Annotated in this window: 52 protein-coding genes and 1 tRNA gene (1 of these 53 only partly in view); 23 read left to right on the top strand and 30 right to left on the bottom strand. The window is 68.2% G+C overall.

Features of this window, described 5'->3' with window-relative positions; genetic code table 11:
• Nucleotides 1-57 precede the first annotated feature (57 nt).
• The 5 genes from F3I16_RS03635 (at nt 58) to F3I16_RS03615 (ending at nt 7,105) form a co-directional block, all read left to right on the top strand.
• Nucleotides 58-1,263: a methyltransferase gene (locus F3I16_RS03635; RefSeq protein WP_160492370.1), complete on the top strand. Its 1,206-nt coding sequence runs from the start codon at nt 58-60 to the stop codon at nt 1,261-1,263.
• Nucleotides 1,264-1,552: 289 nt separating this feature from the next.
• Nucleotides 1,553-1,628, top strand: a tRNA-Thr gene (locus F3I16_RS03630).
• 236 nt (nt 1,629-1,864) lie between these two features.
• Nucleotides 1,865-3,673 carry an ATP-binding protein gene (locus F3I16_RS03625; RefSeq protein ID WP_160492369.1) on the top strand — a complete coding sequence of 603 codons (1,809 nt, stop codon included), beginning with the start codon at nt 1,865-1,867 and terminating at the stop codon, nt 3,671-3,673.
• Entirely contained in the window at nt 3,670-5,046 is a 1,377-nt protein-coding gene (locus F3I16_RS03620) for a sigma-54 dependent transcriptional regulator (protein ID WP_160492368.1), read from the top strand. The genes F3I16_RS03625 and F3I16_RS03620 overlap by 4 nt, the downstream gene beginning before the upstream one ends.
• Nucleotides 5,047-5,221: 175 nt before the next feature.
• Complete coding sequence (locus F3I16_RS03615) at nt 5,222-7,105, top strand: beta-ketoacyl synthase (RefSeq protein WP_160492367.1); 1,884 nt, start codon at nt 5,222-5,224, stop codon at nt 7,103-7,105.
• 161 nt (nt 7,106-7,266) lie between these two features.
• On the opposite strand, the gene F3I16_RS03610 is transcribed toward F3I16_RS03615, so the two are convergent.
• From F3I16_RS03610 to nudE, 3 genes are all read right to left on the bottom strand, one after another.
• A complete protein-coding gene (locus F3I16_RS03610; protein WP_160492366.1) occupies nt 7,267-7,716 on the bottom strand; it encodes a thioesterase domain-containing protein in 450 nt (149 codons plus the stop codon).
• Nucleotides 7,717-7,789: 73 nt separating this feature from the next.
• The gene (cysQ, locus tag F3I16_RS03605) at nt 7,790-8,611 is read right to left on the bottom strand and encodes a 3'(2'),5'-bisphosphate nucleotidase CysQ (protein ID WP_160492365.1); all 822 of its coding nucleotides are present in this window, start codon (nt 8,609-8,611) and stop codon (nt 7,790-7,792) included.
• Nucleotides 8,608-9,174 (bottom strand): ADP compounds hydrolase NudE, encoded by a 567-nt coding sequence (nudE, locus tag F3I16_RS03600; RefSeq protein ID WP_160492364.1) that lies wholly within the window; start codon nt 9,172-9,174, stop codon nt 8,608-8,610. Before nudE ends, cysQ begins: the two co-directional genes overlap by 4 nt.
• 108 nt (nt 9,175-9,282) lie before the next feature.
• Between nudE and yrfG the strand changes: the two genes are divergently transcribed.
• Nucleotides 9,283-9,969, top strand: coding sequence for a GMP/IMP nucleotidase (gene yrfG / locus F3I16_RS03595; RefSeq protein WP_160492363.1), 687 nt, complete (start codon nt 9,283-9,285; stop codon nt 9,967-9,969).
• 154 nt (nt 9,970-10,123) lie between these two features.
• Nucleotides 10,124-10,582 carry a YMGG-like glycine zipper-containing protein gene (locus F3I16_RS03590; RefSeq protein ID WP_160492362.1) on the top strand — a complete coding sequence of 153 codons (459 nt, stop codon included), beginning with the start codon at nt 10,124-10,126 and terminating at the stop codon, nt 10,580-10,582.
• 52 nt (nt 10,583-10,634) lie between these two features.
• Here F3I16_RS03590 and F3I16_RS03585 read toward each other — a convergent pair whose 3' ends face one another.
• The 5 genes from F3I16_RS03585 to F3I16_RS03565 form a co-directional block, all read right to left on the bottom strand.
• Complete coding sequence (locus tag F3I16_RS03585; RefSeq protein ID WP_160492361.1) at nt 10,635-11,978, bottom strand: DUF1329 domain-containing protein; 1,344 nt, start codon at nt 11,976-11,978, stop codon at nt 10,635-10,637.
• Between the two features lie 153 nt (nt 11,979-12,131).
• Nucleotides 12,132-12,851, bottom strand: a complete 720-nt coding sequence (trmB, locus tag F3I16_RS03580) for a tRNA (guanosine(46)-N7)-methyltransferase TrmB (RefSeq protein ID WP_160492360.1) — start codon at nt 12,849-12,851, stop codon at nt 12,132-12,134.
• Nucleotides 12,852-12,860: 9 nt separating this feature from the next.
• Nucleotides 12,861-13,652, bottom strand: coding sequence for a thiazole synthase (locus tag F3I16_RS03575; RefSeq protein ID WP_160492359.1), 792 nt, complete (start codon nt 13,650-13,652; stop codon nt 12,861-12,863).
• Between the two features lie 20 nt (nt 13,653-13,672).
• Nucleotides 13,673-13,873, bottom strand: coding sequence for a sulfur carrier protein ThiS (gene thiS / locus F3I16_RS03570; RefSeq protein WP_160076915.1), 201 nt, complete (start codon nt 13,871-13,873; stop codon nt 13,673-13,675).
• A 122-nt stretch (nt 13,874-13,995) separates the two neighbouring features.
• Complete coding sequence (locus F3I16_RS03565) at nt 13,996-14,367, bottom strand: DUF423 domain-containing protein (RefSeq protein ID WP_160492358.1); 372 nt, start codon at nt 14,365-14,367, stop codon at nt 13,996-13,998.
• A gap of 70 nt (nt 14,368-14,437) precedes the next feature.
• On the opposite strand from F3I16_RS03565, the gene mtgA reads away from it, so the two are divergent.
• Nucleotides 14,438-15,175: a monofunctional biosynthetic peptidoglycan transglycosylase gene (gene mtgA, locus F3I16_RS03560; RefSeq protein ID WP_160492357.1), complete on the top strand. Its 738-nt coding sequence runs from the start codon at nt 14,438-14,440 to the stop codon at nt 15,173-15,175.
• On the opposite strand, the gene F3I16_RS03555 is transcribed toward mtgA, so the two are convergent.
• The 5 genes from F3I16_RS03555 to ftsY all read right to left on the bottom strand — a co-directional run bounded on the left by F3I16_RS03555 (nt 15,117) and on the right by ftsY (nt 20,117).
• Nucleotides 15,117-15,803: a lysoplasmalogenase gene (locus F3I16_RS03555; RefSeq protein ID WP_160492356.1), complete on the bottom strand. Its 687-nt coding sequence runs from the start codon at nt 15,801-15,803 to the stop codon at nt 15,117-15,119. The genes mtgA and F3I16_RS03555 overlap by 59 nt on opposite strands.
• A gap of 151 nt (nt 15,804-15,954) precedes the next feature.
• Nucleotides 15,955-16,809, bottom strand: a complete 855-nt coding sequence (gene rpoH / locus F3I16_RS03550; protein ID WP_160492355.1) for an RNA polymerase sigma factor RpoH — start codon at nt 16,807-16,809, stop codon at nt 15,955-15,957.
• A gap of 112 nt (nt 16,810-16,921) precedes the next feature.
• Nucleotides 16,922-17,929 carry a permease-like cell division protein FtsX gene (ftsX, locus tag F3I16_RS03545; RefSeq protein ID WP_160492354.1) on the bottom strand — a complete coding sequence of 336 codons (1,008 nt, stop codon included), beginning with the start codon at nt 17,927-17,929 and terminating at the stop codon, nt 16,922-16,924.
• Complete coding sequence (ftsE, locus tag F3I16_RS03540) at nt 17,929-18,597, bottom strand: cell division ATP-binding protein FtsE (protein WP_160492353.1); 669 nt, start codon at nt 18,595-18,597, stop codon at nt 17,929-17,931. Before ftsE ends, ftsX begins: the two co-directional genes overlap by 1 nt.
• The gene (gene ftsY, locus F3I16_RS03535; RefSeq protein WP_160492352.1) at nt 18,594-20,117 is read right to left on the bottom strand and encodes a signal recognition particle-docking protein FtsY; all 1,524 of its coding nucleotides are present in this window, start codon (nt 20,115-20,117) and stop codon (nt 18,594-18,596) included. The genes ftsE and ftsY overlap by 4 nt, the downstream gene beginning before the upstream one ends.
• Nucleotides 20,118-20,255: 138 nt before the next feature.
• Between ftsY and F3I16_RS03530 the strand changes: the two genes are divergently transcribed.
• From F3I16_RS03530 to rsmD, 3 genes are read left to right on the top strand one after another with little or no spacing between them, the layout of a single operon-like run.
• Nucleotides 20,256-21,623: a pitrilysin family protein gene (locus tag F3I16_RS03530; protein ID WP_160492351.1), complete on the top strand. Its 1,368-nt coding sequence runs from the start codon at nt 20,256-20,258 to the stop codon at nt 21,621-21,623.
• On the top strand, nt 21,620-23,095 hold the full coding sequence (locus F3I16_RS03525) for a pitrilysin family protein (protein WP_160492350.1): 1,476 nt from the start codon (nt 21,620-21,622) through the stop codon (nt 23,093-23,095). Before F3I16_RS03530 ends, F3I16_RS03525 begins: the two co-directional genes overlap by 4 nt.
• Nucleotides 23,095-23,697 (top strand): 16S rRNA (guanine(966)-N(2))-methyltransferase RsmD, encoded by a 603-nt coding sequence (rsmD, locus tag F3I16_RS03520; RefSeq protein WP_160492349.1) that lies wholly within the window; start codon nt 23,095-23,097, stop codon nt 23,695-23,697. The genes F3I16_RS03525 and rsmD overlap by 1 nt, the downstream gene beginning before the upstream one ends.
• A gap of 43 nt (nt 23,698-23,740) precedes the next feature.
• On the opposite strand, the gene F3I16_RS03515 is transcribed toward rsmD, so the two are convergent.
• Nucleotides 23,741-24,145, bottom strand: a complete 405-nt coding sequence (locus F3I16_RS03515) for a ribonucleotide reductase subunit alpha (RefSeq protein WP_160488259.1) — start codon at nt 24,143-24,145, stop codon at nt 23,741-23,743.
• 207 nt (nt 24,146-24,352) lie between these two features.
• Between F3I16_RS03515 and F3I16_RS03510 the strand changes: the two genes are divergently transcribed.
• On the top strand, nt 24,353-25,345 hold the full coding sequence (locus F3I16_RS03510) for a hydrolase (RefSeq protein WP_160492348.1): 993 nt from the start codon (nt 24,353-24,355) through the stop codon (nt 25,343-25,345).
• Nucleotides 25,346-25,424: 79 nt separating this feature from the next.
• On the opposite strand, the gene F3I16_RS03505 is transcribed toward F3I16_RS03510, so the two are convergent.
• The 5 genes from F3I16_RS03505 to F3I16_RS03485 all read right to left on the bottom strand — a co-directional run bounded on the left by F3I16_RS03505 (nt 25,425) and on the right by F3I16_RS03485 (nt 32,006).
• Nucleotides 25,425-26,459: an HlyD family secretion protein gene (locus F3I16_RS03505; protein WP_160492347.1), complete on the bottom strand. Its 1,035-nt coding sequence runs from the start codon at nt 26,457-26,459 to the stop codon at nt 25,425-25,427.
• 8 nt (nt 26,460-26,467) lie between these two features.
• Nucleotides 26,468-28,522, bottom strand: coding sequence for a TolC family protein (locus F3I16_RS03500; RefSeq protein WP_160492346.1), 2,055 nt, complete (start codon nt 28,520-28,522; stop codon nt 26,468-26,470).
• A gap of 1 nt (nt 28,523) precedes the next feature.
• Nucleotides 28,524-29,852, bottom strand: coding sequence for a glycosyltransferase family 2 protein (locus F3I16_RS03495; RefSeq protein ID WP_160492345.1), 1,329 nt, complete (start codon nt 29,850-29,852; stop codon nt 28,524-28,526).
• 3 nt (nt 29,853-29,855) lie between these two features.
• Nucleotides 29,856-31,250 (bottom strand): diguanylate cyclase domain-containing protein, encoded by a 1,395-nt coding sequence (locus tag F3I16_RS03490; RefSeq protein ID WP_160492344.1) that lies wholly within the window; start codon nt 31,248-31,250, stop codon nt 29,856-29,858.
• A gap of 81 nt (nt 31,251-31,331) precedes the next feature.
• Nucleotides 31,332-32,006, bottom strand: coding sequence for a TetR/AcrR family transcriptional regulator (locus F3I16_RS03485; protein WP_160492343.1), 675 nt, complete (start codon nt 32,004-32,006; stop codon nt 31,332-31,334).
• A 146-nt stretch (nt 32,007-32,152) separates the two neighbouring features.
• On the opposite strand from F3I16_RS03485, the gene F3I16_RS03480 reads away from it, so the two are divergent.
• The 6 genes from F3I16_RS03480 (at nt 32,153) to ggt (ending at nt 38,676) form a co-directional block, all read left to right on the top strand.
• Nucleotides 32,153-33,583 (top strand): coniferyl aldehyde dehydrogenase, encoded by a 1,431-nt coding sequence (locus F3I16_RS03480; RefSeq protein WP_160492342.1) that lies wholly within the window; start codon nt 32,153-32,155, stop codon nt 33,581-33,583.
• Between the two features lie 21 nt (nt 33,584-33,604).
• Nucleotides 33,605-34,156 (top strand): twin-arginine translocation pathway signal protein, encoded by a 552-nt coding sequence (locus F3I16_RS03475; protein WP_160492341.1) that lies wholly within the window; start codon nt 33,605-33,607, stop codon nt 34,154-34,156.
• A gap of 175 nt (nt 34,157-34,331) precedes the next feature.
• Nucleotides 34,332-35,924 carry a GMC family oxidoreductase gene (locus F3I16_RS03470; RefSeq protein WP_160492340.1) on the top strand — a complete coding sequence of 531 codons (1,593 nt, stop codon included), beginning with the start codon at nt 34,332-34,334 and terminating at the stop codon, nt 35,922-35,924.
• Nucleotides 35,925-36,088: 164 nt separating this feature from the next.
• Nucleotides 36,089-36,568, top strand: a complete 480-nt coding sequence (gene coaD, locus F3I16_RS03465; protein ID WP_160076961.1) for a pantetheine-phosphate adenylyltransferase — start codon at nt 36,089-36,091, stop codon at nt 36,566-36,568.
• A gap of 114 nt (nt 36,569-36,682) precedes the next feature.
• Nucleotides 36,683-36,934, top strand: coding sequence for a YfhL family 4Fe-4S dicluster ferredoxin (locus tag F3I16_RS03460; protein ID WP_160076963.1), 252 nt, complete (start codon nt 36,683-36,685; stop codon nt 36,932-36,934).
• Between the two features lie 71 nt (nt 36,935-37,005).
• Complete coding sequence (gene ggt, locus F3I16_RS03455) at nt 37,006-38,676, top strand: gamma-glutamyltransferase (RefSeq protein ID WP_160492339.1); 1,671 nt, start codon at nt 37,006-37,008, stop codon at nt 38,674-38,676.
• 58 nt (nt 38,677-38,734) lie between these two features.
• Here the strand turns inward: ggt and F3I16_RS03450 are convergent, their stop codons facing one another.
• From F3I16_RS03450 to F3I16_RS03435, 4 genes are all read right to left on the bottom strand, one after another.
• A complete protein-coding gene (locus tag F3I16_RS03450; protein ID WP_160076967.1) occupies nt 38,735-39,073 on the bottom strand; it encodes a multidrug transporter in 339 nt (112 codons plus the stop codon).
• Between the two features lie 83 nt (nt 39,074-39,156).
• A complete protein-coding gene (locus F3I16_RS03445) occupies nt 39,157-39,735 on the bottom strand; it encodes a lysophospholipid acyltransferase family protein (RefSeq protein ID WP_160492338.1) in 579 nt (192 codons plus the stop codon).
• Nucleotides 39,736-39,798: 63 nt separating this feature from the next.
• The gene (gene mutM, locus F3I16_RS03440; RefSeq protein WP_160492337.1) at nt 39,799-40,611 is read right to left on the bottom strand and encodes a bifunctional DNA-formamidopyrimidine glycosylase/DNA-(apurinic or apyrimidinic site) lyase; all 813 of its coding nucleotides are present in this window, start codon (nt 40,609-40,611) and stop codon (nt 39,799-39,801) included.
• 70 nt (nt 40,612-40,681) lie between these two features.
• Complete coding sequence (locus tag F3I16_RS03435) at nt 40,682-41,494, bottom strand: HDOD domain-containing protein (RefSeq protein WP_160492908.1); 813 nt, start codon at nt 41,492-41,494, stop codon at nt 40,682-40,684.
• 253 nt (nt 41,495-41,747) lie between these two features.
• On the opposite strand from F3I16_RS03435, the gene F3I16_RS03430 reads away from it, so the two are divergent.
• Entirely contained in the window at nt 41,748-42,944 is a 1,197-nt protein-coding gene (locus F3I16_RS03430) for a class I SAM-dependent rRNA methyltransferase (RefSeq protein ID WP_160492336.1), read from the top strand.
• A gap of 35 nt (nt 42,945-42,979) precedes the next feature.
• Here the strand turns inward: F3I16_RS03430 and F3I16_RS03425 are convergent, their stop codons facing one another.
• Nucleotides 42,980-44,716, bottom strand: a complete 1,737-nt coding sequence (locus F3I16_RS03425) for a DUF4153 domain-containing protein (protein ID WP_160492335.1) — start codon at nt 44,714-44,716, stop codon at nt 42,980-42,982.
• A 316-nt stretch (nt 44,717-45,032) separates the two neighbouring features.
• Here F3I16_RS03425 and ilvD point away from each other — a divergent pair, with 316 nt between their 5' ends.
• On the top strand, nt 45,033-46,871 hold the full coding sequence (gene ilvD / locus F3I16_RS03420) for a dihydroxy-acid dehydratase (protein WP_160492334.1): 1,839 nt from the start codon (nt 45,033-45,035) through the stop codon (nt 46,869-46,871).
• 106 nt (nt 46,872-46,977) lie between these two features.
• Here ilvD and F3I16_RS03415 read toward each other — a convergent pair whose 3' ends face one another.
• Together F3I16_RS03415 and F3I16_RS03410 are read right to left on the bottom strand one after the other, a co-directional pair.
• Nucleotides 46,978-47,625, bottom strand: coding sequence for a YitT family protein (locus tag F3I16_RS03415; RefSeq protein ID WP_160492333.1), 648 nt, complete (start codon nt 47,623-47,625; stop codon nt 46,978-46,980).
• A gap of 136 nt (nt 47,626-47,761) precedes the next feature.
• Nucleotides 47,762-48,274 carry a dihydrofolate reductase gene (locus tag F3I16_RS03410; protein WP_160492332.1) on the bottom strand — a complete coding sequence of 171 codons (513 nt, stop codon included), beginning with the start codon at nt 48,272-48,274 and terminating at the stop codon, nt 47,762-47,764.
• A gap of 143 nt (nt 48,275-48,417) precedes the next feature.
• On the opposite strand from F3I16_RS03410, the gene F3I16_RS03405 reads away from it, so the two are divergent.
• A complete protein-coding gene (locus F3I16_RS03405; RefSeq protein WP_160492907.1) occupies nt 48,418-49,806 on the top strand; it encodes a DUF2868 domain-containing protein in 1,389 nt (462 codons plus the stop codon).
• Entirely contained in the window at nt 49,799-51,172 is a 1,374-nt protein-coding gene (locus F3I16_RS03400; protein WP_160492331.1) for a DUF3482 domain-containing protein, read from the top strand. Before F3I16_RS03405 ends, F3I16_RS03400 begins: the two co-directional genes overlap by 8 nt.
• A gap of 49 nt (nt 51,173-51,221) precedes the next feature.
• Here F3I16_RS03400 and F3I16_RS03395 read toward each other — a convergent pair whose 3' ends face one another.
• The gene (locus F3I16_RS03395) at nt 51,222-52,106 is read right to left on the bottom strand and encodes a DMT family transporter (RefSeq protein WP_160492330.1); all 885 of its coding nucleotides are present in this window, start codon (nt 52,104-52,106) and stop codon (nt 51,222-51,224) included.
• A gap of 89 nt (nt 52,107-52,195) precedes the next feature.
• Here F3I16_RS03395 and F3I16_RS03390 point away from each other — a divergent pair, with 89 nt between their 5' ends.
• A complete protein-coding gene (locus F3I16_RS03390) occupies nt 52,196-53,116 on the top strand; it encodes a LysR family transcriptional regulator (protein WP_160492329.1) in 921 nt (306 codons plus the stop codon).
• Between the two features lie 75 nt (nt 53,117-53,191).
• Here F3I16_RS03390 and F3I16_RS03385 read toward each other — a convergent pair whose 3' ends face one another.
• The 3 genes in view from F3I16_RS03385 to F3I16_RS03375 are tightly spaced (at most 10 nt apart) and all read right to left on the bottom strand, a layout consistent with a single transcriptional unit that may run on beyond the window.
• Nucleotides 53,192-53,986: a thymidylate synthase gene (locus tag F3I16_RS03385; RefSeq protein WP_160492328.1), complete on the bottom strand. Its 795-nt coding sequence runs from the start codon at nt 53,984-53,986 to the stop codon at nt 53,192-53,194.
• A complete protein-coding gene (lgt, locus tag F3I16_RS03380; RefSeq protein WP_160492327.1) occupies nt 53,986-54,786 on the bottom strand; it encodes a prolipoprotein diacylglyceryl transferase in 801 nt (266 codons plus the stop codon). Before lgt ends, F3I16_RS03385 begins: the two co-directional genes overlap by 1 nt.
• 10 nt (nt 54,787-54,796) lie before the next feature.
• Nucleotides 54,797-55,284 carry the 3' portion of a sulfite exporter TauE/SafE family protein gene (locus F3I16_RS03375; RefSeq protein WP_160492326.1) on the bottom strand. The gene runs 295 nt beyond the window's last position, so the window shows 488 of its 783 coding nt (coding positions 296-783); the start codon falls outside the window, past its right edge; it ends in the stop codon at nt 54,797-54,799.

The raw sequence follows: 55,284 nt of genomic DNA, 5'->3' as shown, positions 1-55,284 counted from the left end.
CCCGCCAATGGCGTTCTCCCACGGGAGAACGCCATCCCTCACTCGCCCAGAGCCGCCATGATCCTCACCGGCCCCGCCCTGCTCGAACGCTTCCAGGCGCTGGACAGCTTCCTGCTGACCCACCAGCCGCTGTGGCGACCCAAGCCTTTCACCAGCCTGCAACTGGACTGGGAACATGAACACGCCGAGCTGGCCCACTGGCTGCGCCAGCGCAGCCTGGAGCAGGCCGAGGCCAGCCACAACCAGCCGCACCTGCTCGCCGCCCCCGCGCCCTTCCCGCAGCTGGCCGCCCGCGCCCAGGCCCTGAGCCAGCTCGGCGAACTGCCAGCCAGGCCGACGCGAAAGCTGCCCGCGCACTACTCGGTCGATGTGCCGGGGCGCAAATGGCAACAGATCGAGGCCTTCGCCAGCCGCCTGCAGTTCCACCGGCAACCCGACCATTGGCTCGACTGGTGCGCCGGCAAGGGCCACCTCGGCCGTCTGCTGGCCCACGACGGCGGCCAGCTGACCTGCCTCGAACACGACCCGCAGCTGGTCAGCGCCGGACAACGGCTGAGCGAGCGTCTGCACCTCGCCGCACAGCATCGGCAGCAGGATGTGCTGGCCGCCGATGCCGCCGAACAGCTGCACGCCGAGCACAGCCCGGTAGCCCTGCACGCCTGTGGCGAGCTGCATGTGCGCCTGCTGCAACTGGCCAGCGCCAAGGGCTGCCGGCAACTGGCGGTGGCCCCCTGCTGCTACAACCGCATTCGCACCCAGCACTACCAGGCGCTATCCAGCCCCGCGCAACACTCCGCCCTGCAGCTGTCGCGCGATGACCTGGGCCTTCCCCTCAGCGAAACCGTCACCGCCGGCCAGCGCGTGCGCCAGCAACGCGACCGCTCCATGGCCCGCCGCCTGGCCTTCGACCTGCTGCAGCGGCAACTGCGCGGCTGCGACCACTACCTGCCGACCCCTTCCCTGCCGGTCGCCTGGCTGGCCAAGAACTTCGCCGACTACTGCCGCGACCTGGCAGCCCTGAAGGAGCTACCCAGGCCGCTGGAGTGCGACTGGTCCAGCCTCGAGGCCCAGGGCTGGCAACGCCTGGCCCAGGTGCGCAACCTGGAACTGCTGCGCAACCTGTTCCGCCGCCCTCTGGAACTGTGGCTACTGCTGGACCGCGCGCTGTACCTGGAAGAACAGGGCTACCGCGTGCAGCTGGGCAGTTTCTGCAGCCATGCCTTGAGCCCGCGCAACCTGCTGCTGCTCGCCGAGCGGCCCTGACAACCATCCACAGAAGCTGTGGATAACTCTGTGCGTAGTTTCTGCAGAAATCGCTGCAGAGCCTGCCGCTACTGCCCTGCGCGGCGCTGCCGATTTTTTGATCACTAACAAAAAACCATTAAAAACAGCAAGTTATGCTTGACTGAGAGCTACCGCACAAAAGCCGCGCATTCGCCCTCGTTGCGCCTCGCGATTGTGCATAAGCGCAGCGCGGCTGATAGCCGGCCCATGTATCGACTGCATTGCAACGGTTTACTCCGTGCCGCCAATAGCTATAATGGCGCCCCTTGCCGGTATAGCTCAGCTGGTAGAGCAACTGACTTGTAATCAGTAGGTCCCGGGTTCGATTCCTGGTGCCGGCACCATCCTCAACGACTTAGGCTCACCGCAAGGTGGGCCTTTTTCGTTTTTGGAGAAACTGCTCCCCGTTGGGATCGGGTGGAAATAACCTTTTCCGCATGCCCGAATAGCCAACCGACGTCACGCTCGTCATTTACGCACCCTGATACGCCCGCTCTGTTTGAGCTCATCCAGATTGTGCCCATGACCAAGCCGGCCTCCCTGGGGGCATAATGGCGGCGAACTCAAGGCGCAGAGCAGCATGACTCCAACCCCGACACCCCGCCGCCCGCGTTGGCGCAGCCTGGCCTTGCTGGCCTTGTTGCTGGCGCCCCTGCTCTGGCCGTTGCAGCAGCTGGCCGAGCGCTACTACCGTGACGAGCTGATCGAGCAGAACCGCCAGACCCTCGACCTGTACGTGGCCAACCTGCTCGGCACCCTGCGCCGCTTCGAGGTGCTGCCGCCGGTGCTCGGCGACCTGCCGGCCCTGCGCGGCGCGCTGTTGGAGCCAGGCGATGACGCCGCGCTGGACAAGGCCAACGCCCTGCTCAAGCGCGTGCGCGAGCAGACCGGCGCCGACGTGATCTACCTGCTGGACGCCGCAGGCGACACCCGCGCCGCCTCCAACCACGACCAGAAAGACAGCTTCATCGGCCGCAACTTCACTTTCCGCCCCTATTACCAGGCCGCCAGCGAAGGCCGTCTGGGACGCTTCTTCGGCCTCGGCACCACCTCGGGCAAGCGCGGTTACTACTTCGCCGCCGGGGTGCGCGAGGGCGAAAGGCGCCTCGGCGTACTGGTGCTCAAGGTCGACCTCGATTACACCGAGCGCCTGTGGGGCAAGACCCCCGAGCAGCTGCTGGTGACCGACAGCAACGGCGTGGTCATCCTCACCTCCAATCCGGCCTGGCGTTTCCGTGCCAGCCGCCCGCTGAGTGCCCAGGAACTGGCGCGCATCGCCGCCGACCAGCCCTACCCGACCCAGCAACCGCAGCCGTTGCAGCTGGACCCGAAGGCCTGGCTGATGCAGAGCCGCGAACTGGCCGAAACCGGCTGGACGGTGAGCATCCTCGCCCCGCGCAGCCAGGTCGAACGCCCGGTGCGAACCGTGCTGGCCATCGGCGCGGCCAGCCTGCTCGCCCTGCTCGCCCTGCTCGGCCTGTTACTGCAACGCCGCCGCCACTACATCGAGCGCATTGCCCTGGACGCCCGCGCCAAGCGCGAGCTGGAAATCCGCGTGCTGGAGCGCACCCGCGAGCTGGAGACACTGAACAACCGCCTCAAGGACGAGGTACTGGAACGCGAGCAGGCCCAGCAGGAGCTGCTGCGCACCCAGGACGACCTGGTCCAGGCCGGCAAGCTGACGGCACTGGGCACCATGAGCGCGAGCATCAGCCACGAGCTCAACCAGCCGCTGGCGGCGATCCGCAGCTATGCCGACAACGCCGGCGTGCTGCTCGACCACCAGCGCACGGATGACGCCCGCGACAACCTCAAGCAGATCAGCGAACTGACCGGGCGCATGGCTTCGATCATCGCGCATTTGCGCGCTTTTGCGCGGCGCGATAGACATGCCCCGGAAAGCGTGGCCCTGCAACCGGCCCTGGATGATGCCCTGGCCCTGCTGGCCAAGCGCCGCCGGGCGCTGGACGTGGAGCTGATCCGCGACCTGCCGGAGGCCACCCTGTGGGTGCAGGCCGGCGAAACGCGGCTGCGCCAGGTGCTCGGCAACCTGCTGGCCAATGCCCTCGATGCGCTCAGCGAGAAAGCGCCGCCACGGCGCCTGTGGCTGAGTGCCGCAAGCACGCCGGAGGGCGTCAACCTGGTCCTGCGCGACAATGGCCCGGGGTTTTCCGCCCAGGCCCTGAAGCACGCCCGCGAGCCCTTCTTCACCACCAAGACCAGCACCCAGGGCCTCGGCCTCGGCCTGGCCATCTGCGAGACGCTGATGCGCGCCCTGGGCGGCGAGCTGCTGCTGGCCAACCACCCCGACGGCGGCGCGCTGGTCACCCTGCGGCTGCGCCACGCCACGCCCGGCGCCAACCTTGAGTCACCCGAGGAGTTTTCATGAGCCGAGCCATCGACAGCCGCATCCAGGTCCTGCTGATCGACGACGATGCCCACCTGCGCCAGGCCCTGAGCCAGACCCTCGACCTGGCGGGCTTCAGCGTGGAAACCCTGGCCGACGCCCAGGGCGTGGCGCAGCGCATCCCGGCCGACTGGCCCGGCGTGGTGGTCAGCGATATCCGCATGCCCGGCATCGACGGCCTGCAGTTGCTGCAGCAGCTGCATGCGCAGGACAGCGAACTGCCGGTGCTGCTGATCACCGGCCATGGCGACGTGCCCCTGGCGGTACAGGCCATGCGCGCCGGGGCCTACGACTTCCTGGAAAAACCCTTCGCCAGCGAGGCGCTGCTCGACAGCGTGCGCCGCGCCCTCGATGTGCGCCGCCTGGTGCTGGACAACCGCAGCCTGCGCCTGGCCCTGGCCGACCGCAGCCAGCTCGGTGCGCGTCTGCTCGGCCAGTCGCCGGCCATGCTGCGCCTGCGCGAACAGGTCGGTGCCCTGGCCGCGATCAACAGCGATGTACTAATCCTCGGCGAGACCGGCGCCGGCAAGGAAGTGGTGGCGCGCGCGCTGCACGACCTGTCCGCGCGCAAGAAGGGCCCGTTCGTCGCGATCAACGCCGGCGCCCTGGCCGAGTCGGTGGTCGAGAGCGAGCTGTTCGGCCATGAGCCGGGCGCCTTCACCGGCGCGCAGAAACGCCGCATCGGCAAGTTCGAATTCGCCAACGGCGGCACCCTGTTCCTCGACGAGATCGAGAGCATGAGCCCGGACGTGCAGGTCAAGCTGCTGCGCCTGCTGCAGGAGCGGGTGGTCGAGCGCCTCGGCGGCAACCAGCTGATCCCCCTGGATATCCGGGTGATCGCCGCGACCAAGGAAGACCTGCGCCAGGCCGCCGATCAGGGCCGCTTCCGCGCCGACCTGTATTACCGGCTGAACGTCGCCCCGCTGCGCATCCCGCCGCTGCGCGAGCGCGGCGAGGACATCCTGCTGCTGTTCCAGCACTACGCCGACAGCGCCAGCAGCCGCCACGGCCTGCCCACGCGCAGCCTGCAGGCCGGGCAGCGCGCCCTGCTGCTGGGGCACAACTGGCCGGGTAACGTGCGCGAGCTGCAGAATGCCGCCGAGCGTTTCGCCATCGGCCTGGAGCTGGGCCTGGAACAACCGGGCGGCAGCATGCCGGGCAGCAGCAGCGGGCAGAGCCTCGGCGAGCAGGTGGAAGCCTACGAGCGCGCGCTGATCAGCGCGGAAATGCACAAGCCGCACAACTCCCTGCGCAGCCTCGCCGAAGCCCTCGGCATCGCCCGCAAGACCCTGCACGACAAGCTGCGCAAGCACGGCCTGGAGTTCGCCGGCAGCGCTGCCGACGAGGCTGACTGAAGCCCCCTGGCGTGACTCGGCAGTCACCGCCTGCGTCATTCAGGTATCCCGATTCATTTGAGTCGCCACCCGGCATTGCCGTATGGCCCGCGGAGCCTGTTGTCGTCGCATAACCACCGGCAACTCGCGCCCACCGGCCGCCCGTGCGACAGGTCGATTGCAGGAGTTCCGAGTGATGTCTCGACTACCCGTCATTGTGGGTTTCGGCGGTTACAACGCCGCGGGCAGAAGTTCCTTCCACCATGGCTTCCGCCGCACCGTGCTGGAAACCCTGGACGCCGCCGCCCGCCAGCAGACCCTGGCCGGCCTGGCCGTGATGATGAAGCTGGTGCAGGTGATCGACGGCCAGTACCACAGCCTGGCCGGCGTTCCGCTGAGCCTGGCCGAGATCGAAGCGCAGCACGCCGAGGCGATCCTCGCCGGCACCCTGGTGCGGCGCATCGAGAAACGCCATCTGGATGTCGACGCGGCCCACTGGCAGAAGAACCTGCACGTCAGCCAGGCCCAGTTCACCACCCTGCGCAAGCAGCTGCCCGAACCGCTGCCGGCCAACTGGAGCATCGAGGAGCTGGACGAGCAGCAGGTGCGGGTGACCCTGCACGACAGCTGCGAGTTCAAGGTCGACAGCTACCGCGCCCTGGCGGTCAAGTCCGCCGGCCAGCTGCCCAGCGGCTTCGAGCCGGGCGAGCTGTACCACTCGCACTTCCACCCACGCGGCCTGCAGCTGGCGGTGACCGGCGCCACCGATGCGCTGCGCTCGATCGGCCTGCCCTGGCAGCAGATCGTCGACCAGGTCAGCCCCGACGAGATCGCCGTGTTCGCCGGCAGCCTGATGAGCCAGCTCGACGACAACGGCTTCGGCGGCATGCTGCAATCGCGCCTGAAGGGCGGCCGGGTCACCGCCAAGCAGTGCCCGCTGGGCCTCAACAGCATGCCGGCGGACTTCATCAACGCCTATGTGCTGGGCAGCGTCGGCACCACCGGCAGCGTCACCGGCGCCTGCGCCACCTTCCTCTACAACCTGCAGAAGGCCATCGAGCAGATCGCCAGCGGCAAGGCGCGGGTGGCCCTGGTCGGCAACAGCGAGGCGCCGATCACCCAGGAGTGCATCGACGGCTACGGCGCCATGGGCGCACTGGCCACCGAGGAAGGCCTGCGCAAGGTCGGCGGCCAGGAGCAGGTGGACTTCCGCCGCGCCAGCCGGCCGTTCGGCGACAACTGCGGCTTCACCCTGTCCGAGTCGGCACAGTTCGTCGTGCTGATGGACGACGAGCTGGCCCTGCAGCTGGGCGCCGACATCCACGGCGCGGTGCCGGACGTGTTCATCAACGCCGACGGCTTCAAGAAGTCGATCTCCGCCCCCGGCCCCGGCAACTACCTGACCCTGGCCAAGGCCGTGGCCAGCGCCGCGCAGCTGGTCGGCAGCGACGGCGTGCGCCTGCGCAGCTTCGTCCACGCCCACGGCTCCAGCACCCCGGCCAACCGGGTCACCGAATCGGAACTGCTCGACCGGGTGGCCGCCGCCTTCGCCATCGAGCAATGGCCGGTCACCGCGGCCAAGGCCTTCGTCGGCCACTCCCTGGCCAGCGCCAGCGCCGACCAGCTGATCGCCGCCCTGGGCACCTTCCGCTACGGCATCCTGCCCGGCCTGAAGACCATCGACCGGGTGGCCGACGACGTGCACCGCCAGCACCTCAGCCTGGACACCCGCGACCGCCAGCTGGACAACCCGGAAGTGTGCTTCATCAACTCCAAGGGCTTCGGCGGCAACAACGCCACCGGCGTGCTGCTGGGCCCGCAGGTGGCCGAGCGCATGCTGCGCAAGCGGCATGGCGAGGCGGCCTTCGCCGCCTGGCAGGCCAAGCGCGAACACACCCGCACCGCCGCCAGCCAGTATGACCGGCAGGCCCTGCTCGGCCAGTTCGACATCCTCTACAACTTCGGCCACGACCTGATCGACGACCGCCAGCTGCAGTTCAGCGCCGAGGGCATCCAGGTGCCGGGCTTTGCCCAGCCGCTGCCGTATCGCCAGGACGAGCGCTACAGCGACATGCTGTAAACCTTACTGCGCCAAAGGGAGTACCGATGGCTGCATATCGGCTGCGTGCCGCAGCGTTCAGCAGCCTGTTGGTGGGAGCGGATTTATCCGCGATCGGCTTCAGCATGAGCCTCATCCGCGGCTGAAGCCGCTCCCACAAGAGCCCAGGCCACACGAATGGGCTAGCGGTGCAGCACGTACTGGCCGCTGAAGCGCACCGCCTCGATCCCGTCGGCCAGAATGCGGCTATGCAGGCTGATCCGCGCCAGGCCGCGGCGCTGGTAGAGGGCGAGGAACTTGTCCCACTGCGCCGCCGGCGGCGCGGCGCAAACGGCCAGGGCGTCGCCCAGCACCGGCTCGCGGTAATCGATCTGCCCCTGCTGGATGACGATATGGCCATCCGTCACCCCGGCCTCGCGCAGGCGCAGGTGCAGCCAGCCCCAGCCGGCCAGCACGGCACCGCAATACAGGCTGCCGCCGAACATGCTGCTCTTGTGGTTGAGATTGGCCGCCAGCGGCAGGCTCAGGCGCAGCTCGCTGCCATCCCAGCTGGACACGCCCAGGCCGAGAGCCTGGGTCAGGGGGATGTCCTGGTGCAGCAGTTGCTCCAGGTAGGCACGGTCGTCGTTCATGTTCAGCTCCGCTCGGGTCTGGTGAACCAGAGCCTGCCAGCCTGGCCGGGCCGCCACGCGGCGGCAGCGCGCCTCAGTCGAGGGCGCGGGCCAGCTGCACCAGTTCGGCGCGCCAGGCGGCGGCCTGCGGCAGGCTGAGGAAGGACGGGTTGAGATAGCTTTCGCGCGCCTCGTAGGTCAGCGCCGCGCCCTTGAGGTCGAGCACCTCGCCGCCGGCGCCTTCCAGTACGCCCTGGGCCGCCGCGGTGTCCCACTGAGAGGTCGGCGCCAAGCGCGGGTAGCAGTCGGCACTGCCTTCGGCGAGCAGGCAGAACTTCAGCGAGCTGCCGACGCTGGCCAGCTGCAGGTCACCGAAACGCTCGCTCAGGCCTTCCAGCAGGCGCTCCTGGGCCGGGCTGGAGTGGCGCTTGCTGGCGACCACGGTGAAGGCCTCGGCCGGGGCCACGCGCACGCTGATCGCCGCCGGTTCGCCGCCCGCCTCCGCGCGCCACGCGCCCAGGCCGGCACCGCCGTAGTAGCAGCGGCCGGTGGCGGGGATGCCGACCACGCCGAACACCACCCGGCCGCGCTCGATCAGCGCCACGTTGACGGTGAACTCCTCGCTGCCGGAAATGAACTCCTTGGTGCCGTCCAGCGGGTCGACCAGCCACCAGCGCTGCCAGGCGGCGCGCTCGGTGAAGGCGATCTCGCTGTCTTCCTCGGACAGCACCGGCACCTGTGGCGCCAGCGCCAGCAGGCCGTCGGCGAGGACATGGTGGGCGGCCAGGTCGGCGGCCGTCACCGGCGAGGCGTCGGCCTTCTCGGTCACCGCCACGTCATTGCGCCAATGCGGCAGGATGGCCTGGCCCGCGCGTTGCACCAGGGCGATCACCGCCGGCAGATAGGGATGGCTCACAGGCGAAACTCTCCACGTTGGCTCAACAGGTCACGGACCAGGTACAGGGCGGCCAGGGCGCGCCCCTCGGTGAATTGCGGGTGCTGCACCAGGCTGCTCAGCTCGCGCAGGCCGACCTGGTCGACCCGCAGCGGCTCGGGCTCGTCGCCCGGCAGGCTTTCTTCGTAGAGGTCGCGGGCCAGCACCACCTGGATCTTCTGGCTCATGTAGCCGGGCGACAGGCTCAGCTCGGCCACCCACTCCAACTGGCGGGCCCCGAAGCCGGCCTCTTCCTTGAGTTCGCGGTTGGCCGCTTCGAGCACGTCTTCGCCCGGCTCGATCAGCCCCTTGGGCAGCGACAGCTGGTAGTCGTCGGTGCCGCCGCAGTATTCCTCGACCAGCACCGCATGCTCGCCATCGAGCATCGCCACCACCATCACCGCGCCGTAACCGGCGCCCTTGCCGACCAGCCGCTCGTAGGTGCGCAGGGCGCCGTTGGCGAAGCGCAGCTGCAGCTCCTCGACGCGGAACAGGCGGCTGCTCGCAACGATCTCGCGGGCCAGCACGACAGGTTTCTCACGCATGGGATCACTCCTTGAAACGAACGAGTATCATACCCCGGCCATCACGATTGTCCGTGGTGGATATTGCATCCACGCACCTCCGTTCACCCTTTCACGCCAGAACTCGCCATGCCCCTGCTGCCCTGGACCGACATCGACAGTGTTCTGCTGGACATGGACGGCACCCTGCTCGACCTGCACTTCGACAACCACTTCTGGCTGGAGCACCTGCCGCAGCGCTACGCCGAGCTGCACGGCATCGACCGGGCCGCCGCCGAGGCCGAGTTGCTGCCGCTGTTCCAGCAGCACGCCGGCAAGCTGAGCTGGTACTGCACCGACTTCTGGAGCCGCGAGCTGAACCTGTCGGTGCGCGACCTCAAGCGCGAAGTGGCGCACCTGATCGCCCTGCGCCCGGCTGCCGACACCTTCCTCGCGGCCCTGCGCGCCGCCGGCAAGCGGGTGGTGCTGATCACCAATGCGCACCGCGACTCGCTGTCGCTGAAGCTGGAGCGGGTCGAGCTGGCGCCCTACTTCGACCGCCTGATCAGCTCCCACGACTATGGCTTCCCCAAGGAAGACCAGCAGTTCTGGTTCGCCCTGCAGCAAGAGTTCCCCTTCGCGCCGGCGCGCAGCCTGTTCATCGACGACAGCCTGCCGATCCTGCGCAGCGCCCGCCAGTACGGCATCAGCCACCTGCTGGCGATCCGCCAGCCGGACAGCCGCAAGGCGGCCAGGGACACCGAAGAATTCGCCGCGGTCGAGGATTACCGCCAGCTCTGCGCCGGGCTCGAGGCCGCAGGCATGGCGCCGGGCTAGGTTCGGCAGACCACGGGCGAGCCATGCAGTTCGCCGCCTGCATGGATATTTTCGCGCCCCGCGACAGCCCTCGCAGCCCCGACAGGCGGCGCTTGCCCCGGGCGCTGACGCTGGCAAGATGCGCCCGCGTATTCCCCCTCAGAGGTCTGTAGTCATGAAGTATTCCTCGTTGTTGCTGCTGTCCCTCGCCCTGGCCAGCGCCGGTGCCCTGGCCGGCAACACCGAAGCCGGTGTCGGCGGCGCCCTGGGTGGCGTGCTCGGCTCCGTGGTCGGCCAGCAGGTCGGCGGCGATACCGGCGCCGCCATCGGTGCCGGTATCGGCGGCGCCGCCGGCAGCGCGGTCGGTGCCGACAAGCGCAGCCGCACCGAAGCGGCGATTGGCGGCGGCCTCGGCGCCGCCGGCGGCAACGTGATCGGGCAGAAAGTGGGCGGCGACACCGGCGGCCTGATCGGCGCCGCAGTCGGTGGTGGCGCCGGCGGTGCCCTGGGCAACCAGTACGGCGGCGATGACGGCGACCACGGCGATGGCCGTCGGCGCTACTACAGCGACGACCATCACCATCACGGCAAGCGACACAAGAAGCACAAGCACCACCACGGTCACGACGACTGATCGACAGACACAAAAAAGCCCGCGACTGCGGGCTTTTTTGTCGGCGCCGGGATCAGATCCCTTCGCGGCGCAGCGCGGCGGCGGTGAAGTCGCCCTTGCTCAGTTTGACGTTGAAGTCGTACATCGGCTCGTTGTTGTCCAGGCCGTCGACGAAGTAGCGGTCGCCCTTGAAGTCGTAGATGGTTTCCAGGGTACTGATGAACGCCGGCACTTCGTAGTAGCTGATCGGATGGGCTTCCTGCAGGCCGATCAGCGCGCCGCTCTTGTCGTAGAGGTCGACGGCGAGGATCTGCCAGCTGTCCTCGTCCAGGTAGAAGCGGCGCTTGGCATAGGGGTGGCTGTGGCCCTTGCGCAGATTGGCCTCGACCACCCACACGCGGTGCAGCTCGTAGCGCAGCAGCTCGGGGTTGACGCTCTTCTCCTGGAGGATCTTCTCGTAGGGGATGCCCTTCTGGTGCACGGCGTAGCTGTTGTACGGCATGAGCATTTCCTGCTTGCCCTTGAGCTCCCACTCGTAGCGGTCCGGCGCGCCGTTGTAGGCGTCGACCACGTCGGCGGTGGCCATGCCGTTGGTGTCCGGCTGCAGCGAGTCGTAGGCGAGCATCGGCAGGCGGCGCACGCGGCGCTCGCCGCGACTGAAGCGCCAGGCCTTGCGGATGGCCAGGACCTGATCGAGGGTCTCCTGCACCACCAGGGAGGAGCCGGCCAGCTTGCTCGGCGCGGTCACCACGTACTTGTAGAAGAACAGGGTGTTGTCCAGCTCGCCCGGGGTCATGCCCTCACGGCCATACACCGAGAGCAGGTCGCGCTCGCGCTTGAGCAGGATGTAGCTGCCGCTGTTGAGCACTGCGGCCTGGTTGGTGACCATGCGCGCCTGGTCGCCACGGTAGCGCATGATGTGGTTCCAGATTGCCTCGGTGCCGTTCTGCGGGAAGGGGAACGGGATGCCGGCGACCGCGCCTTCGACGCCGTTGCCACCGGAGATCAGGCTGGCATTGCTGGCGTTGTAGCGGGTCGCATCATAGATGCGCTGCGGCGAGGCGGCACTGCGGTGGGTCGGGAACACGCGCAGGAAGTAGCCGGAATGAGCTTCCAGCAGTTTCTGGAAACCCGGCGCCAGCAGGGCCTTGTATTGCGCCTGGTTGCTGGCGTCGACGCGGTACAGCTGGCTGTCGCCGGCATAGGGATCGGGATGGTGCATGCCCGGCTGGTAGCTGGCCGGCGGAGTGGCCAGGCCGCCGTCCCAGGCCGGGATGGTGCCGGCGGCATTGGCCGCGCGCTCGCCGCCCAGCGGCGTCAGATCTTGCCCGAGACGGGCGGCCTGGGCGGCATCGACCCGCGCCTGGGCGGGCAGCGCGGCGGCTGCCAACAGCAGAATTGCAATGGTTCTCAACACAGCGATCTCCTCGCGCCACGTCGTCCGTGGCGCTGTTCTTTTTCTATAGCCAGTGTAGGCCGCACTTGCAGATAGCTATCGGGGTGAGGTGAAACGCCGTCCTGGCGCCGGGTGGTCCCGGTCGGTTTTGCCCTGTTCCACAGGGGTGTTGAATCACTCGATGCGCTGGAACTTGAGATCCCAGACACCGTGGCCGAGGCGTTCGCCACGGCGCTCGAACTTGGTCACCGGGCGCTCGCTCGGGCGTTCCACGCAGCGCCCGTCGGCCGCCAGGTTGCGGTAACCGGGGGCCACGTTCATCACTTCCAGCATGTGCTCGGCATACTGCTCCCAGTCGGTGGCCATGTGCAGCACGCCGCCGATTTTCAGCTTCTGCCGTACCAGTTCGGCAAAGGCCGGCTGGACGATGCGGCGCTTGTGATGACGCGACTTGTGCCAGGGGTCCGGGAAGAACAGTAGCAGGCGATCGAGGCTGGCATCGGCAACGCAATCGCGCAGCACTTCCAGGGCATCGCAGCTGTACACACGGATGTTGCTGAGGTTCTGCGTGAGCATGCCGTTGAGCAGGGCACCGACGCCCGGCTTGTGTACTTCCACGCCGATGAAGTCCTGCTCGGGGGCGGCGGCGGCCATCTCCAGGGTGGCATGGCCCATGCCGAAGCCGATCTCGAAGGTGCGCGGCGCGCTGCGGCCGAACACCTGGTCGAAATCGCGCAGACCGTCCTCCAGCTGCAGGCCGAATTTTGGCCAGCCCAGATCGAGGCCGCGCTGCTGGCCTTCGGTCATGCGCCCGGAGCGCATGACGAAACTCTTGATGCCGCGGTGCGGACGCTCGACTGCGCCGTCTTCCGCCGGCTCGACTACTTCACTCATCGGGTTCTCTTACTTGATCAGGCCATCCAGCGGCGACGAGGCGCTGGCATAGAGTTTCTTCGGCATGCGCCCGGCCAGGTAGGCCATGCGCCCGGCAATGATCGCGTGCTTCATCGCCGCGCCCATCAGGATCGGGTTCTGCGCATGGGCGATAGCGCTGTTCATCAGCACCGCCTCGCAGCCCAGTTCCATGGCGATGGTGGCATCCGACGCCGTACCCACGCCGGCATCCACCAGCACCGGTACGCTGGCCTCTTCGAGGATGATGCGCAGGTTGTAGGGGTTGCAGATGCCCAGGCCAGTGCCGATCAGGCCGGCCAGCGGCATCACCGCGATGCAGCCCATTTCGGCCAGCTGGCGGGCGATGATCGGGTCGTCGCTGGTGTACACCATCACGTCGAAACCGTCCTTGGCCAGCACTTCGGCGGCCTTGAGGGTCTCGATCACGTTGGGGAACAGGGTCTTCTGGTCGGCCAGCACTTCCAGCTTGACCAGCTGGTGGCCATCGAGCAGCTCGCGGGCCAGGCGGCAGGTGCGCACGGCTTCGGCGGCGTCATAGCAGCCGGCGGTGTTGGGCAGGATGGTGTAGCGCTTGGGGTCGATCACGTCGAGCAGGTTGGGCTCGCCCGGGTTCTGCCCGATGTTGGTCCGGCGCACGGCCACGGTGACGATCTCGGCCCCCGAGGCCTCGATGGCCAGGCGGGTTTCCTCGAGGTCCTTGTACTTGCCGGTGCCCACCAGCAGGCGCGACTCGTAGGTACGGCCGGCCAGGGTAAATGGCTTGTCGATGATGGCGCTCATGGCAACTCCTCGCGGGCGGGCTAGCCGCCGCCGATGGCGTGGACGACTTCCAGCTGGTCGCCGTCGTGCAGGACCGTGGCGGCATGCTGGCTGCGCGGCACTATGTCCAGGTTGAGTTCGACTGCCACCCGCTTGCCGGTCAGTTGCATGCGCACGAGCAGCTCGGCGACGGTTGCGCCAGCGGGCAGTTCGAAAGATTCGCCGTTCAACTGGATAAACATGGCTGGGCAGTCAAAACATGAAAGGGTCGGCATTCTAGCCCGATCACCGACAGTGACCAAGGTAAAAGGGCGCCATTCATCCGCATGATAGCGCCGCCAACCACCCCGCTATCGGCCACAGGTCAGGCCGCGCGCCAGGCCGCCAGGCCCAGGCACAGCCAGCCGCCGAGAAAGGCCAGGCCACCCAGCGGGGTGATCATGCCGAGCTTGCCGATGCCGCTGAGGGTCAGCAGATAGAGGCTGCCGGAGAACAGCAGAATGCCCAGGGCGAACAGGCTGCCGGCAGCCTGCAGCAGGCCGCTCGGCAGGCGTTGCAGCAGCAGCGCCACGCCGAACAGGGCCAGCGCGTGGATCAGCTGGTAATGCACGCCGGTCTGGAACACCGCCAGGTACTCGGCGCTCAGGCGCGCCTTCAGGCCGTGGGCGGCGAAAGCCCCCAGCGCCACCCCGGTGAAACCGGCGAAGGCCGCCAACAACAGAAAGACTCGTAACATGATTCACTCCCGGTCAGGCCCAATGCGGCCGCTATAATGGCCCGCCCACTCCCTTCGGCCAAGCCAGCCCATGCTCCGTCGCCTGTTTCGCCGCCTGTCCAAACTGTTGCTCTGGTTCGCCGTCGGTTCGGCGCTGCTGGTGCTCGCCCTGCGCTGGATCGACCCGCCGGGCACGGCGCTGATGGTCGAGCGCAAGATCGAGTCCTGGGTCGACGGCCAGCCGATCGACCTACAACGCAGCTGGCGCCCCTGGCAGGAGCTGCCGGATGACCTAAAGATTGCGGTGATCGCCGCCGAGGACCAGAAGTTCGCCGAGCACTGGGGCTTCGATCTGGCCGCCATCCAGCAGGCCTTCGCCCACAATGGCAACGGCGGCACCCTGCGCGGCGCCAGCACCATCAGCCAGCAGGTGGCGAAGAACCTGTTTCTCTGGTCCGGCCGCAGCTGGCCACGCAAGGCCCTGGAGGCCTGGTTCACCGGCCTGATCGAGCTGCTCTGGCCGAAGCAGCGGATTCTCGAGGTGTACCTCAACAGTGTCGAGTGGGGCGACGGCGTGTTCGGCGCGGAAGCCGCGGCGCGCCACCATTTCGGCACCGGCGCGCCCTACCTGTCGCGCCAGCAGGCCAGCCTGCTGGCCGCCGTGCTGCCCAACCCGCGCGCCTGGAACCCGCGCCGCCCGGGGCCGCACGTGAGCCGCCGGGCCAACTGGATTCGCCAGCAGAGCTACCAGCTGGGCGGCAGCCACTACCTCAACCAGATCGCCAGGCCGCTGCCGGACTGGTGGCCGCAGTGGCTGCCGCGCCCCTGAGCTGTAGCAGGCCCCAGGCAATCAGCGCCTGCCCGGTGAAGTAGCAGCTGACGATCACCAGCACCGCATGGGGGAACGGCTGAATGAACTTGTTCACCCCGATCAACGAGTCGGCGATGACGAACAGCATGGCGCCCAGCCACAGCGGCCCCGGCCGTTCCTCGACGCGCACCGCGGTCAGCGCCATGGCCAGCAGGCAGGCGAAGTAGAAGGCCACCGGCAGCTGCAGCGCGCCAGCCCCGGGCAGCATCCACAGGGTCATGCCGATGGCATAGGCGATCACCGGCAGGCTCCACAGCCAGCGCCAGGCACGCCCGCGCCCCAGCCGCAGGAAGCCGACGACAAACGCCAGCTGGTTGAGCAGAAAGGCCAGCAGCGCCTGGATGAACAGGCCATCGCGGTTGCCATAGTCGAGGAAGAAATCACCCGCCGCGGCCGCCACGAAGCCCAGCCCCAGCCAACGCCCGGCAGCACCCGGATGAACCCGCCAGACCAGCCAGGCGAACAGCAGCATCGGCAGCGGCTTGAGCAGCCAGCTCAGCGGGTAGGGCTGGAACGGGATCAGGGCGATGTACAGGTAGCCGAGCAGCAGGGCGAGGAAAAACGGCCAACGGGCAGCGATGGGCATGTCAGGCTCCGGTTCTGGTTATGCGCAGCGATCCTGCACCGCCACGCCCTCCAGCTCCAGCCTCGGCGCGCCATTCATCCCGGCCGCAGGCGTCAGAAAACCCAGGCAGAAAAAAGCCGCACCTGGGTGCGGCTTTCTCGAAGCACAGTACTTAAGCCTGAATAGAGCCTTTCAGCTTGTTCATGGCGTTCTTCTCCAGCTGGCGGATGCGCTCGGCGGAAACGTTGTACTTGGCCGCCAGGTCATGCAGGGTGGCTTTTTCCTCGGCCAGCCAGCGCTGGTAGAGGATGTCGCGGCTGCGCTCGTCCAGGCCTTCCAGGGCCTCGTGCAGGCCGGCGCTGGAGCTGTCGCTCCAGTCGGCGTCTTCCAGCTGGCGGGCCGGGTCGTAGCGATGGTCTTCCAGGTAATGCGCCGGCGACTGGAAGGCGCTGTCGTCATCGTCATCGGCGGCCGGGTCGAAGGCCATGTCGTGGCCCGACAGGCGGCTTTCCATCTCGCGCACTTCACGCACTTCGACACCCAGGCTGTCGGCCACGGCGTGCACTTCATCGTTGCTCAGCCAGGCCAGACGCTTCTTCTGGCTGCGCAGGTTGAAGAACAGCTTGCGCTGCGCCTTGGTGGTGGCGACCTTGACGATGCGCCAGTTGCGCAGGATAAATTCGTGAATCTCGGCCTTGATCCAGTGCACCGCGAAGGACACCAGACGCACGCCCATTTCCGGGTTGAAGCGCTTGACCGCCTTCATCAGGCCGACGTTGCCTTCCTGGATCAGGTCGGCCTGGGCCAGGCCGTAACCGGAGTAGCTGCGGGCGATATGCACGACGAAGCGCAGGTGCGCCAGCACCATCTGCCGGGCAGCCTCGAGATCCTGATGATAGAAGAGGCTACCGGCCAGCTCGCGCTCCTGCTCGGGGGTCAGCAAGGGAATGCTGTTCACCGCGTGCACGTAGGCCTCCAGGTTTGCACCGGGGACCAGGGCATGGACAGGTTGCAGGGCTGTGGTCATGAAAAACCTCCAACTTTCAAATCGGCCAGCAGTGTAGCACTGCGGCCTGTGACTGCAAGGGCCTGGAAAAGTTCCCTTACAGTCTAAAAAATACAATAAAAACAACAACTTACTATCTTGGCGCGAGCTCGCTCAAATGGCGGGCGACGGCCAGCCAGGCGCCAATATAGCCCAGCAGAACGGCGCCGAGCAGCAGCGACAGGGCATCGTCGGCCGGCACCCCGGCCAGGGCGAAGTCGCTGCCGTACAGTCCGGCCAGGCGCACCACCGCATCATTCAGCCAGTCCAGGCCGAAGGCCAGCACGGCCCAGGCCAGCAGGCCGGCGCCGACGCCATACAGCGCCCCCATATAGAGGAAGGGCCGGCGCACGTAGCCATCGGTGCCGCCGACCAGCTTGATCACCTCGATCTCGCTGCGGCGGTTCTCGATATGCAGGCGGATGGTATTGCCGATCACCAGCAGCAGGGCCAGCACCAGCAGCAGGGTCAGGCCGAAGACGAAGTGCTGGCCGAGCTTGAGGATCGCCGACAGGCGCTCGACCCATTGCAGGTCGAGCTGCGCCTGCTGCACCCCGGGCATTTCCGAGAGATTCTGGCGCAGCGCTTCCAAGGTCGGCTTGTCGACTTCCTTGGGCGTCACCACCACCACGCCGGGCAGCGGGTTGTCCGGCAGCTCGCGCAGGGCCTCGCCGAGGCCGGACTGCTGCTGGAAGTCGGCCAGGGCCTGTTCGCGGCTGATCCACTCGGCGCTGGCCACATCGCCCATGCCGGCGATCTCGTCACGCAGCTGCTGGCCGGCGGCGTCGCTGGTCTCCAGCTGCAGGTACAGGGAAATCTGCGCGGCGCGCTGCCAGGAGCCGCCGAGGCGCTCGACGTTGTCCAGCAGCAGCGACAGGCCCATCGGCAGGGACAGGGCGATCGCCATCACCAGGCAGGTGAAGAAGCTGCCGATCGGCTGGCGGGCCAGGCGGCGCAGGCTGTCGAGCAGGCTGCTGCGGTGGCTTTCCAGCCAGGCATGCAGCAGGGTGGTGAAATCCGGGCCGTGATCGACCGGCTTGTCGGCCTTGGCCTTGACCGCGCCGACCCGTTCGGCGGCCTTGGGGTTGCGTTGTTCGCTCATCAGCTGGCCTCTCCGTCGCCGATCAGGCGGCCGCGTTGCAGGGTCAGCATGCGGTGGCGCATGCGTGCGATCAGCGACAGGTCGTGACTGGCGATCAGCACCGTGGTGCCCAGGCGGTTGATGTCTTCGAACACGCCCATGATCTCGGCCGCCAGGCGCGGGTCGAGGTTACCGGTGGGTTCGTCCGCCAGCAGCAGGGCCGGGCGATGCACCACGGCGCGGGCAATGCCGACGCGCTGCTGCTGACCGGTGGACAGGTCGGCCGGCGACTGCTCGGCCTTGTCGCTCAGGCTGACGCGCTCCAGTGCCGCACCGACGCGCTTGCCGATCTCTTCCTTGGACAGGCCGAGGATCTGCAGCGGCAGGGCGACGTTGTTGAACACGCTGCGGTCGAACAGCAGCTGGTGGTTCTGGAACACCACACCGATCTGCCGACGCAGGAAAGGGATCTGTGCATTGGTGATGGTCGACAGGTCCTGCCCGGCCAGCAGCAGCTTGCCGGTGGTCGGCCGCTCCATCGCCAGCAGCAGGCGCAGCAGGGTTGACTTGCCGGCGCCGGAGTGGCCGGTGACGAAGAGGAACTCGCCGCGGCGCACGCGGAAACTCAGTTCGTGCAACCCGACATGGCCGTTGGGATACCGCTTGCCGACCTGCTCAAAGCGAATCATGCGCGCTCCCTCTCCGCAAACAGGGCCTGGACGAAGTCCTGCGCGACGAAGGTACGCAGGTCGTCGATGCCTTCGCCGACGCCGATATAGCGGATCGGCAGGCCGAACTGCTTGGCCAGGGCGAAGATCACCCCGCCCTTGGCGGTACCGTCCAGCTTGGTCAGGGCCAAGCCGGTGAGGGCCACGGTCTGGTGGAACTGCTTGGTCTGGTTGATGGCGTTCTGCCCGGTGCCGGCGTCCAGCACCAGCAGCACTTCGTGCGGCGCCGTGTCGTCGAGCTTGCCGATCACCCGGCCGACCTTCTTCAGCTCTTCCATCAGGTTGTCTTTGGTGTGCAGGCGCCCGGCCGTATCGGCGATCAGCACGTCGATGCCGCGGGCCTTGGCCGCCTGTACCGCGTCGAAGATCACCGAGGCGGAGTCGGCGCCGGTGTGCTGGGCGATCACCGCGATGTTGTTGCGCTCGCCCCACACCTGCAGCTGCTCGACCGCGGCGGCGCGGAAGGTGTCGCCGGCGGCGAGCATGACCTTCTTGCCCTCGCCCTGCAGCTTCTTCGCCAGCTTGCCGATGGTGGTGGTCTTGCCCACGCCGTTCACGCCGACCACCAGGATCACGTAGGGCTGCTTGCCGCTGTCGACCAGCAGCGGCTTCTCCACCGGCGCCAGCAGGCCGGCCAGCTCTTCCTGCAGGGCCTTGTACAGCGCATCGCTGTCGGCCAGCTCCTTGCGCGCCACGCGCTTGGTCAGGCTCTGCACGATGGCGGTGGTCGCCTCGACGCCGACGTCGGCCATCAGCAGGCGGGTTTCCAGTTCGTCGAGCAGGTCGTCGTCGATCGCCTTCTTGCCGAGGAACAGGCTGGCCATGCCCTCGCCCAGGCTGGCGCTGGTCTTCGACAGGCCCTGCTTGAGACGGGCGAACCAGCCGCCCTGGTTGTCGCCAGGCTTGTTCTGTTCCAGCTGCGGCGCCGGCTCGGGCTCGACCGGCAGCACGACTTCGGCCACCGGCTCGTGCACTGCATGGGTGACTTCCGCGCCGGCATTGATGCGAAAGCGGGAGAAGGCCGGTTTGGCCGGCTCGCCTGGCGCTGGCTGGGCCGCCGCGGCAACGGGGGCGACTGGCACTTCGGCGGCAACTGCGGCACCGGGCGCAGCCGGTGCACTGACCGGCGCGGCGATCACTGGCGCGGGGGCGACTTCAACCGCCGCGGGTGCGGCAGCGGGCTCGACGAGCGGAGCGACAACCGGCGGCTCGACGGGAGCGACGACAACCGGCGCAGCAGCGACCTCGGCCGACACTATCGGAGCTACAGGATCGACGACAGGCGCAGTCGCCGTAGTCGGCACCTCGGCGGGCGCAGCCGGCGCCGTAGTCTCCGGCGTAGTCGCGCTGGGCGCCGCCGGCGTCGGCTCATCCTGCGGCTTCTTGCGCAGCCAGCCGAACAGCGATTTCTTCTCCCCGGCCTCGGCCGGAGCCTTGCCAGCCGGGGCTGGCGACTTCTTGTCGTCGTTGGAACCAAACATGGGTCGTTTGTATCTCAAATGAGCCGCGCAACAGGCTGCAACAGCCGCTGCGCCGCCCCGGAAAAGGATGGGGTATCCTAGCACCTCTTCGCCCGCCGGCGGTACGACCGCCCGGGCTGTCCGACAGGTCCCAAATCAATGAATCGACTCGCCCGCCGCTGCGCCGGCCTGCTATTGACTGTTTTGTGCGCGCCACCGGCCCTGCACGCCGCCGAAAGCCAACCGACCCACGAGTTCACACTGACCAACGGCCTCAAGGTCATCGTCCGCGAGGACCACCGCGCCCCCGTGGTGGTCTCCCAGCTCTGGTACAAGGTCGGCTCCAGCTACGAGACGCCCGGGCAGACCGGCCTGTCCCACGCCCTCGAACACATGATGTTCAAGGGCAGCCGCAAGCTCGGCCCCGGCGAGGCCTCGCGCATCCTGCGCGAGCTCGGCGCCGAGGAAAACGCCTTCACCAGCGACGACTACACCGCCTACTACCAGGTGCTGTCGCGTGATCGCCTGGCCGTGGCCTTCGAGCTGGAGGCCGACCGCCTGGCCAGCCTCAAGCTGCCCGCCGACGAGTTCGCCCGCGAGATCGAGGTGATCAAGGAAGAGCGCCGCCTGCGTACCGACGACAAGCCCAGCGCCCTGGCCTACGAGCGCTTCAAGGCCATGGCCTACCCCGCCAGCGGCTACCACACGCCGACCATCGGCTGGATGGCCGACCTCGAGCACATGAGCGTCGAGGAGCTGCGCGCCTGGTACCAGACTTGGTACGTGCCGAACAACGCCACCCTGGTGGTGGTCGGCGATGTCGGCAAGGACGAGGTGCAACAGCTGGCCGAACGCTATTTCGGCGCCATCCCCCAGCGCCCCGTGCCGGCGGCCAAGGCCCCGCGCGAGCTGGCCGAACCCGGCGAGCGACGCCTCAAGCTGCACGTGAAGACCCAACTGCCGAGCCTGCTCTACGCGTTCAACGTGCCCGGCATGGCTACTGCCGCGGACGTGCGCGAGGTGCACGCCCTGCGCCTGATCAGCGCCCTGCTCGACGGCGGCTACAGCGGCCGCCTGCCGACCCGCCTGGAGCGCGGCGAGGAACTGGTGTCCGGCGCCTCGTCCTGGTACGACGCCTTCGCCCGTGGCGACAGCCTGTTCATCCTCAGCGCCACCCCCAACGTGCAGAAGGGCAAGACCCTGGAGCAGGTGGAAGACGGCCTGTGGCGCCAGCTCGACGACCTCAAGCACAACCCGCCGAGCGCCGAGGAACTGCAACGGGTGCGTGCCCAGGTGATCGCCGGCCTGGTCTACGAGCGCGACTCGATCACCAGCCAGGCCACCACCATCGGCGAGCTGGAAACCGTCGGCCTGTCCTGGACCCTGATGGACCAGGACCTCGCCGCCCTGGAAGCGGTGACCGCCGCCGATATCCAGAAGGCCGCGCAAACCTACTTCACCCGCAGCCGCCTGAGCGTGGCCCATGTACTGCCCGAGCAAGCCGCCATTGAAGGAGCCCAGCCATGAGTGAGCGCAACGGCACGCGTTACGCCATCGTCGGCCTCGTCACCCTGTTGCTGGTCGGCCTGCTGACCTTCATTGCCAGCCGCACCGCCCAGGCGCCCGCGCCGGCAACCGAAAGCGCCCAGCTGCAATCCCTGGCCGGCCTCAATGGCCAGGCCCTCAGCCGGCGGAACCTGGATATCCAGACCTGGCAGACCGCCGAAGGCGCCAAGGTGCTGTTCGTCGAGGCGCGCCAGCTGCCGATGTTCGACCTGCGCCTGACCTTCGCCGCCGGCAGCAGCCAGGACAACGGCGTACCCGGCCTGGCCGCGCTGACCAACGGCATGCTCAACGAGGGCGTGCCGGGCAAGGACGTCACCGCCATCGCCGAAGGTTTCGAGAGCCTGGGCGCCGAGTTCGGCAACGGCGCCTTCCGCGACATGGCCATTGCCAGCCTGCGCAGCCTCAGCGCCCCGTCGCAACGCGAGCCGGCGCTCGAACTGTTCGAACAGGTGCTTGGCCAGCCGAGCTTCCCCGAAGACTCCCTGGCGCGGATCAAGAACCAGCTGCTGGCCGGTTTCGAGTACCAGAAGCAGAACCCGGGCAAGCTGGCCAGCATCCAGCTGTTCGAGCGCCTGTATGGCAGCCACCCCTACGCCCACCCCAGCGAAGGCACCGAGCAGTCCGTCCCGGGCATCAGCACCGCCCAGCTGCGCGCCTTCCACCAGCGGGCCTACGCCGCCGGCAACGTGGTGATCGCACTGGTCGGCGACCTCTCCCGCGGCGAAGCCGAAACCATCGCCGGCGAGGTCTCCGCCGCCCTGCCCAAGGGCCCGGCGCTGGCCAAGATCGAGCAACCGCAAGCGCCCAAGCCCGGCCTCAGCCACATCGAGTTCCCCTCGCAGCAGACCCACCTGCTGCTCGCCCAGCTCGGCATCGACCGGCGCAACCCGGACTACGCCGCCCTGACCCTGGGCAACCAGATCCTCGGTGGCGGCGGCTTCGGTACCCGGCTGATGGAAGAAGTGCGCGAGAAGCGCGGGCTGACCTACGGCGTGTATTCCGGCTTCAGCGCCATGCAGGCGCGCGGGCCGTTCATGGTCAACCTGCAGACCCGCGCCGAGCTGAGCGCCGGCACCCTCAAGCTGGTGCAGGACCTCCTCGCCGACTACCTGGCCAGCGGCCCGACGCAGAAGGAGCTGGACGACGCCAAGCGCGAAATGGCCGGCAGCTTCCCGCTGTCCACCGCAAGCAACGCCGACATCGTCGGCCAGCTCGGCGCCATGGGTTTCTACGACCTGCCGCTGACCTACCTGGAAGACTATATAGCCCAGGTGCAGAGCCTCAGCGTCGAGCAAGTGAAGACTGCCATGGCCAAGCACCTCGACCCGCAGGCCCTGGTCATCGTCACCGCCGGCCCGAGCGTGGCGCAGAAAGACCTGCCGCCCCCCACCGACAAACCTGCCGCGCAACCCGCCGGCATCCCGGAGCACTGATGCGCAAGCCCAGCAAGAAACCCGAACCGGCCGCCAGCGGCCAACTGCGCATCATCGGCGGCGAGTGGCGCAGCCGCCAGTTCAGCTTCCCCATGGCCCACGGCCTGCGCCCGACCCCGAACCGGGTGCGCGAGACGCTGTTCAACTGGCTGGCGCCCTATGTCGCCGGCGCCCAGGTGCTGGACTGCTTCACCGGCAGCGGCGCGCTGTATCTGGAGGCCCTGTCGCGCGGCGCCAGCAGTGCCCTGGCCCTGGACAGCAACCACAGCGCCATCGCCAGCCTGCGCCAGACCCTGGCCACGCTGAAATGCACGAACGGCCAGCTGCTGCAGACCAACGCCCTGCAGTACCTGGAAGCCCAGCCGGCGACGCCCTACGACCTGGTCTTCCTCGACCCGCCGTTCGGCCAGGACCTGCTGGAGCCGGCCTGCGCCCTGCTCGAAGGCAAAGGCTGGCTGGCCAGGGACGCCTGGATCTACACCGAAAGCGAAGCGGCGCCCTCGACCCTGGCCCTGCCCGGCAACTGGCGCCTGCACCGCGAACAGAAGGCCGGCCAGGTGTATTACGCGCTGTGGCAGCGCGGCGCCGCTCAGGGGCTGTGAAAAAATAGAAGGCCGCAGCAGGCCAGCGATCTGTTCGTAATCCTCAGTAGAAGGCGACCGCCTGGCCGTCCCGGTCGAAGGCAAGGAAGTTGCCGATGCTGCCGCTCTCGATGGCCCCCACCATCATCTTCAGCGGCTGCTCGGCCTCGTCGGCGCTCGGCGCGATGCCGCCACGCCCGGACAGGCCCGCGGCAAACAGCAGATCCCAGGCGATGCCGGTACGCCCGGACTCGCCCAGCAGGGCGGCGAAATCGTCGATTTCCTCCGGCAGCTTGTCGACGCACAGCACCGGCTGCAGCGAACCTCCCTGGCCCTCCTGAAAACGCTGGCGCTCCGCCTCCGTGGCGTCATCCGGCAATTGCGCGGCGACGAACACGAACAGCAGACGCTGGGGTTCCGCCTGCCCCCGGGCAGCACTGAGCAAATCGGCAAACTGGGTGATATTCATCGCATGGCATTCCTGAGGGCAAAAAAGTTGAGCGAGAGCACAACCTGCACTGTAACCACTGCCGGCGACTTGACCATATCTCTTAAGACATAGACGCAGTGCCTGAGCGAGTGCCAGAGCGCTGCATTCAATCCATGCATAGTCCTTCTCTTTAGCGCGCCCAGGTTCTAGCCTGAATCCATAAGCCCTGTTGTTGTAGAGCCCGTCATGCCCAACTCCTTCCACGCCGCCTGGTGGCTGCGCAATCCGCACCTGCAGACCCTGTGGGGCTCGCTGTGCCGCAGCGCGCCGCAACTCGAGCGCACGCGCGAACGCCTGTGGCTGGAAGACGGCGACTTTCTCGACCTCGACTGGCACGACCCGCACCCGGCCAGCGCGCCGCTGGTGCTGGTGCTGCATGGGCTGACCGGCTCGTCCAGCTCGCACTACGTGCTCGGCCTGCAGCAGCAGCTCGCCGCCCGCGGCTGGGCCAGCGTGGCGCTGAACTGGCGCGGCTGCTCGGGCGAACCCAACCTGCTGCCGCGCGGCTATCACTCGGGCGTCAGTGAAGACCTGGCGCGGGTGGTCCGCCACCTGCAGGCCCGGCGCCCGCAGGCGCCGCTGCATGCGGTGGGCTATTCGCTGGGCGGCAATGTGCTGCTCAAGTACCTGGGCGAGAGCGGCGAGGACTCCGGCCTGCAGGCGGCGGTGGCGGTCTCGGTGCCGTTTCGCCTGGACCACTGTGCCGAGCGCATCGACCAGGGCTTTTCCAAGGTCTACCAGGCGCACTTTATGCGCGCGCTGGTCGCCTATGTGCGCGACAAGCAGCAACGCTTCAGCCAGGAAGGCCAGCACGAACGCCTGGCCACCCTGGAGCGCCTGGGCCCGCTGCACGGCATGCGCACCTTCTGGGACTTCGACGGCCGCTTCACCGCACCGCTGCACGGCTATGCCGACGCCGCCGACTACTACCGGCGCGCATCCAGCCGCTTCTACCTGGAGCAGATCCGCACGCCCGCCCTGATCATCCAGGCCGGCGACGACCCCTTCGTGTTTCGCCACAGCGTGCCCCGGGCCCACGAGCTGTCGGCCAGCACCCGCCTGGAACTGCACGCCCGCGGCGGCCACGTCGGCTTCATCGGCGGCTCGCCGGCGCAACCGGACTACTACCTGGAGCGGCGCATTCCACAGTGGCTGCACGGGCTCAACCCGCCTGGCTGAGACGCACCGCGACAGCGCGGCACAAGCAGCACCGCGCTGCAGGAGCCGCCCTCCCCGACTCGAACCGCCGATCCGCGGCTCAGTCGTCGAGCCCGACGAACCGCGACCAGTCATGGGGGAAACGCACCTTCAGCGGCAGCTGGTCGACCCGCCACAGCGGCGGCAGCGGCCGGTCGAACTCGGCCGGCACCAGCAGGCCCATCTGGCTGACGGTAAACGGCTTCTGCATGCCCGCCGGCAGGCGCCGCGCGCTGTCGGCCGCCTGCAGCACGCGCGCGGCCTGCCAGCTGCCATCCGGCATGCGCACCTCCAGGCTGTGCCCCGGCTCGGCATAGGCGGCGTAGCGCGGCTCCAGGTAGATCAGCAGCAAGGGCTCGGCGGAGCGCTCCAGGCGCATCAGCAGGGTGCCGGGGCCGACATTCTCGCCGCTGCCGACCAGCACCTCGGCGACCCGGCCGTCCTCGCCGGCGCTGAACTGCAAACCGTCCAGGCGCGACTGCAGCCACTGCCGCTCGCGCTCCTCGCGCAGCAGCTGCAGCGGATCACCCTCGGCCTGGCTGCGCTGGGTGCGCTGGCGCGCCTCAAGATCGAGCAAGGCCTGCTGCTGGCCATTCAGCTCGGTCTGGGCCGCCAGCAGCTCGCCACGGGTGGCCGCGCCCTGGGCCAGCAACGCCTGGACCTGGCCGACCCGCTGGCGGGCCAGATCGATGGCGCGCTGCTGCAACTGCAGCGCCTGGCTCGACGCCGAGGCGACGGCCGGCACCGTGCCGGGCTGCAGCTGCTGGATGCGCAGGCGCCACTCGGGGTTGTCCAGACGCAGCAGCAGCTGGCCGCGCTGCACATGATCGCCGGCCTTGACCGGCAGCTCGGCCACCGTGCCGGCCTCGCGGGCGCGCAGTTCGACCACCGGCATCTGGATCTGCGCCGGCGCCTCGACCCGCAGGTAGCCGACGCCCAGCTGGCCGAAGAACCACAGCAGCGGGCTGCTGATCAGCAGCAGGATCAGGTACCAGCGCAGGCGGAAGGCCATGCGCTTGCCCGGCGCATAGAGCACCTTGAGGCCGGCCTCCTGGGTGGGATTGCGTTCCTTGTCACCGGTAAAGCGAATCTTCATGGAAGTTCCTAGTGCGGGTAGTCCTGCCAGTCCTGCCAGTCGATGCCGGCAAGCCCGGCGGCTGACAGCTCGGGCTGCCAGGCCGCCACCTGGGTTTGCAGTTGCGCGGCGCTGGCGCCTTTCCAGCTCAGGCTGCCTGGCAGCTCCTGTTCGACGCTCTGCGCCAGGCGAAAGCGCAGCCGCGGCCAGCGGGCGGCGATGGCCCTGGCCGCCTCGGCGCTGCGCTGCGGGTCACGCTGGTAGATCATCAGGCTGATCTGCTCGACCTGCTCCAGGCCACAGGGGACGCAGGGCGCATCGGCAGCCGGCGCGTCGAACCAGCGTGGATGGCTGGAAATCGCCAGCGGCCAGGGGCTGTGCCGGGCTACCGCAGCCAGGGTGTCCAGCCACTGCTGCAGGCGCTCGGGCGGCACCGGCCAGCCCAGCTGCTCGACTTCCAGGTCCAGGTGCAGGCCGGCAAACGGCAGCTGGCGGTAACGCTGCAGCAGGCGCAGCAGCTCGGGCCGGCCCTGCGCGGTGATCCAGCTCGGCTCGCCGAGCAGCAGGCTGACCTGCAGCCCCAGCGGCTCGGCGGCCTGCAACAGTGCCGCCAGCACCGGCTCGGTGTCGCCCTCGGCGCGCACCTGGGCCGCCGTCAGGCCGACATACAGCTGGCGCATGCCGCTGCGTTGCAGGCGCTGCAGTTCGGCCGCGCGCCGCTGCGGATCGAGCAGGGCGCGGCTGTCCCAGATATACACGCCCTGGCTCCAGGCCGCCGCGGCACTGCCCTGCTGCGGCCAGTGCAGAAGCGCGCCGCCCAGCAGCTGGCCGAGCTCGGCCTGATCGTCCAGCAGCAGGCGCAACTCGGCCTCCCGCAGCCAGGCGGCATGCCAAGCATGGATCCGCCCGAGCAGCGCCGCCTGATAGCCACGTTGCGCCTCGAGCAGGGCCAGCAGCCCTTCCTCGCCATCGACGCTGCGCCGCGCCTGGCGCTCATGCCACAGCTGCTCGGCCTGGGGCACCCGCTCCAGGCTGGCCTGCAGCGCATCGAGGCTTTGCCGGTAGGCGCGCAGGCCCTTGAGTACGCTGAACTGCAACTGCTGGCGCTCGGCGGCCAGGGCCTGCTGCGCCGCGCGGTAGTTGGCCTCGCCCAGGCGCTGGCGGGCCTGGTCGGCACCGAGCAGGTCGAAGGGCATGGCAAAGGCCAGGCTGGCGACCAGGCCATCGCCATTGCGCCGGTAGTCGTTACGATCCTGCAGTGACTGGGCCAGGCTGAAGCTGGAGTCGACGCTGTCGTACCAGCGGCTGTCGCGCTGCGCTTCGGCCAGCTGCAGGGCCTGCTCGCGCTGGCTCAGGCGCGGATGACGGGTCAGCGCACTGCGCCAGGCCTGCAGCCCCTGCGGCTGGCTGGCCAGTGCGTCGGCCTGGGCGCTGGCCGCGGCAGGCACGGGCACCAGCAGCGCGAGCATGGCCTGGGCCTCGGCCTGCTGCGCGGCGCTGTCGCTGCACTGGCGCTGCAGGACCCGCCAGGCATTGCGGTTGGCCTGCGCCGCCGAGGTGCGCAGCCAGCCGGCCCGCCAGCGCGCCTCCAGGCTGGCCTGCGCGGCGCCGGCCACCGCCTGCAGCTGCCCGCACCACTGGTGCACGGCCTGCGCCGCCCACCAGTCGGCATAGGCACCGCGCAGCAGCAGGCGTTGCTCGGCCTGCTGCAGGGCCAGCTGCAGCTGTTGCTGCTGCACCGCCGAGCGGCTGCGGTTGACCGCCTCGACCTGGCGCTTGAGGCTGCCCAGCAGCGGGTAGCGCAGGCCGAGCTGGTAGTCCTGGCCGACGTAATCGTCGTAGGTTTCCGCCCCGCCGACGGTATCGAGGTCGCGGTAGTCGCCGCTGCTGGCGCTGCCGAACAGGCTCCAGCCCTGCTCGGCCTCGCGCAGCGCCTGTTCGGCCTGCGCCGCCTGCAACTGCTGCGCGGCCTGCTGCAGCGCCGGACCTTCCTCGAGGCGTTCCAGCAGTTGCGCCAGGGGCAGGGGCTGCGCCGCCAGGGGCAGGCTCAGCCAGAGCAGAATCATCAGCCAGACACGCCGCATCTCAGAACCTCGTTGCCTTCTTGATGACCCACCAGGGCGCCATGCTGGTTTCCTCATGGCCGCGACGCAGCAGCTCGTTGAGCATGGCCACCGCACTCCAGCAGCGCATGACGAACATGAACAGCGGGAAGATCGGCACCAGCACCGCCAGGCGCAGGTCGTCCCGGGGCCGTTCGGAAATCAGCCCCAGCATGCACAGGTAGAGCAGCAGGGTGATCAGCAGGTACAGCAGGTAGACCAGGGTGCCCAGCAGGGCCAGGGTCTCCCAGGGCAGCACCAGCAGGGCGAACAGGCTGTAGCCGAGGATGATGAAGGGCAGCACCAGCTGGAAGAAGAAGCCGCTGACCAGGGTCATGATGAAGTTGCTCCAGCCCATCAGGCGCGGCGTGATGCTGGCCGGGTGCTTGCGCACATAGAGGAACAGCAGGTCGCCGTCCCAGCGCAGGCGCTGCATGAGGAACTGGCGAAAGGTCACCGGCGCGTCGGTATGGCCGATGGCTTCCGGCTCGAAGGGAATGCGCAGGTTCCGGTAGCGGCCGAAGTAGCTCTTGATGCGCAGGGTGATGTCCAGGTCTTCGGCGGTGTGGGTGTCCCAGCCGCCGGCGCGCTCGATGAAGCTGCGGCGGAACGCGCCGAACGCGCCGGAGACGTTGTTGACCAGGTTCCATTCGCTGAGGCCGATCTTCGCCATGTGGATCGACAGCAGGTACTCCAGGGCCTGCACCGCCGTGGTCAGCGAGGCCCAGACGTTGCGCACGCGCAGGCTGCCGGCCACCGCCGGCACATTGGGGTCCTCGAAATGCCGCACCATGGCGCTGACCATGTTGTTGTCGAAGGAGGTATCGCCGTCATGCACCAGGATGATCTCCCCCGAACACAGCGCCAGCCCGGCGTTCAGCGAAGACACCCGGCCGCCGCGCTGCCACTTGGCGATCGGCCGCAGGTGGCGGCGCGGGTAGAGCCGGGGGTCGAGCCTGAAGCTGCGCACCGCCTCCAGGGTTTCCTGGTTGGCCGCCGCGCCGTCGACCACCGGCACGATCTCGATGGACCCCGGGTAGGTCTGCTCGCACAGGCTGAGCAGGGTCTTCTGCACATCCATGCCTTCGCTGTAGCAGGTGATGATGCAGGACACCCGCGGCCGGTACAGCGAGTTATACGGCACCTTGCTGCGCTGGCGGGCGAACCAGCGCAGCACGCCGAGCATCACCAGCAGATTGAGCGGCAGCTCGAACAGCAGGAAGAACGGGAACAGCATGAGGAACAGCCGTGACAGACCGTCCGGCGCACTCAACGCGGTAAGCAGATCGACCAGTTGCCCGAGGAAATCCATGGTTCAGTTCAATCCCGTGGCCAGGCGCGCCAGCAGCAGCGGCGCATCCTCCTCGGCCTGCACGTCCTCCGGGGCGGTGAAGCCGACCATGCGCAGGTTGATCTGCTGCTGCGCATCGTTCTGTACCCGCTGCGCGCCCTCCAGCAGACGCTCCTGCAGGCGCTGCAGGCCGGCCGCCGGGGTGCGCGGCAGGAGCATCCACAGCACATCCTCGCTGCTGCGGGTACAGCGGTCGGTATCGCGGATGATCTGCTGGACCCGTTCGACCAGCGCATCGATCAGCGCATGGCCGCGCATCTCGCCCAGCTCGGCGAACATCTGGTCGAGGTTGTCCACGCGCAGGCCCAGCAGGGAGAAGCCGGGCTCGCCATAGCGCCTGACCAGCGCCAGCATCCAGCCGAGCAGCTCATGGAAGCCCGCCTCGCCCGTCAGGTTCAGGCGCTGGAAATAGGCGTCCGCCGCGCTGCTGCCTTCCAGGCCCTGACGACAGCGCAGGCGCCCGCTTTCCGAGAGCTGGTAATGCCGCACCTCGCGCACCCGCAGGCGATCGGGGCTGTGCACCATGCCGCAATCGAGGCAGCGCGCATCCACCGCCGAATCGACGAAGAAGGCCTGGCAGGCGCGGCAGCGATAGTTCTCCAGCGGCCGGTCGTAGTCGCTGCCGATATGCCGCAGGCGGCTGTAGCAGTTCGGGCAGATCAGCACACCATCCTTGAGGAACTCCTCCTGGGCGCCGACGTGGCCGCAGGTGAAGCAGTGCAGGGACGGCTGGCGGACGATATCCAGGGCGTGGCATTCCGGACAGACGTCCACGTAGTTCAGGCGGCCGGAGCCGCAGCCGCCACACAGGCGCACCCGGTCCAGCAGTTCGGCGGCCTCCAGCCAGTCCTTCTGCAGCATCAGCTGCAGCCAGCCGTGGGCATTAAAGCCTTCGTCGCCGGCCAGTGCCTCGACCAGGGGGTAGTGGTAGTGCTGGGCACAGGCGGCGTCGCCCAGGGCACGCAGCTGCGCCTTGGGGCGCAACCACAGCCAGGCCAGCACGCGGCTCTCCAGGCGCTCGGGCGCACGCCCGCGGTTGAACAGTGCCAGCCGCTCGCGCCACAGGCGCCACAGCGGCTCCAGCAGCGCCAGGTTGGGCGGCGCCTTGCCGTCGCCCAGGGCCTGGCCCCAGGCATCGGGCTCCTGGGTGCAGTAGATCAGGCTGAACTGATAGGCCTCGGCACGGCGCAGGCGGCGCAAGGCCTGCCCGGCATCGGCGCTGGGCAGGTCGAGCAGCAGCACATCGAACGGTGGCTGCGCCAGCAGGGCCTCGACGCTGGCAAACACGGCCACGGCGCTGCTCGACTGTGCCTGCGGCTCCCAGCGGAGGATGGCAACACGGGGCAAGGTATCGGACATGCACATCCCATGACGGATCGAGGATTAACCCCGGAATGTGCGTAGTATCACATTATTCGATAGGTGAAGGCATGACCCGGGTCAGCCGGCAGCTCCGTCAAAACGGCCGTCCAGCGGCACGAACAGCCGCTGCTGCAGAGCCTCGATCGCCGGCCGCGCCTGCGCGCTGGCATAGCCGCCCTCCAGCGCCAGCACCTGGTAGATGCCGCGACGCAGCAGGTCCTGGCTGAGGTCGCCGTGGCTGCCGTAGGTGGTGCAGAGGAAGCGCACCCAGGAGGTCATGATGATCCAGCTGTTGAGGGTCAGCGCCTCGACCTGGGCCGGCGCCATCTGCAGGATGCCGGCATCGACGAAGCCCTGGTAGATGCCCTGGGCCTGGACCATGCAGCGCTGGGCGAAGGCGCGGTAACGCTCGGCCAGCTGCGGGTCGGCCTCCAGCAGGTGTTCGAGGTCGCGATGGAGGAAGCGGTAATGCCACATCGAGGCCAGCAGGGCCTCGAGGTAGAAGGTCTTGTCGTCCACCGTCAGCACCCGCCCCGGCGGCAGGCGCAGGAAGCTGTCGACGCGGCTTTCGTACTGGGCGAACAGCTCGGCGATGATCGCCTGCTTGTTGCGGAAGTGGTAGTACAGGTTGCCGGGGGACATGCCCAGGTGGGCGGCCAGGTGGTTGGTGGTCACGCTGCGCTCGCCCAGGGCGTTGAACAGCTCCAGGCTGGCTTCGACGATGCGCTCGCGGGTTTTGTTTTTCGGGGCCATGCTGCGGCTCGAAGGTTGGCGAAGTGGCAAACGTACAGGCAAAGCACCTGCGCTGACGACTGCCTGATTAACGGTTTGACAGTTTAGAGCAATTACTCTAGAAATAACTCTCGCCGTTTCATTCCGCCTCCCGAGGACTTCGCGCCATGGTCGCCGACATCGCCCACCTGCAGCAGAACCAGCAGCAGATCAACCAGCTGGAGCCGCTGCTCGCCGCCCAGCGCGCAGCCTTCCGCGCCAATCCGATGCCCGCCGCCGAGCAGCGCCGCGCCTGGCTCAAGGCCCTGCGCGCGATGCTCATCGACCAGCAGCAGGCGCTGATCGAGGCGGTCTCCAGTGACTTCAGCAACCGCGCGGCCAACGAAACCCTGCTGGCCGAGATCATGCCCAGCCTGCACGGCATCGACTACGCCAGCAAACGCCTGGGCAAATGGATGAAGCCGTCGCGGCGTAGCGTCGGCGTGGCCTTCCAGCCGGCCAGCGCCAAGGTGGTCTACCAGCCGCTGGGCGTGGTCGGCGTGATAGTGCCGTGGAACTACCCGCTGTACCTGGCCTTCGGCCCGTTGATCGGCGCGCTGGCCGCCGGCAACCGGGTGATGATCAAGATGAGCGAGTCGACCCCGGCCACCTCGCAACTGGTCAAGGAGCTGCTGGCCAAGGTCTTCCCCGAGGACATGGTCAGCGTGGTGCTGGGCGAGGCCGAGGTCGGCCAGGCCTTCTCCCGCCTGCCCTTCGACCACCTGCTGTTCACCGGCGCCACCAGCATCGGCAGGCACGTGATGCGCGCCGCCGCCGACAACCTGGTGCCGGTGACCCTGGAGCTGGGCGGCAAGTCGCCGGCCATCGTCAGTGCCGACGTGCCGCTGCAGGACGCCGCCGAGCGCATCGCCTTCGGCAAGACCATGAACGCCGGGCAGACCTGCGTGGCCCCGGACTACGTGCTGGTGCCGCAGGAGCGCGTGGAAGGCTTCATCGCCGCCTACCGCAGCGTGGTGCAGCGCTTCTACCCGACGCTGGCGAACAACCCGGACTACACCGCGATCATCAACGAGCGTCAGCTGAGCCGCCTCAAGGGCTATGTCAGCGATGCCGAAAGCAAGGGCGCGCAGATCATCCCGCTGCTCGGCGACGACCAGGACCGGCGCATGAGCCACAGCCTGGTACTGAATGTCAGCGACGACATGAAGCTGATGCAGGACGAGATCTTCGGCCCGCTGCTGCCGATCGTGCCGTACCAGCGCATTGAGGACGCCTTCGCCTACGTCAACGATCGTCCGCGCCCGCTGGCGCTGTACTACTTCGGCTACGACAAGGCCGAGCAGCAGCGCGTGCTGCACGAAACCCACTCCGGCGGCGTGTGCCTCAACGACACCCTGCTGCACGTGGCCCAGGACGACATGCCGTTCGGCGGCATCGGTCCCTCCGGCATGGGCCACTACCACGGCCACGAAGGCTTCCTCACCTTCAGCAAGGCCAAGGGCGTGTTCATCAAGCAGCGTTTCAACGCCGCCAAGTTCATCTACCCGCCCTATGGCACCGGCATCCAGAAGCTGATCAACAAACTGTTCGTGCGCTAAGCCATAGGGGTGAAAACAACAATGAACGACACCTCCCTCGCCGCACCGCAGCTGTCGCGCCGCGGCCTGCTCAAGGTCGGCCTGTTCGGCACGGCCTTCCTCGCCACGGTCGGCGTCAGCGCCACCCTCAGCGGCTGCTCGGCCAGCGTGCCGGCCAGTGGCTTCCAGGTACTGCGCCTGAGCGACATGCCGTTCCTGCGCGCCCTGATTCCGGTGGTGCTGGAGGGCGCGGTACCCGCCGATGGCATGCCGGCCGCCGTCGAAGGCACCCTGCAAAGCATCGACCACAACCTCAGCTACCTGTCGCCGGAACTGCTCAAGCTGACCGTACAGCTGTTCGACGTACAGGCCATGGCCGTGACCCGCGGCCCGCTGACCGGCATCTGGGGCAGCTGGGAAAACGCCAGTGCCTCCGACATCCGCACCTTCCTCGAGCGCTGGCAGAACAGCTCGCTGGACCTGCTGCGCATGGGCCACGCCTCGCTGCTGCAACTGGTGCAGATGGCCTGGTATTCGCGCGCCGAGTCCTGGGGGCACTGCGGCTATCCCGGCCCGCCGCAGTACGCTCTGTAAGAACCTGCTTACAATCTCCTGGCCGTCGGCCATACGGCGTTAAAAACAGCCTCGGAATGCTCATTTACAGCTCGTAAACTCCGCTTCCTCGGCTGTTTTTGCCTTGTCTGGCTCTAGTCCAAAAGATCGTAAACAGGTTCTAAGCCGTCGCACGCCCTATAACAAGAGAATCGACATGCCCGTACCCGACATTTTTCGTGAAGGCCTGGCCAAAGGCTGGGTCACCTACGACGGCTCGCGCCTGGAAAAAGACCTGCTGCTGGAAGCCGACGTGGCCATCGTCGGCAGCGGCGCGGGCGGCGGCACCACGGCCGAAATCCTCAGCGCCGCCGGGCTCAAGGTGCTGCTGATCGAGGAAGGCCCGCTGAAGACCAGCAGCGACTTCAAGATGCAGGAAGCCGACGCCTACCCGCAGCTGTACCAGGAAGGCATCGGCCGCATGAGCAAGGACGGCGCCATCACCATCATGCAGGGCCGCGCGGTGGGCGGCACCACCCTGGTCAACTGGACTTCCAGCTTCCGCACCCCGGAGCCGACCCTGCAGCACTGGGCCGAGGCGCACGACGTCAAGGGCCATAGTGCCGCAGAGATGGCGCCCTGGTTCGCACAGATGGAGCAGCGCCTGGGCGTCGCGCCCTGGGCCATGCAGCCGAACGCCAACAACGCTGTGATCAGCGCCGGCTGCGACAAGCTCGGCTACGGCTGGAAAATCATCCCGCGCAATGTGCGCGGCTGCTGGAACCTCGGCTATTGCGGCATGGGCTGCCCGACCAACGCCAAACAGTCGATGCTGGTCACTACCATCCCGGCCACCCTGGACAAGGGCGGCAGCCTGCTTTACCTGGCCCGAGCCGAACGCCTGCTGCTGGACGGCGAGCACGTCGCCGGCCTGGAGTGCCTGGGCATGGATGCACGCAGCGTGGCGCCCAATGGCCGGCGCATCATGGTCAAAGCGCGCCACTATGTGCTGGCCGGCGGCGGCATCAACACCCCGGCCCTGCTGCTGCGCTCACAGGCGCCGGACCCGCATGAGCGTGCAGGCAAGCGCACCTTCCTGCACGTGGTGAACTTCTCTGCGGCGCAGTTCGAACAGGTCATCAACCCCTTCTACGGCGCTCCGCAATCGGTGTATTCAGACCACTTCCAGTGGACGGACGGCGCCACCGGGCAGATGTCCTACAAGCTCGAAGTACCCCCCCTGCAGCCGGCGATTACTGCCACCCTGCTCGGCCGCTTCGGCGTCGACAACGCCCTGCGCATGGAGCAACTGCCGCACACCAACGTGATGCTGGCGCTGATGCGCGACGGCTTCCACCCGGACAGCGCCGAAGGCACGGTGGAGCTGCGCAGCGATGGCACCCCGGTGCTCGACTACCGCATGACCGACTACACCTGGGACGGCGTCCGCCGGGCCTTCCACAGCATGGCCGAGATCCAGTTCGCCGCCGGCGCCAAGGCCGTGTTGCCGCTGCACGCCGATGCCGACTATGTGAACAGCCTGGGCGAAGCCAAGGCCCTGATCGACCGCCTGGACCTGGCGCTGTTCCGTACCCGCCTGGGCAGTGCCCACGTGATGGGCGGCTGCGCCATGGGTGAAGACCCGCGCATGGCGGTCACCGACAGCCTGGGCCGGCATCACCAGTTGGAGAACCTGTCGATCCACGACGGCTCGCTGTTCCCCACCAGCATCGGCGCCAACCCGCAGCTGTCGATCTACGGCCTTACCGCCAAGCTCGCCACCTTGCTGGCTGAACGCCTCAAGGCCTGAGTCCGCTCGCGGCAGCCGGCAGCGCCCTGGCCTGCCGGTTGCCGGCGCTCGCCCGGCACCTGCGGGCAACCCGCGCCACACCCCGCCAGGCCGGCTGGCTTGGCCCTGACGGCCCCGCTGCGCTACCATCCGCGCACCCTAACCGCTCCGAATAGGACGTTGCGATGAATCGAGTGTTGTACCCAGGCACCTTCGACCCCATCACCAAGGGCCATGGCGACCTGGTGGAGCGAGCCGCACGCCTGTTCGACAGCGTGATCATCGCCGTGGCCGCCAGCCCGAAGAAGAACCCGCTGTTCCCCCTGGAGCAACGGGTCGAACTGGCCCGCGAAGTCACCAAGCACCTGCCCAACGTCGAGGTCGTCGGCTTCTCCACCCTGCTCGCGCACTTCGCCAAGGAACAGGGCGCCAACGTGTTCCTGCGCGGCCTGCGCGCGGTCTCCGACTTCGAGTACGAGTTCCAGCTGGCCAACATGAACCGCCAGCTGGCCCCGGACGTGGAAAGCCTGTTCCTCACTCCGTCGGAAAAATACTCCTTCATTTCCTCGACCCTGGTCCGGGAAATCGCCGCTCTCGGCGGCGATATCAGCAAATTCGTCCACCCGGCTGTGGCCGACGCCCTGACCGCACGCTTCAAGCAGTGAGCCGAAGACCCTGCGCGGCATTGCCGCGCATGGCGCCCGCCTCGCCAATCCGGCACAATTCCATCTCTCGATGTCTGTAAATGTCGTGGCCAGCGGCCCGGCAGGAGTTGTTCCATGTCCCTGAAAATCACCGACGACTGCATCAACTGCGATGTCTGCGAACCCGAATGCCCGAACGGCGCCATTTCCCAGGGCGAGGAGATCTACGTGATCGATCCCAACCTGTGCACCGAATGCGTCGGCCACTATGACGAGCCGCAGTGCCAGCAGGTTTGCCCGGTGGATTGCATCCCCCTCGACGAGAATAACGTCGAGAGCAAGGACGAACTGATGCACAAGTACCGGATCATCACCGGCAAGGCCTGATCGCCCGCGCCCCAAGCGGGCGCAACTCCGCTAGGCTTGTCGTCCACAGCGGCCGCTCGACGATCACTCGCATGCTCAACAAAGCCTTTCTCACCTGCCTGCTACTGGCCTGGGCGCTCGGCGTCCAGGCCGTCACCGCCCCCGAGCAGGCCGCCGTCGCCACCGCCCACCCCGCCGCCACCGTCGCCGGCCTGGAAACCCTGGCCCATGGCGGCAACGCCTTCGATGCGGCCGTCGCCATCAGCGCCGCCCTGGCCGTGGTCGAACCTTACGGTTCGGGGCTCGGCGGCGGCGGCTTCTTCCTCCTGCGCCAGGCCGGCGAACAGCCGAGCTATCGCTTCCTCGATGCCCGCGAGCGCGCCCCATTGGCCGCTCACCCCGATCTCTACCGGCGCAACGGCCAGGTGCAGCGCGAGCTGTCGCTGAACGGCGCCCTGGCCGCCGCCATCCCCGGCCTGCCGGCGGCGCTGGTGGTGCTGGCCGAACGCTACGGCCAGCTGCCGCTGAGCGACTCGCTGGCCCCGGCCATTCGCCTGGCGCGCGATGGCGTGGGCATCGACCGGGTCTATCGCGAACGCGCCGAATGGCGCCTGCAGGCCCTGCTGGCCGACGAGGAAAGCGCGCGAATCTTTCTCGAACAGGGGCGCATTCCCGCCGAGTACGGCCTGCTGCGCCAGCCGGAACTGGCGCGCACCCTGGAACGCCTGGCCGAGGGCGGCCATGCCGGCTTCTACGCCGGCGATACCGCGCGCCGGCTGATCGCCGGGGTGAAGGCGGCCGGCGGCATCTGGAGCCCCCGCGATCTGGCCAGCTACAAGGTGGTCGAACGCCAGCCGCTGCGCTATGCGCTGGCCGACAACCGCGAGCTGATCACAGCGCCGCCGCCATCGGCCGGCGGCGTGGCCCTGGCGCAGAGCCTGGGCATGCTGCAGCAACTGCCCTGGCGCAAGGCCGGCACCCTGCAGCGCAGCCACTACGTGGTGGAAGTGCTGCGCCGCGCCTATCGCGACCGCGGCCTGCTCGGCGACCCAGACCAGATGCGCAACCCGCTGGGCAAACTGCTCGCCCGGAATTACCTGCACCAGCTGGCCAAGGGCATCCACCTGCAGAACGCCACCGCCAGCAGCAGCCTGCCGCCCGCGCCGGCCTGGCGCGAAGGCGACCACACCAGCCACTTCACCGTGCTGGATCGCGCCGGCAATGCGGTGGCGGCGACCCTGTCGATCAACCTGCCGTTTGGCGCGGCCTTCACCGTACCGGGCACCGGCGTGCTGCTGAACAACGAGATGGACGACTTCGCCGCCGACCCGCAGGGCAGCAATGCCTACGGCCTCGGCGGCAGCCAGGCCAATGCCATCGCCGCCGGCAAGCGCCCGCTGTCGAGCATGAGCCCGACCTTTATCGAAAGCCCCGAGGAGCTGGCCAGCTTCGGCACCCCGGGCGGCAGCCGCATCCCGAGCATGGTGCTGCTGGCCATTCTCGACTACCTCGACGGCAAGCCGATCCAGCAGTGGCCGGCCAGTCCGCGCTATCACCACCAGTTCCAGCCGGATGTGCTCGAGCATGAGCCGGGCGCCTTCAGCGCCGGCCAGGTACACACCCTGGAAATGCGCGGCTACCGCCTGCAGAAGCTGGAGCGCCGCTACGGCAACCAGCAGGTGCTGCGCTGGCACAAGGCCGACGGCCGGGTCGAAGCCGCCAGCGACCCGCGCGGCATCGGCCAGGCGCAGCTGTGGAAATAATCCGGCGCACACGAAAAAGCCGGTCATTCGACCGGCTTTTCTTGTCGCCACGCAGGACTCAGTCCTTCTTGTAGCCGACCTCGGTGCAGCCCAGGCAACGCACGAAGGCCGCCGCGCCCGGCTCGACCACCAGCGCCTTGCCGGCTTCGCCGATATTGCCGCCCGCCGCGGTGAACGGCAGGCTGATCACGAACAGGCCCGCACCGATCACCGTGGCCGCGATCAGCAACGGACGGGCGATGATCAGGTCACCGGCCATGGCATAGCCCTTGGGCGTTTCGACGGTGTATGTCGGATCCCCGCTGCTGTTCTGCTGAGTCACTTCCGCCTGGGCCGGCAGAGCCAGCAGGCCAGTGGTCAGAGCCAACACCGCGGCGCAGGTGCGAAACAGATTCATGATTGCGGTCCTTCATTATGTAGTTATGCCGAACGATGCCGGTAACTATAACAGCGCTTGAGCAAATGTCAGCGTGAACGCCGTCAATCGCCGTGGAATGCATTCTCCGGCTTTTTCGGCTCGTAGGGCCGGAAAAACGCCAGCAACGTCCGGATGTCGGCGTCGGCATCGCCGGTGGGCTGGAACGGCGGGCCGATCACCACGCGCCGGTTGCGGTAGTCCAGGGCTCCGGGAACTATGGGCACGCCGGCGCCGCGGGCGATATGGTAGAAGCCCATGCGCCAGCGCTCGACCTTCTTGCGCGTGCCCTCCGGCGACAGCACCAGGATGAACTGCTCGTGGCTGTGGAACGCCTGGATCGCCTGGTCGACCACGTTCAGGCGCAGATGACGGTGGATCGGGATGCCGCCCCAGGCCTTCAGCAGGCCGGCGAAGGGCCAGATGAAGATGCTGTGCTTGCCGAACCAGCGCGCATTCAGGCGCAGGACGAACTTCACCGCGATGAAGATCACGAAGTCCCAGTTCGAGGTGTGGTGGGCGCCGATCACCACGAACTGGTCCAGCGCCGGCATCTGCCCCTCGATGCGCCAGCCCATCAGTTTCAGCACGCTACGCCCCAGCCACTCCGCGAATGGATTGGCCGGTAGATAATTGCCCGACATCGTTGTTCCCACTGCTTGTTCTTGCTCTTGTTCTTATTCTTGGCCGGCTCGCGCGGCTATCGGCTAGCGCTGGCATTTCGGGCAATACACGCTGGCCCGTTGCCCCAGTTTGACCTCGCGCAAGGTGCTGCCACAAGCCTTGCAGAACTCGCCGCCACGGCCGTAGACGAACAGCTCCTGCTGGAAATAGCCGGGCTGGCCGTCGCCGCCGACGAAGTCGCGCAGGGTGGTGCCGCCGCGTTCGATGGCATGGGCGAGGATGCGCTTGATCGCCTCGGCCAGCTTCACATAGCGCGCCCGGGAAATCGTGCCGGCCTCGCGGCGCGGGTCGATGCCAGCGGCGAACAGTGCTTCCGTGGCGTAGATGTTGCCGACGCCCACCACCACCGCGTTGTCCATGATGAACGGCTTGACCGCCATCGAGCGCCCGCGTGACAGCTGATACAGGCGCTCACCATCGAACAGCCCGGTCAGCGGCTCCGGCCCCAGCTTGCGCAGCAGCTCATGGTTGAGCGGGTCGCTGCTCCACAGCAGCGCGCCGAAGCGCCGCGGGTCGGTGTAGCGCAGCGCCAGGCCCGACTCCAGTTCGATATCGACATGCTCATGCTTGGCCGCCGGCGTGCCCACCGGCACCAGGCGCAGGCTGCCGGACATGCCCAGGTGGCCGATCAGGGTGCCGCTCTCGGCCTGGATCAGCAGGTACTTGGCGCGCCGCTCGACGCACTCGATGCGCTGCCCGGACAGGCGCACGTCGAGGTCCTCGGGGATCGGCCAGCGCAGGCGGCGCTCGCGCACGACCACGCGACTGACGCGCTGACCCTCGAGGAACGGCGCGATGCCGCGGCGGGTGGTTTCGACTTCAGGGAGTTCAGGCATGACGAACGACGGATACGGCAGGGGGAAGCGGCCACCTTAGCAGGAAGCCGCCAGGCGGGCGAAGTCCGGCTCAGCCGGCGCCCAGGTCGTGGATGCTTTCCTTGAGGGTCTGGAAGTCGTATTCGGTCAGGCCGACATACTCCAGCACCTGCTGCTGGATGCTCTGCCACTCGTGATCCTCGTCCTGGTTGCCCAGCACCCGGTAGCTGCCGCAGATGTGCTCGGCCATCTTGAGGATGGCGATCAGCGTCTTCAGCTGCGCGTCGCGGCTGGTGTCCTCTTCGAAGATCGACAGGGCATTGTGGTGGTTGGCGATCGCCTCGCACAGGTGCAGCGGCAGGTTCCACGACTTGGCGGTGAAATAGCCGACCACCGCATGGTTGGTGTTGAGCAGGCGGTTCTCGGTATCGACGATGCGCCGCTCGCTGTTGGCGCTGTAGTAGGCCTCCTCCAGCACCGTCATGTAGTTGGGGAAGCGCTTGATCATCAGCGGGATGCCGCAGTTGTGGAACAGGCCGAGGGTGTAGGCCTCGTCCGGCGCCTGGTAGCCGATGCGCTTGGCCAGGGTCAGGCAGGTCATGGCCACGTCCTGGGCGGTGTCCCAGAAGCGGTTGAGGGTGACGATGGTCTCGTCGCTCATCTCGCCCTTGATCGACTGGGCGTTGATCAGGTTGATCACCGAGTTGCAGCCGAGCAGGTTGACCGCCTGCTGGATCGAGGCGATGCGGTTGGCCAGGCCGAAGAACGGCGAGTTGACGATCTTCAACAGGGCGCCGGACAGGCCCGGGTCCTGGCTGATCAGCTTGGCAATGCTGCGCAGGTCCGGGTTGGGCATGACCTGCTCCATCTGCAGGTCGACCATGATTTGTGGCTGCGGCGGCACGCTGATGCCCTGCAGCACTTGCTGAATCTGTTCGGCGGAAAGTTCTTGGGCCATGACCACGGCAACTGAAATGAGAAATTCGCCACAGTTTAGCCAAAGCCTTCCCGACTCCGCAGCCAACTTTTGTATCCGCCGCGGGAACGACCCACCAATCGCCCGGCGTCGCCGTTTTTTATCCGTGGCAATCGTCATGCAGCAGCGGCCGAGGCCGCTCTGCGGCTATAATTCCGCTCTTTTTCCCGGAGCCGCCCCGATGTCCCTGCCCAGCCTGCGCCTCAAAGCCAATGCCGATCGCCGCCTGCGCGCCGGCCATCTGTGGGTCTATAGCAACGAGATCGACGTCGCCGCCACCCCGCTGACCGGTTTCCAGGCCGGCGACCAGGCCATCCTCGAGGCCGCTGGCGGCAAGCCGCTGGGCATAGTCGCGATGAGCCCGAACAACCTGATCTGCGCCCGCCTGCTGTCGCGCGACGTCAAGCACATCCTCGACAAGTCGCTGCTGGTACACCGCCTCAACGTCTGCCTGTCCCTGCGTGATCGCCTGTTCGACCAGCCCTTCTACCGCCTGGTGTACGGCGACTCCGACCTGCTGCCGGGCCTGGTGGTCGACCGTTTCGGCGACTACCTGGTGGTGCAGCTGGCCTCCGCCACCATGGAGCACCACAAGCACCACCTGATCGAAGCCCTGGTGCAGGTGCTCAAGCCGCGCGGCATCCTGTTCAAGAACGACTCCAAGGCGCGCGATGCCGAAGGCCTGACGCGCTATGTCGACGCCGTGTTCGGCCAGGTGCCGGAGTGGGTCGCCCTGGAAGAAAACGGCGTGAAGTTCGAGGCCCCGGTGATCGAAGGGCAGAAGACCGGCTGGTTCTACGACCACCGCATGAACCGCGCGCGCCTGGCGCCCTACGTCAAGGGCAAGCGCGTGCTCGACCTGTTCAGCTACATCGGCGGCTGGGGCGTGCAGGCGGCGGCGTTCGGCGCCAGCGAAGTATTCTGCGTGGACGCCTCGGCCTTCGCCCTCGACGGCGTCGAGCGCAATGCCGCGCTGAACGGCGTGGCCGATAAGCTCACCTGCGTCGAAGGTGACGTGTTCGAGGCGCTCAAGGAACTGAAAGCCGCCGAAGAACGCTTCGACGTGGTGGTCTGCGATCCGCCCGCCTTCATCAAGCGCAAGAAAGACATCAAGAACGGCGAGGCCGCCTACCGCCGCCTCAACGAAACCGCCATGCGCCTGCTCGGCAAGGACGGCATCCTGGTCAGCGCCAGCTGCTCCATGCACCTGGAAGAGGACCATCTGCAGAACATCCTGCTGACCAGCGCCCGCCACCTGGACCGCAACATCCAGCTGCTCGAACGCGGCAGCCAGGGCCCGGATCATCCGGTGCACCCGGCCATCGCCGAGACCCGCTACATCAAGAGCCTGACCTGCCGCCTGCTGCCCAACAGCTAAGCACCTGCCGGCGCCTCGCGGGGCGCCGGCCCGGCTCATTGTTCGCCAGGCGGCAACGGCACGTAGAGTTCGCCGCCGACCTGCAGGCTCTGGTAGCGCGGCTTGACCAGCTTCACGCTGCCCTGGCGCGCCGCCTCGATCAGGTCTTCGCTGGAATAGGCCTGCTCGAAGCTGCCGGCCACCTGCCACTCGCCGCGCTGGTTACGGGCGAAGAAGAACAGCTCGCTGCCGTAGTGCCGGGTCGGTAGCAACAACACCTCGTTGCGCCCGTCGGCATCCATGTCCACGGCCCACAGCAGGCAGCCGGCATGGCCGCACTCATCCTGCAGCGTCTGCTCATCCACCACCCGCTGCGCCTCGTCCTCGGCCGGGCCGATCCAGTCCAGGGTCTGCGCCGGCATGGCCTGCGCATCGAGCGCAGCCGCGCCATAAGCACCCTGTTCGACCAGCTCATCCATGCGTGCCAATAGCGCGGCACGGGGCGCTGCCTCAAGCAGCTCGCCGGCCTGCAGGCGCGCCTTCAGTTCATCGAACTGCTGCACGCCGGGATGCCCCAGCTCATAGCGCAGATAGGCCACCTCGAAGTCTTGCGCACTGACCTTGCCCGCCAGCAGCCGCTGCACCTGGCTGCGCGCGCTGACATCCAGCGCATTCAGCCCGGGGCTGTGCGCCAGCACCAGCAACACGCAGACCAGCAGCGCCAGCGGCGGGTTGCTGCGCCGCAGGCTGCCCAGCCAGACGGCCTGGCGCGGACGCAACGCCCACAGCAGGGCCAGCCCATGCAACAGCGCCACCAGCACCAGCAGGGCGGCATAGAAGCGCTGCGGCGTGACCCCGTACTGGGCAAGGCGCAGGTAGGTCGAATAACCGGCCAGCGCCGCCAGTACCGGCATGCACAGCACGCTGGCATCCACCAGGCGACGCAGCAAACGCGGATACCCGGGCGCCGCGCTGCCATCCTGGAATACGCCATTGAGCAACAGCAGGTTGATGAAGATCAGGCACAGCAGAATCGCCGTCGAATGCCCGGTATTCCAGATCGCCTGCAAGCCGGTGAACGGCAGGGCCAGGGTGAACAGCACGGCGATCAGCGCACTCAGTGGCAGGAGGAAGCGGCACAGGGCCAGCAGAATGCCGCGCAGCAGGCCGATCACCCGCTCGCTTTCACAACCCATGCGCACACCCACGGCGAACACCAGCAGCGAGCTGATGGCCATGAAGCCCGGCGAGGTGAACAGCTCGCCGAACAGGTCGATGCCAAGCATGGCGAACAGGCCGGCCCAGAGGCTCAGCAGCAGGCAGAACAGGCCCACCAGCAGTAACGCCAGGAGCAGGATGAAGGCGTTGTTCCAGGCATGGCGGAACAGGTCCTCGTAGCGCAGGCGCCCTTGCTCGCGGGTCGGCCAGCCGAGAATGAAGGCGATGGCGATATAGCCCAGCACCTGCGCACCGAGGCTCCAGCTGAGCAGCAACTGGCCATCATCGGGGCCCTCGTCGCCGAGCGGCCTGGCCTGCCAGAGCACCCAGCCACTGATGACCGCCATCAGCACCGCGAGCCCAGCCAGCAGGGCCAGAGCCGCGCGATCACGGCTCTGGCCGCCGAGCAGTTGCAGGCCCAGGCCGCCGACCAGGCCCAGGGTGACCAGCGCGCAGGCCAGGCTGGCCAGCCAGCGCGCCGAGTCGCCCAGGCTCAGGCCCCACCAGAGCAGCAGGCCCTGGCACAGGCCGATGGCCAGATAGAAGGAAAGGGAACGGGTCGGTGCAGCGCTCATGCCGGTCATCCTTGCAGGCGGGGTTGTGCGGGCGCGCAGTCTAATCCAGGCGCCGCCACCGCGTTGCGCATTGCTTCGGCAAATCGCCGCCCGGACAACCATTCGGCCCGCGGCCTTTCGTGTTGTCCACGCCTGGGATTAGAATCGCCACTCCCCTGCCACACCCTCAGGCGGGCCAGTGAGCCCCGGCCGGGCCCGCGGCGATCCCGCGGCGCCGCTACGCCATGTCCGACGCAACGGTGATTTTCCGTTTGCCTACGGCGCCTTCCACGCTCACCCTATGACCATTACCTGAATAGCCTGCAGGAACGCCGCAATGCCCGATTACCGCTCGAAGACCTCCACCCACGGCCGCAACATGGCCGGCGCCCGCGCCCTGTGGCGCGCCACCGGGATGAAGGACGAAGACTTCAAGAAACCGATCATCGCCATCGCCAACTCCTTCACCCAGTTCGTGCCCGGCCACGTGCACCTGAAGGACCTCGGCCAGCTGGTCGCCCGCGAGATCGAGAAGCACGGCGGCGTGGCCAAGGAATTCAACACCATCGCCGTGGACGACGGCATCGCCATGGGCCACGACGGCATGCTCTATTCGCTGCCGAGCCGCGAGATCATCGCCGACTCCGTGGAATACATGGTCAACGCCCACTGCGCCGACGCCATCGTCTGCATCAGCAACTGCGACAAGATCACCCCCGGCATGCTGATGGCCGCCCTGCGCCTGAACATCCCGGTGGTGTTCGTCTCCGGCGGGCCGATGGAAGCCGGCAAGACCAAGCTGGCCAGCCACGGCCTGGACCTGGTCGACGCCATGGTGGTGGCCGCCGACGATTCCTGCTCCGACGAGAAGGTCGCCGAGTACGAGCGCAGCGCCTGCCCGACCTGCGGCAGCTGCTCCGGCATGTTCACCGCCAACTCGATGAACTGCCTGATGGAAGCCCTGGGCCTGGCCCTGCCGGGCAACGGCTCGACCCTGGCCACCCACAGCGACCGCGAGCAGCTGTTCCTGCGCGCCGGGCGCCTGGCCGTCGAGCTGTGCCAGCGCTACTACGGCGAGAACGACGAGTCGGTGCTGCCGCGCAACGTCGCCAACTTCAAGGCGTTCGAGAACGCCATGAGCCTGGACATCGCCATGGGCGGCTCGACCAACACCATCCTGCACCTGCTGGCCGCCGCCCAGGAAGGCGAAGTGGCCTTCGACCTGCGCGACATCGATCGCCTGTCGCGCAAGGTGCCGCAGCTGTGCAAGGTGGCGCCGAACATCCAGAAGTACCATATGGAAGACGTGCACCGCGCCGGCGGCATCTTCAGCATCCTCGGCGAGCTGGCCCGCGGCGGCCTGCTGCACACCGACGTGTCGACCATCCACAGCCCGAGCATGGCCGACGCCATCGCCCAGTGGGACATTACCCAGACCAGCGACGAAGCCGTGCACACCTTCTTCAAGGCCGGCCCGGCGGGCATCCCGACCCAGACCGCCTTCAGCCAGTCGACCCGCTGGGAAACCCTGGACGACGACCGCGCCGAAGGCTGCATCCGCAGCATCGAGCACGCCTACTCCCAGGAAGGCGGCCTCGCGGTTCTTTACGGCAACATCGCCCTGGACGGCTGCGTGGTGAAGACCGCCGGCGTGGATGAGTCCATCCATGTGTTCGAAGGCACGGCGAAGATCTTCGAGAGCCAGGACGGCGCCGTGAAGGGCATCCTCAATGACGAGGTGAAGGCCGGCGATATCGTGATCATCCGCTACGAAGGCCCGAAAGGCGGCCCGGGCATGCAGGAAATGCTCTACCCGACCTCGTACCTGAAGTCCAAGGGCCTGGGCAAGGCCTGCGCCCTGCTCACCGACGGCCGCTTCTCCGGCGGCACCTCGGGCCTGTCGATCGGCCACGCCTCGCCGGAAGCGGCCGCCGGCGGCGCCATCGGCCTGGTGCGCGAAGGCGACAAGATCCTCATCGACATCCACCAGCGCAGCATCAACCTGCTGGTCAGCGATGAAGAACTGGCCAAGCGCCGCATCGAGCAGGACCAACTGGGCTGGAAACCGGCCGCGCCGCGCGCGCGCAAGGTGACCACCGCGCTCAAGGCCTACGCCCTGCTCGCCACCAGCGCCGACAAGGGCGCGGTGCGCAACAAGGCGCTGCTGGACGGCTGAGTCCGCCGTTGCAGCAACCGAAAGCCCGGCCCAGCGCCGGGCTTTTTCGTCTGCGCGCCTGCGCAGGAACGGCTTCAGCCGCGAACGACTCCTGCCGGATGATCGTTCAGCTCAACCCCATGTAGCGCCCGGCCCGGTGATTGATCGCCAGCACCAGATTGAGCATCACCGCACCCAGCACCGACAGGGCGACCTTGTCCGGCGCCACGACGAAGATCGAGGCCAGCACGATGGCCGCATCGACGCCCATCTGCACGGCACCGGCGCGCAGGCCGAAGCGCTCCTGCAGGTACAGCGCGAGGATATTCACCCCGCCCAGGCTGGCGCGGTGGCGGAACAGCATGAGCAGCCCGAGGCCCATGGCGAAGCCGCCGAACACGGCGGCGTAGAGGGGGTTCAGCTCGGCGAACACCACCCAGCGCGGCGTCAGCTCGGCGAACAGCGACACCAAGGCCACGGCGCAGGCCGTGCGCAGGGTGAACGGCCAGCCCATGCGCCACAGCGCCAGGGCATAGAACGGCAGGTTGAGCAGGAAGAACACCAGGCCGAACGGCCAGCCGGCCAGGTACTTGAGCAGGAAGGCCAGGCCCACCGTGCCGCCGGTAAGCAGCCCGGCGTGGCTGTAGAAGGCGATGCCCAGGGCCACCATGGCGGTGCCGAACAGCAGCGCCAGGGCATCCTCCCAGAGCGGGTGGCGGACGAATAGCTCGGCAACCGCCTCGGGTTGCGCGCTGGCGGCAGTTTTGTCGGTCATGGTCAGGATCTCATCGCCCGGGCATTGCCGCGAGCTTAGGGCAACACCCGCTGGGGCGAGATAACGTGGATCAAGAAAAAGGCGGCCCCATCGGGAGCTGCCGGGCACACGGCAGGAGCCTCTGCCACGGGAGCGCTCAGCGGCGCTGCCAGGTCTCGAAGCAGTGCGCCGGCGCCGACTCGACGGCCGCCTGCGGCTCACGCACGACACAGTCCCAGGCCGCTTCGTCGAAGGCCGGGAACCAGGCATCGCCTTCGGGCTGCAGCGCCACGCGGGTCAGGTACAGGCGCTCGGCCTGGGCCAGGCCCTGCTCGTAGAGCTGCGCGCCGCCGATCAGCATCAGCTCGTCGACGCCCTGTTCACGCGCCCACTGGTCGGCGCGGGCGATGGCGGCCTCCAGCGAGACGAAGACTTCCGCGCCCTGCAGCTGCAGATCGGCCTGGCGGCTGACCACCAGGTTGAGGCGGCCGGGCAGAGCACGCCCCAGCGAATCCCAGGTCTTGCGGCCCATGATGATCGGCTTGCCGAGGGTCAGGGTCTTGAAGTGCTTGAGGTCCGCCGGCAGGTGCCAGGGCAGTTGATTGTCGCGACCGATCACGCGGTTGTCGGCGAGGGCGGCGATCAGGCAGAGGGGCAGGGTCGTTTTCATCGGCGCAGGATAACGGCTCGGCCGCCAGCAATGAAGCCCGAGAGCCGCAACCAGGCCGGACGGTCGCCCGGCACGGCTTGCCCCGGGCCCCGCCGCAGCGGTTATGCTCATGCCTGCAACCACCAACGGACTGCCGCGTGCCCCTGACTGCCAAGCCCTCGCCCACCCGCCTGCAACGCCTCTGGCTGTGCGAAACCCTGCGCCTGCGCGAAGAGCACGCCGGCCCGCTGGAAGACGGCGAAGCCAACCGCCACGCGCGCCGGCAGGGCGGCGACCTGGCCGGGTGCATCGAGGCCCGCGCCCTGCTCCTCGCCGAGCGCGACGGCCAGTTGCAGGCCCAGCAGCACTGGCTGCAGGGCGCGCGCCTGGCCCTCGGCCTGCTGCTGGTGCTGGCCCTGCTCAGCGGCGCCGGCCTGGCCCTGGCCGCCCTGGGCGACGGCAGCCGCCCGGTCAACGTGTTCTGGGCCCTGGGCAGCCTGCTCGGCCTGCACCTGCTCCTGCTGCTTGGCTGGGCACTCGGCCTGCTGCTGGCCGGCGACCACAACGCCGCCCTCGGCCGACTGTGGCTATGGCTCAGCGAAAAACTGGCGCGCGACGCCCGCGCCGCGCAACTGGGCCCGGCACTGGTGTTGCTGCTGCAACGCCGACGCCTCAACCGCTGGCTGCTCGGCCTGCTGGTGCATGGCCTGTGGCTGGTCGCCTTGCTGAGCGCCGGGCTGATGCTGCTGCTCCTGCTCAGCACCCGGCGTTACGGCTTCGTCTGGGAAACCACCCTGCTCGCCGGCGATACCTTCGTCGCCCTGACCCAGCTGCTCGGCGCCCTGCCCGCCCTGCTCGGCTTCCCCATCCCGGATGCCGCCACCATCCGCGCCAGCGGCGACAGCGCCCTGGCCGTGGAAGCCGCACGGCATGCCTGGGCCGGCTGGCTGCTCGGCGTGCTGCTGGTGTTCGGCCTGCTGCCGCGCGCCCTGCTCCTGCTGCTGTGCCTGTGGCGCTGGCAACACGGCAGCGCGCGCCTGGCGCTCGACCTCGGCCTGCCCGGCTACCGCCTGCTGGGCGAACGCCTGCAACCGGCCAGCGAACGCCTCGGCGTGCTGGATGCCGCGCCGGCCAGCCTGAGCGAAGCCCAGGGCGGCAGCACCCGCCTGGACAGCAGCGGTGCCGTGCTGGTGGCCATCGAACTGGACCCGCAGCGCCCCTGGCCGCCGGCCCTGCCCAAGGCGGTCGCCGATGCCGGCGTGCTGGACAGCCGCGAACAGCGCCAGCAACTGCTCGACCAGCTCGTCCGCTTCCCGCCGGCGCGCCTGGCCATCGCCCTCGACCCGCGCCGCTCGCCGGATCGCGGCACCCTGGCGCTGCTCGGCGAGCTGGCGCGCACGGCCGCGGCCACGCGCATCTGGCTGTTGCCGCCGGCGCCGGGCGAGACCCTCGACAGCGAGCGCCTGGGCGACTGGCACGCCGCCCTGCAACGCCTGGCGCTACCCTTCGCCGACAGCGCGCCGCTGGCCTGGCTGGAGCATGGTCATGACTAAGCCGCTGAAACTGGCCGTGGTCGGCCACACCAATGTCGGCAAGACCTCGCTGCTGCGCACCCTGACCCGCGACGTCGGCTTCGGCGAGGTATCCCATCGCCCCAGCACCACCCGCCATGTCGAAGGTGCCCGCCTGTCGGTAGCCGGCGAGGCGCTGCTGGAGCTGTACGACACCCCTGGACTGGAAGACGCCATCGCCCTGCTCGACTACCTGGAACGCCTGCAACGTCCCGGCGAGCGCCTGGATGGCCCGGCGCGGCTGGCGCGCTTTCTCGACACTGGCGAGGCGCGCCAGCGTTTCGAGCAGGAGGCCAAGGTGCTGCGCCAGCTGCTGGCCAGCGATGCCGGGCTGTACGTGATCGACGCCCGCGAGCCGGTGCTGGCCAAGTACCAGGACGAGCTGGCGGTGCTGGCCGGCGCCGGCAAGCCGCTGCTGCCGGTACTCAACTTCAGCGCCAGCGCCCAGCAGCGCGAGCCGCAGTGGCGCGAGGCCCTGGCCCGCCTCGGCCTGCATGCGCTGGTGCGTTTCGACACGGTGGCGCCACCGCTGGATGGCGAGCGGCGCCTGTACGAGAGCCTGGCCCTGCTGATCGAGTCGGCGCGACCCCAGCTGCAGCGGCTGATCGACGACCACGAGGCGCAGGCCGCGGCCCGCCACCAGGCCGGCGCCCGCCTGATCGCCGAGCTGCTGCTGGACTGCGCCGCCTGCCGGCGCAGCGTGGCCAGTCAGACCACCATCGAGCAGGCCGAGGTCCGCGCCCTGCACCAGGCCATCCGCCAGCGCGAACAGGCCTGTGTCGACGCGCTGCTGCGCCTGTATGCCTTCCGCGCCGAGGATGCCCGCACCGGCGACCTGCCGCTGCTGGACGGACGCTGGGGCGACGACCTGTTCAACCCGGAGACCCTGCGCCAGCTCGGAGTCAGCGTCGGTGGCGGCATGGCCGCCGGTGCAGCCGCCGGGGCCGGCATCGACCTGCTGGTCGGCGGCCTCAGCCTGGGCGCCGCGGCGGTCATTGGCGCGCTGGCCGGCGGCGGCCTGCAGACCGCGCGCAACTACGGCAGGCGCCTGCTCGGCAAACTCAAGGGCCAGCGCGAACTGACGGTGGACGACGGCGTGCTGCGCCTGCTCGCCCTGCGCCAGCGCCTGCTGCTGGCTGCGCTGAACGCCCGCGGCCATGCCGCGACCACGGCGATCCAGCTCGACACGCCGCAGGACAAGAGCTGGCGCGAAGCCAAGCTGCCCGAGGCCCTGCGCAAGGCCCGCGCCCACCCCGAATGGTCGTCGCTGAATCCCAGCGCGCGCCTGGAGCAGGGCGAACGCCAGGGCCAGGTCGAGCGGCTGACCCAGGAACTGCTGCAGCCCTAGCCCGTGGCCGCGACGTTCGCGGCTGCGGTCGCCGCCCCTGCAAGCGGACTCAGCCCCTGCGCCCCAGGCTGGTCCACAGGGTGGCGCCGACTATCAGCAGGCCGCCGAGCCAGGCCTGCAGGCTCAGTTGCTCGCTCAGCCAGAGCACGGCGAACAGCGCGCCGAACAGCGGCTCGCTGCCCATCAGCAGCGCCACCCGGGTCGGGCTGCTGCGGCGCAGGGCGTGGTTCTGCACGAAGAAGGCAAACAGGGTGGCGAACAGCACCAGGTACAGGCTGCCGGCCCAGAACGCCGGGGCCGTCGGCAGCGCCGGCAGGCCGCCGGGCAGCAGCAGGCTGCCGAGCAGCAGGCAGCCGCCGCCGATCACCCCGGTCTGCACCGCGGTCAGCGCCAGGGCCGGCACCTGGCTGTCGGCGGTCAGGCGCCGGGTCAGGCACACCAGCAGGGCGCGCAGCAGCGCGGCCAGCAGCATCAGGCCGTCGCCCAGGTTGAACTGCAGGTCGACGCCGCCGCTGAGCAGCCAGGTGCCCAGCAGCGACAGGCCCACCGCCGGCAGCAGGCGCCCGTCCGGTCGCTCGCCGAGCAGCAGCCACTCGACGAAGGGGGTGATCACCACGCACAGGCTGATCAGGAAGGCCGCGTTGCTGGCGCTGGTCAGCAGCACGCCGTAGGTCTCGCAGAGGAAGATCGCCAGCATCACCCCGCCCAGCGGCAGGCCGGGCGCCCAGGCCGAGCGGCCGGCGCCGCGCAGCTGCGGCAGGAGGATGAGGAAGGTCAGGCAGAAGCGCACGGCGAGAAAGCCCAGCACCGGGTAGAACGCCAGCGCCTGCTTGGCCACCCCGTAGCTGGTGCCCCAGACCAGCGCCACGAGCAGCAGCAGGACGTCGCTGAGCTGCAGCAGACGGACGGGAACGGGGCGGATCAGGGTCGACATGGCGGCGGGTCTCGGCAGGGTCAGGCCGAGATTGTCCATTGAGCCGATGAAAAGGATAATCCAGCGACATCACACAAGACTTGTTCACCATGAGCACAAATACACCCAACCACCTGCTCCCGCTGATGGCCAGCTTCGTCCGCGTGGTGGAGTGCGGCAGCTTTTCCGCGGCGGCGCGCCAGCAGGGCAGCACGGCCTCGGCCCTGAGCCGGCAGATCGCCGCCCTGGAACAGGCCCTCGGCCTGCGCCTGCTGGAGCGCACCACCCGCCGGCTGCGCCTCTCCGAGGCCGGTGCCGAGGTGTTCGAGCGCTGCCGCGAGATGCTCGGTGCGGCGCAGGCGGCCCTGGCGGTGGGCGAGCGGCTGATGAGCCATCCGCGCGGGCGGGTGCGCCTGTCGGTGCCCAAGGCCTTCGGCAAGTTCCTGGTCGCGCCGCTGATGGCGGAATTCCTGGCGCGCTACCCGGAGGTGGACGTCAGCCTCAACCTCAGCGACCGCAGCCCGGACCTGATCGCCGAGCAGTTCGACCTGCTGGTGTGCATCACCGACCAGCCGCCGCCGGGCCTGGCCGGGCGCCCGCTGTGCAGCGTGCGCCAGCTGCTGTGCGCCAGCCCGGCCTACCTGGCCGCGCACGGCACGCCGCAGCACCCCCAGGAGCTGGTGCGGCATGCCTGCCTGTATCTCGACGAAAGCGCGGACGATCACCGCTGGCATTTCAGCAACGGCAACCAGCAGTGCGTGGTGGCGGTGCGCGGGCGCTTCGCCAGCAACCACAGCGAGGTGCGCCTGCACGGCGCGCTGAACGACCTGGGCATCGCCTGCCTGCCGCACTTCACCGCCGCCCAGGCCCTAGCCGAGGGCCGCCTGCAGCAGGTACTGGGCGACTGGCGCTACACCGGCTCCTACCAGGGCACGGCGTGGATCCTCTACCACCCCAGCCGCCACCTGCCGCCGAAGCTGCGGGTGCTGATCGACCACCTGGCCGCGGGGCTGGGCCAGGCGCAGGCTTGAGTCGGAACGGGCCTGGTGCGCACGGCGCACCCTACAGACGCCGGCCTCGGCTGGGCGCCGCCGGCCGGCGAGCGGTCAGACCGCCACAGGCGCGCTGATATGCGGGTGGGCCTGGTAGCCGACCAGCTCGAAGTCCTCGAACCGGAAGGCGAACAGGTCCTTCACCGCCGGGTTGAGTTTCATCACCGGCAGCGGCAGCGGCTCGCGGCTCAGCTGCAGGTCGGTCTGCTCGATGTGGTTGGCGTACAGGTGGCAGTCGCCGCCGGTCCAGATGAAGTCGCCCGGTTGCAGGCCGCAGACCTGGGCGATCATCAGGGTCAGCAGGGCATAGCTGGCGATGTTGAACGGCACGCCGAGGAAGATGTCGGCCGAGCGCTGGTACAGCTGGCAGCTCAGCTTGCCGTCCGCCACGTAGAACTGGAACAGGGCGTGGCACGGCGGCAGGGCCATCTCGTCGACCAGCGCCGGGTTCCAGGCGGAGACGATCAGCCGGCGCGAATCCGGGTTGCTCTTGATCATCTCGACCAGCTTGCCGATCTGGTCGATCGAGCCGCCGTCCGGCGCCGGCCAGCTGCGCCACTGGTAGCCGTAGACCGGGCCGAGGTCGCCGTTCTCGTCGGCCCACTCGTCCCAGATGCGCACGCCGTTGTCCTTCAGGTACTGGATGTTGGTGTCACCCTGGAGGAACCACAGCAGCTCGTGGATGATGGATTTCAGGTGGCACTTCTTGGTGGTCACCAGGGGGAAGCCATCGGCCAGGTTGAAGCGCATCTGGTGGCCGAACACCGAGTAGGTGCCGGTGCCGGTGCGGTCGCTCTTGAAGGTGCCGGTGGTGCGCACCAGGCGCATCAGGTCGAGGTACTGTTTCATCACGCGGCTCCCGGGGCGGTTTGGCGTTTGTAGGCGTAGGCGATCAGGCCGAGGCCGCCGAGGATCATCGGCAGGCAGAGGATCTGGCCCATGGTCAGCCAGCCACCGGCCAGGTAGCCGAGCTGGGCATCCGGCACGCGGACGAACTCGACGATGAAGCGGAACACCCCGTAGCTGGCGGCGAACAGGCCCGACACGGCCATGGTCGGGCGCGGCTTGCGCGAGTAGAACCAGAGGATGGCGAACAGGGCGATGCCTTCCAGGGCGAACTGGTACAGCTGCGAGGGGTGACGGGCCAGCTGCTGCGGGTCGGTGGGGAAGACCATCGCCCAGGGCAGGTCGGTGGCCTTGCCCCACAACTCGGCGTTGATGAAGTTGCCGATGCGCCCGGCGCCCAGGCCGATCGGCACCAGCGGGGCGATGAAGTCCATCAGCTGGAAGAAGCTCTTGTCATTGCGCCGGCCGAACAGCCAGGTGGCCAGCATCACGCCGAGCAGGCCGCCGTGGAAGGACATGCCGCCTTCCCATACGCGGAGGATCTTCAGCGGCTCGGCGATATAGGCCGAGAGGTCGTAGAACAGCACATAGCCCAGGCGCCCGCCGAGGATCACGCCCATGGCCACCCAGAACACCAGGTCGGAGAGCTTCTCCTTGCTCCAGGTCGCGTCGAAGCCGGCCAGGCGGCGCGAGGCCAGCAGCCAGGCGCCGCCGATGCCGACCAGGTACATCAGGCCGTACCAGTGGATCTTGATCAGGCCCAGATCGAGGGCGACCGGGTTTATCTGCGGGTAAGGCAGCATTCAAAACTCCTTAGATCAGGAAATTCACGCCCACTACGAGGAGCAGTAGGGCGAACAGACGCTTGAGCAGGCGCGGCGACAGCTTGTGCGCCAGGCGCGCACCGAAACGGGCAAAGAACATGCTGGTCAGCGCAATACCCAGCATCGCCGGCAGGTAGACGAAACCCAGGCTCCACTGCGGCAAGCCCGGTTCGTTCCAGCCGATCAGCATGAAGCTCAGGGCGCTGGCGGCGGCGATCGGCAGGCCGCAGGCCGACGAGGTGGCCACCGCCTGCTGCATCGGCACGCTGCGCCAGGTGAGGAACGGCACGGTCAGCGAGCCGCCACCGATGCCGAAGATCGCCGAGGCCCAGCCAATCAGCCCACCGGCGGCAGTCAGCCCGACCTTGCCTGGGACCATGCGACTGGCCTTGGGTTTCAGCTCCAGGCCCATCTGGATGGCAATGACGATGGCGAACACGCCAATGATCTTCTGCAGCAGCGGGCCCTGGATGGCCG

This window comes from Pseudomonas sp. L-22-4S-12 (genome assembly GCF_009799935.1).
In the GTDB taxonomy this organism is placed as follows: Bacteria; Pseudomonadota; Gammaproteobacteria; order Pseudomonadales; family Pseudomonadaceae; genus Aquipseudomonas.
Note: the sequence above shows the minus strand (reverse complement) of the source record. Positions and strands in the feature narration are given on the sequence as shown.

Coding starts and splice junctions, on each gene's coding strand:
- F3I16_RS03515 (WP_160488259.1), bottom strand. CDS start 24,145: ATGAATATCACCCAGTTTGCCGATTTGCTCAGTGCTGCCCGGGGGCAG.
- yrfG (WP_160492363.1), top strand. CDS start 9,283: ATGCCCCTGCTGCCCTGGACCGACATCGACAGTGTTCTGCTGGACATG.
- F3I16_RS03485 (WP_160492343.1), bottom strand. CDS start 32,006: ATGGCCCCGAAAAACAAAACCCGCGAGCGCATCGTCGAAGCCAGCCTG.
- F3I16_RS03620 (WP_160492368.1), top strand. CDS start 3,670: ATGAGCCGAGCCATCGACAGCCGCATCCAGGTCCTGCTGATCGACGAC.
- F3I16_RS03475 (WP_160492341.1), top strand. CDS start 33,605: ATGAACGACACCTCCCTCGCCGCACCGCAGCTGTCGCGCCGCGGCCTG.
- thiS (WP_160076915.1), bottom strand. CDS start 13,873: ATGTTTATCCAGTTGAACGGCGAATCTTTCGAACTGCCCGCTGGCGCA.
- F3I16_RS03575 (WP_160492359.1), bottom strand. CDS start 13,652: ATGAGCGCCATCATCGACAAGCCATTTACCCTGGCCGGCCGTACCTAC.
- F3I16_RS03445 (WP_160492338.1), bottom strand. CDS start 39,735: ATGTCGGGCAATTATCTACCGGCCAATCCATTCGCGGAGTGGCTGGGG.
- F3I16_RS03505 (WP_160492347.1), bottom strand. CDS start 26,459: ATGAAGATTCGCTTTACCGGTGACAAGGAACGCAATCCCACCCAGGAG.
- F3I16_RS03525 (WP_160492350.1), top strand. CDS start 21,620: ATGAGTGAGCGCAACGGCACGCGTTACGCCATCGTCGGCCTCGTCACC.
- F3I16_RS03385 (WP_160492328.1), bottom strand. CDS start 53,986: ATGAAACAGTACCTCGACCTGATGCGCCTGGTGCGCACCACCGGCACC.
- coaD (WP_160076961.1), top strand. CDS start 36,089: ATGAATCGAGTGTTGTACCCAGGCACCTTCGACCCCATCACCAAGGGC.
- nudE (WP_160492364.1), bottom strand. CDS start 9,174: ATGCGTGAGAAACCTGTCGTGCTGGCCCGCGAGATCGTTGCGAGCAGC.
- mutM (WP_160492337.1), bottom strand. CDS start 40,611: ATGCCTGAACTCCCTGAAGTCGAAACCACCCGCCGCGGCATCGCGCCG.
- F3I16_RS03500 (WP_160492346.1), bottom strand. CDS start 28,522: ATGCGGCGTGTCTGGCTGATGATTCTGCTCTGGCTGAGCCTGCCCCTG.
- F3I16_RS03450 (WP_160076967.1), bottom strand. CDS start 39,073: ATGAATCTGTTTCGCACCTGCGCCGCGGTGTTGGCTCTGACCACTGGC.
- F3I16_RS03590 (WP_160492362.1), top strand. CDS start 10,124: ATGAAGTATTCCTCGTTGTTGCTGCTGTCCCTCGCCCTGGCCAGCGCC.
- F3I16_RS03395 (WP_160492330.1), bottom strand. CDS start 52,106: ATGTCGACCCTGATCCGCCCCGTTCCCGTCCGTCTGCTGCAGCTCAGC.
- F3I16_RS03415 (WP_160492333.1), bottom strand. CDS start 47,625: ATGACCGACAAAACTGCCGCCAGCGCGCAACCCGAGGCGGTTGCCGAG.
- F3I16_RS03635 (WP_160492370.1), top strand. CDS start 58: ATGATCCTCACCGGCCCCGCCCTGCTCGAACGCTTCCAGGCGCTGGAC.
- ftsX (WP_160492354.1), bottom strand. CDS start 17,929: ATGAGCGAACAACGCAACCCCAAGGCCGCCGAACGGGTCGGCGCGGTC.
- F3I16_RS03425 (WP_160492335.1), bottom strand. CDS start 44,716: ATGAGCGCTGCACCGACCCGTTCCCTTTCCTTCTATCTGGCCATCGGC.
- F3I16_RS03400 (WP_160492331.1), top strand. CDS start 49,799: ATGACTAAGCCGCTGAAACTGGCCGTGGTCGGCCACACCAATGTCGGC.
- ftsY (WP_160492352.1), bottom strand. CDS start 20,117: ATGTTTGGTTCCAACGACGACAAGAAGTCGCCAGCCCCGGCTGGCAAG.
- trmB (WP_160492360.1), bottom strand. CDS start 12,851: ATGAGTGAAGTAGTCGAGCCGGCGGAAGACGGCGCAGTCGAGCGTCCG.
- rpoH (WP_160492355.1), bottom strand. CDS start 16,809: ATGACCACAGCCCTGCAACCTGTCCATGCCCTGGTCCCCGGTGCAAAC.
- ftsE (WP_160492353.1), bottom strand. CDS start 18,597: ATGATTCGCTTTGAGCAGGTCGGCAAGCGGTATCCCAACGGCCATGTC.
- F3I16_RS03555 (WP_160492356.1), bottom strand. CDS start 15,803: ATGCCCATCGCTGCCCGTTGGCCGTTTTTCCTCGCCCTGCTGCTCGGC.
- F3I16_RS03615 (WP_160492367.1), top strand. CDS start 5,222: ATGTCTCGACTACCCGTCATTGTGGGTTTCGGCGGTTACAACGCCGCG.
- ggt (WP_160492339.1), top strand. CDS start 37,006: ATGCTCAACAAAGCCTTTCTCACCTGCCTGCTACTGGCCTGGGCGCTC.
- F3I16_RS03490 (WP_160492344.1), bottom strand. CDS start 31,250: ATGTCCGATACCTTGCCCCGTGTTGCCATCCTCCGCTGGGAGCCGCAG.
- F3I16_RS03470 (WP_160492340.1), top strand. CDS start 34,332: ATGCCCGTACCCGACATTTTTCGTGAAGGCCTGGCCAAAGGCTGGGTC.
- F3I16_RS03495 (WP_160492345.1), bottom strand. CDS start 29,852: ATGGATTTCCTCGGGCAACTGGTCGATCTGCTTACCGCGTTGAGTGCG.
- F3I16_RS03460 (WP_160076963.1), top strand. CDS start 36,683: ATGTCCCTGAAAATCACCGACGACTGCATCAACTGCGATGTCTGCGAA.
- lgt (WP_160492327.1), bottom strand. CDS start 54,786: ATGCTGCCTTACCCGCAGATAAACCCGGTCGCCCTCGATCTGGGCCTG.
- rsmD (WP_160492349.1), top strand. CDS start 23,095: ATGCGCAAGCCCAGCAAGAAACCCGAACCGGCCGCCAGCGGCCAACTG.
- F3I16_RS03480 (WP_160492342.1), top strand. CDS start 32,153: ATGGTCGCCGACATCGCCCACCTGCAGCAGAACCAGCAGCAGATCAAC.
- F3I16_RS03430 (WP_160492336.1), top strand. CDS start 41,748: ATGTCCCTGCCCAGCCTGCGCCTCAAAGCCAATGCCGATCGCCGCCTG.
- F3I16_RS03565 (WP_160492358.1), bottom strand. CDS start 14,367: ATGTTACGAGTCTTTCTGTTGTTGGCGGCCTTCGCCGGTTTCACCGGG.
- F3I16_RS03530 (WP_160492351.1), top strand. CDS start 20,256: ATGAATCGACTCGCCCGCCGCTGCGCCGGCCTGCTATTGACTGTTTTG.
- F3I16_RS03390 (WP_160492329.1), top strand. CDS start 52,196: ATGAGCACAAATACACCCAACCACCTGCTCCCGCTGATGGCCAGCTTC.
- ilvD (WP_160492334.1), top strand. CDS start 45,033: ATGCCCGATTACCGCTCGAAGACCTCCACCCACGGCCGCAACATGGCC.
- mtgA (WP_160492357.1), top strand. CDS start 14,438: ATGCTCCGTCGCCTGTTTCGCCGCCTGTCCAAACTGTTGCTCTGGTTC.
- F3I16_RS03610 (WP_160492366.1), bottom strand. CDS start 7,716: ATGAACGACGACCGTGCCTACCTGGAGCAACTGCTGCACCAGGACATC.
- F3I16_RS03510 (WP_160492348.1), top strand. CDS start 24,353: ATGCCCAACTCCTTCCACGCCGCCTGGTGGCTGCGCAATCCGCACCTG.
- F3I16_RS03410 (WP_160492332.1), bottom strand. CDS start 48,274: ATGAAAACGACCCTGCCCCTCTGCCTGATCGCCGCCCTCGCCGACAAC.
- F3I16_RS03625 (WP_160492369.1), top strand. CDS start 1,865: ATGACTCCAACCCCGACACCCCGCCGCCCGCGTTGGCGCAGCCTGGCC.